Annotated in this window: 40 protein-coding genes, 1 tRNA gene and 1 pseudogene; 25 read left to right on the top strand and 17 right to left on the bottom strand. The window is 61.7% G+C overall.

Features of this window, described 5'->3' with window-relative positions:
- The first annotated feature begins 76 nt into the window (after positions 1-76).
- A complete protein-coding gene (locus M2S36_RS03810; RefSeq protein WP_207835658.1) occupies positions 77-1,030 on the top strand; it encodes an arsenic resistance protein in 954 nt (317 codons plus the stop codon).
- A 23-nt stretch (positions 1,031-1,053) separates the two neighbouring features.
- Here the strand turns inward: M2S36_RS03810 and M2S36_RS03805 are convergent, their stop codons facing one another.
- The 9 genes from M2S36_RS03805 to M2S36_RS03765 form a co-directional block, all read right to left on the bottom strand.
- Positions 1,054-1,377, bottom strand: coding sequence for a RidA family protein (locus M2S36_RS03805; protein ID WP_333956741.1), 324 nt, complete (start codon positions 1,375-1,377; stop codon positions 1,054-1,056).
- Between the two features lie 44 nt (positions 1,378-1,421).
- Positions 1,422-2,840: an aldehyde dehydrogenase family protein gene (locus tag M2S36_RS03800; RefSeq protein WP_207835656.1), complete on the bottom strand. Its 1,419-nt coding sequence runs from the start codon at positions 2,838-2,840 to the stop codon at positions 1,422-1,424.
- A gap of 12 nt (positions 2,841-2,852) precedes the next feature.
- Positions 2,853-3,896: a homoserine dehydrogenase gene (locus tag M2S36_RS03795; RefSeq protein ID WP_207835654.1), complete on the bottom strand. Its 1,044-nt coding sequence runs from the start codon at positions 3,894-3,896 to the stop codon at positions 2,853-2,855.
- Positions 3,897-4,103: 207 nt separating this feature from the next.
- Positions 4,104-4,541 (bottom strand): Lrp/AsnC family transcriptional regulator, encoded by a 438-nt coding sequence (locus M2S36_RS03790; RefSeq protein ID WP_015268886.1) that lies wholly within the window; start codon positions 4,539-4,541, stop codon positions 4,104-4,106.
- Positions 4,538-5,926 carry a threonine synthase gene (locus tag M2S36_RS03785; RefSeq protein ID WP_085601707.1) on the bottom strand — a complete coding sequence of 463 codons (1,389 nt, stop codon included), beginning with the start codon at positions 5,924-5,926 and terminating at the stop codon, positions 4,538-4,540. The genes M2S36_RS03790 and M2S36_RS03785 overlap by 4 nt, the downstream gene beginning before the upstream one ends.
- 23 nt (positions 5,927-5,949) lie before the next feature.
- Positions 5,950-6,834, bottom strand: coding sequence for a LysR substrate-binding domain-containing protein (locus M2S36_RS03780; RefSeq protein ID WP_063911173.1), 885 nt, complete (start codon positions 6,832-6,834; stop codon positions 5,950-5,952).
- Positions 6,835-6,871: 37 nt separating this feature from the next.
- Positions 6,872-8,320 carry an amino acid permease gene (locus M2S36_RS03775; RefSeq protein ID WP_063911172.1) on the bottom strand — a complete coding sequence of 483 codons (1,449 nt, stop codon included), beginning with the start codon at positions 8,318-8,320 and terminating at the stop codon, positions 6,872-6,874.
- Positions 8,321-8,463: 143 nt separating this feature from the next.
- Positions 8,464-9,735 (bottom strand): cystathionine gamma-synthase family protein, encoded by a 1,272-nt coding sequence (locus M2S36_RS03770; RefSeq protein WP_207835650.1) that lies wholly within the window; start codon positions 9,733-9,735, stop codon positions 8,464-8,466.
- 170 nt (positions 9,736-9,905) lie between these two features.
- On the bottom strand, positions 9,906-10,790 hold the full coding sequence (locus tag M2S36_RS03765; protein WP_172827477.1) for a homocysteine S-methyltransferase family protein: 885 nt from the start codon (positions 10,788-10,790) through the stop codon (positions 9,906-9,908).
- A gap of 118 nt (positions 10,791-10,908) precedes the next feature.
- Between M2S36_RS03765 and M2S36_RS03760 the strand changes: the two genes are divergently transcribed.
- Complete coding sequence (locus M2S36_RS03760) at positions 10,909-11,730, top strand: ABC transporter substrate-binding protein (protein ID WP_207835648.1); 822 nt, start codon at positions 10,909-10,911, stop codon at positions 11,728-11,730.
- A complete protein-coding gene (locus tag M2S36_RS03755) occupies positions 11,727-12,548 on the top strand; it encodes an amino acid ABC transporter permease (RefSeq protein WP_063911168.1) in 822 nt (273 codons plus the stop codon). Before M2S36_RS03760 ends, M2S36_RS03755 begins: the two co-directional genes overlap by 4 nt.
- 114 nt (positions 12,549-12,662) lie before the next feature.
- On the opposite strand, the gene M2S36_RS03750 is transcribed toward M2S36_RS03755, so the two are convergent.
- Positions 12,663-13,592 (bottom strand): malate dehydrogenase, encoded by a 930-nt coding sequence (locus tag M2S36_RS03750; RefSeq protein ID WP_207835632.1) that lies wholly within the window; start codon positions 13,590-13,592, stop codon positions 12,663-12,665.
- Between the two features lie 276 nt (positions 13,593-13,868).
- Between M2S36_RS03750 and M2S36_RS03745 the strand changes: the two genes are divergently transcribed.
- From M2S36_RS03745 to M2S36_RS03725, 5 genes are all read left to right on the top strand, one after another.
- Positions 13,869-15,272 (top strand): sensor histidine kinase, encoded by a 1,404-nt coding sequence (locus M2S36_RS03745; protein ID WP_333956740.1) that lies wholly within the window; start codon positions 13,869-13,871, stop codon positions 15,270-15,272.
- Positions 15,257-16,606: a sigma-54-dependent transcriptional regulator gene (locus M2S36_RS03740; protein WP_333956739.1), complete on the top strand. Its 1,350-nt coding sequence runs from the start codon at positions 15,257-15,259 to the stop codon at positions 16,604-16,606. The genes M2S36_RS03745 and M2S36_RS03740 overlap by 16 nt, the downstream gene beginning before the upstream one ends.
- Positions 16,607-16,944: 338 nt before the next feature.
- Positions 16,945-17,460 (top strand): hypothetical protein, encoded by a 516-nt coding sequence (locus M2S36_RS03735; protein WP_333956738.1) that lies wholly within the window; start codon positions 16,945-16,947, stop codon positions 17,458-17,460.
- A gap of 12 nt (positions 17,461-17,472) precedes the next feature.
- Entirely contained in the window at positions 17,473-18,747 is a 1,275-nt protein-coding gene (locus tag M2S36_RS03730) for an MFS transporter (RefSeq protein ID WP_333956737.1), read from the top strand.
- Positions 18,748-18,818: 71 nt separating this feature from the next.
- The gene (locus M2S36_RS03725) at positions 18,819-20,072 is read left to right on the top strand and encodes an arsenic transporter (RefSeq protein WP_233688100.1); all 1,254 of its coding nucleotides are present in this window, start codon (positions 18,819-18,821) and stop codon (positions 20,070-20,072) included.
- Positions 20,073-20,257: 185 nt separating this feature from the next.
- Here the strand turns inward: M2S36_RS03725 and M2S36_RS03720 are convergent, their stop codons facing one another.
- Positions 20,258-21,148, bottom strand: a complete 891-nt coding sequence (locus M2S36_RS03720; protein WP_015268872.1) for a LysR substrate-binding domain-containing protein — start codon at positions 21,146-21,148, stop codon at positions 20,258-20,260.
- 109 nt (positions 21,149-21,257) lie between these two features.
- On the opposite strand from M2S36_RS03720, the gene M2S36_RS03715 reads away from it, so the two are divergent.
- The 11 genes from M2S36_RS03715 to M2S36_RS03665 all read left to right on the top strand — a co-directional run bounded on the left by M2S36_RS03715 (position 21,258) and on the right by M2S36_RS03665 (position 31,387).
- Entirely contained in the window at positions 21,258-22,796 is a 1,539-nt protein-coding gene (locus M2S36_RS03715) for an MFS transporter (RefSeq protein ID WP_241106238.1), read from the top strand.
- 37 nt (positions 22,797-22,833) lie between these two features.
- Entirely contained in the window at positions 22,834-24,000 is a 1,167-nt protein-coding gene (locus M2S36_RS03710) for an MFS transporter (protein WP_207835620.1), read from the top strand.
- Between the two features lie 258 nt (positions 24,001-24,258).
- Positions 24,259-24,966 (top strand): thioesterase II family protein, encoded by a 708-nt coding sequence (locus M2S36_RS03705; protein ID WP_333956730.1) that lies wholly within the window; start codon positions 24,259-24,261, stop codon positions 24,964-24,966.
- Between the two features lie 40 nt (positions 24,967-25,006).
- Positions 25,007-25,792 carry an AfsA-related hotdog domain-containing protein gene (locus M2S36_RS03700; RefSeq protein WP_207835615.1) on the top strand — a complete coding sequence of 262 codons (786 nt, stop codon included), beginning with the start codon at positions 25,007-25,009 and terminating at the stop codon, positions 25,790-25,792.
- A gap of 15 nt (positions 25,793-25,807) precedes the next feature.
- Positions 25,808-26,110 carry a hypothetical protein gene (locus M2S36_RS03695; protein ID WP_085626691.1) on the top strand — a complete coding sequence of 101 codons (303 nt, stop codon included), beginning with the start codon at positions 25,808-25,810 and terminating at the stop codon, positions 26,108-26,110.
- Positions 26,103-26,801, top strand: coding sequence for an SDR family NAD(P)-dependent oxidoreductase (locus M2S36_RS03690; protein ID WP_085626692.1), 699 nt, complete (start codon positions 26,103-26,105; stop codon positions 26,799-26,801). Before M2S36_RS03695 ends, M2S36_RS03690 begins: the two co-directional genes overlap by 8 nt.
- Before the next feature lie 49 nt (positions 26,802-26,850).
- Complete coding sequence (locus M2S36_RS03685; RefSeq protein ID WP_085626693.1) at positions 26,851-27,090, top strand: acyl carrier protein; 240 nt, start codon at positions 26,851-26,853, stop codon at positions 27,088-27,090.
- 9 nt (positions 27,091-27,099) lie between these two features.
- Complete coding sequence (locus tag M2S36_RS03680; RefSeq protein ID WP_085626694.1) at positions 27,100-28,128, top strand: ketoacyl-ACP synthase III; 1,029 nt, start codon at positions 27,100-27,102, stop codon at positions 28,126-28,128.
- Positions 28,129-28,142: 14 nt separating this feature from the next.
- Positions 28,143-28,793 (top strand): HAD family hydrolase, encoded by a 651-nt coding sequence (locus M2S36_RS03675; RefSeq protein WP_207835612.1) that lies wholly within the window; start codon positions 28,143-28,145, stop codon positions 28,791-28,793.
- Positions 28,794-28,810: 17 nt separating this feature from the next.
- Entirely contained in the window at positions 28,811-30,007 is a 1,197-nt protein-coding gene (locus M2S36_RS03670; protein WP_233693816.1) for a cytochrome P450, read from the top strand.
- 27 nt (positions 30,008-30,034) lie between these two features.
- A complete protein-coding gene (locus M2S36_RS03665; protein WP_207835607.1) occupies positions 30,035-31,387 on the top strand; it encodes an ANL family adenylate-forming protein in 1,353 nt (450 codons plus the stop codon).
- A 29-nt stretch (positions 31,388-31,416) separates the two neighbouring features.
- On the opposite strand, the gene M2S36_RS03660 is transcribed toward M2S36_RS03665, so the two are convergent.
- Positions 31,417-32,304 carry a LysR family transcriptional regulator gene (locus M2S36_RS03660; protein WP_325175955.1) on the bottom strand — a complete coding sequence of 296 codons (888 nt, stop codon included), beginning with the start codon at positions 32,302-32,304 and terminating at the stop codon, positions 31,417-31,419.
- A gap of 199 nt (positions 32,305-32,503) precedes the next feature.
- Here M2S36_RS03660 and M2S36_RS25050 point away from each other — a divergent pair, with 199 nt between their 5' ends.
- Positions 32,504-32,635: a YHYH domain-containing protein gene (locus M2S36_RS25050; RefSeq protein ID WP_207835592.1), complete on the top strand. Its 132-nt coding sequence runs from the start codon at positions 32,504-32,506 to the stop codon at positions 32,633-32,635.
- A 227-nt stretch (positions 32,636-32,862) separates the two neighbouring features.
- Here M2S36_RS25050 and M2S36_RS03655 read toward each other — a convergent pair whose 3' ends face one another.
- Both M2S36_RS03655 and M2S36_RS03650 read right to left on the bottom strand, forming a co-directional pair.
- On the bottom strand, positions 32,863-33,090 hold the full coding sequence (locus tag M2S36_RS03655; protein ID WP_333956726.1) for a hypothetical protein: 228 nt from the start codon (positions 33,088-33,090) through the stop codon (positions 32,863-32,865).
- Positions 33,091-33,701: 611 nt separating this feature from the next.
- Positions 33,702-34,145: a GFA family protein gene (locus tag M2S36_RS03650; protein ID WP_333956725.1), complete on the bottom strand. Its 444-nt coding sequence runs from the start codon at positions 34,143-34,145 to the stop codon at positions 33,702-33,704.
- Positions 34,146-35,192: 1,047 nt separating this feature from the next.
- Here M2S36_RS03650 and M2S36_RS03645 point away from each other — a divergent pair.
- Entirely contained in the window at positions 35,193-36,902 is a 1,710-nt protein-coding gene (locus M2S36_RS03645) for an ATP-dependent nuclease (RefSeq protein WP_333956724.1), read from the top strand.
- Positions 36,903-37,383: 481 nt separating this feature from the next.
- Here M2S36_RS03645 and M2S36_RS03640 read toward each other — a convergent pair.
- From M2S36_RS03640 to M2S36_RS03630, 3 genes and pseudogenes are all read right to left on the bottom strand, one after another.
- Positions 37,384-37,761, bottom strand: a pseudogene (locus M2S36_RS03640) (Fic family protein); the annotation flags it as partial.
- 282 nt (positions 37,762-38,043) lie between these two features.
- Positions 38,044-38,119: transfer RNA gene (locus M2S36_RS03635), tRNA-Thr, on the bottom strand.
- Positions 38,120-38,190: 71 nt separating this feature from the next.
- The gene (locus M2S36_RS03630) at positions 38,191-38,601 is read right to left on the bottom strand and encodes a pilin (RefSeq protein ID WP_023660630.1); all 411 of its coding nucleotides are present in this window, start codon (positions 38,599-38,601) and stop codon (positions 38,191-38,193) included.
- A 216-nt stretch (positions 38,602-38,817) separates the two neighbouring features.
- Here M2S36_RS03630 and M2S36_RS03625 point away from each other — a divergent pair, with 216 nt between their 5' ends.
- The 4 genes from M2S36_RS03625 to yacG are packed head-to-tail and all read left to right on the top strand — an operon-like array spanning position 38,818 to position 41,715.
- A complete protein-coding gene (locus M2S36_RS03625) occupies positions 38,818-40,026 on the top strand; it encodes a type II secretion system F family protein (protein ID WP_333956722.1) in 1,209 nt (402 codons plus the stop codon).
- 2 nt (positions 40,027-40,028) lie between these two features.
- Positions 40,029-40,895, top strand: coding sequence for a prepilin peptidase (locus M2S36_RS03620; RefSeq protein ID WP_333956721.1), 867 nt, complete (start codon positions 40,029-40,031; stop codon positions 40,893-40,895).
- Complete coding sequence (gene coaE / locus M2S36_RS03615) at positions 40,895-41,518, top strand: dephospho-CoA kinase (protein ID WP_063911153.1); 624 nt, start codon at positions 40,895-40,897, stop codon at positions 41,516-41,518. Before M2S36_RS03620 ends, coaE begins: the two co-directional genes overlap by 1 nt.
- Positions 41,515-41,715 (top strand): DNA gyrase inhibitor YacG, encoded by a 201-nt coding sequence (gene yacG / locus M2S36_RS03610; protein WP_063911152.1) that lies wholly within the window; start codon positions 41,515-41,517, stop codon positions 41,713-41,715. The genes coaE and yacG overlap by 4 nt, the downstream gene beginning before the upstream one ends.
- Positions 41,716-41,781: the final 66 nt, after the last annotated feature.

Below are 41,781 nucleotides of genomic sequence, written 5' to 3'. Positions count from 1 at the left end.
TCTCCGGTTTGTACCGCGGGCACGCCCGCTCCCACAGGTTATGATTGCGTTCCTTCCTTCAAGCACAGGCCGGACCTTGACCAGAGAGCAACTCGAAACCCAGCAGATCCCGATCTACTTCGCCGTCGTGCTCGCCGCCGTGGCCTTCGGCCTGCTGGCCAGCGACACTGCACGCCACCTGGAAGCCCTGGTCACCCCCGCCATCACCGTGCTGATGTACGCGATGTTTCTGCAAATCCCCTTCCTCGACCTGCGCCAAGGCCTGGGCAACCGCCGCTTCATCGCCGCCCTGCTGCTGGCCAACTTCATCCTCGTACCACTGCTGGTCTGGGGCATCACCCGCGGGCTGCTCGAACACCCGGCGATCCTCATCGGCGCGCTGCTGGTGCTGCTAACGCCGTGCATCGACTATGTGGTGGTGTTCACCCACATCGGCAAAGGCGACGCCCGCCTGACCCTGGCCGCCACCCCCGTGCTGCTGTTGGTGCAACTGGCGCTGCTGCCGCTTTACCTGGCCCTGATGCTGGGTGACAGCAGCAACGTGGCCATCTCCGTCACCCCGTTCGTGGAAGCCTTCGTGCTGTTGATCGTGCTGCCGATGGTCCTCGCCGTGCTCACCAGCGCCGGCGCCCGTCGCTCGCGCACGGTCTCGGCCTGGAACGACGCCTGGGCGTGGATGCCGGTACCGGCCATGGCCTTGGTGCTGGTGGTAGTGATCGCCTCGCAGATTGCCGTGGTGCTGCGTGATTTCGACCGCTTGCTGCCGGTGATTCCGGTGTACATCGGCTTCATGCTGCTGGCGCCTGCGCTGGGCATATTATCGGCGAGGCTGCTGCGCTTGCCGGCCACCGAAGCACGCTCGGTAACCTTCAGCGCCGCCACGCGCAACTCACTGGTAGTGCTGCCGCTGGCGCTGGCGTTGCCGCAAGACATGCGCGGACTGGCGGCGGCAGCTGTGATTACACAGACATTGGTGGAGCTGGTAAGTGAACTGGTCTATATCAGGGCGGTACCCCGAGTCGTGCGCTGACCCGGGGCATCGGTCACTCACGGTCAGGAGCGCTCAGGGCACACGGCAAACACCTGTACCTCGACCAGGTAACCCTCTCCCAAGTCTGCGCCTACGCAAGCCCGTACTGGTTTCGGACAACCCTGCAACCAGGCGTCGTACACCTCATTGACCAGGTCGAAGTGGTTGTAGTCGGCAATCCATAACTGAACCCGGGTCAAATGTTCCTTGCCGACGTTAGCCTCAGCCATCAGCCCATCGATCGTACTCAACGCCTGGCGCAACTGCCCCTGCACATCCTGCCGCAGGTCGTCCGCGACCACGCCAGCCGTTTCGAACAGGCCCCTGTAGCTCACTGCCAGCGACATCCGTTCGCCTTGTCCATACCGTTCGATCATCAAGATTCCTCCTTTTAGCCCATCTGGTTGAGGCAGACGACTTTGGGCTGGGTCATGTCCTCGTAGGCGAACCGCACCCCCTCGCGCCCAAGGCTCCCATATTTGGAGCCACCGAATGGCATGGCATCGAAGCGGTAGTCGGACGAGTCGTTGATCATCACGCCGCCCGCCTCGATACGCCGCGCCAGGCTCAACGCCAAGGACAGATCGCGGGTAAACACACCGGCGTGCAAGCTGTACTCCGGGGCGTTGGCCAATGCAATCGCCTGCTCGATATCCTCGAAAGGCGCCAGCATCACCACCGGTGCGAATACCTCTTCACGCCACAGCCGGCTGCCATGGTCAACGCCTTCCAGCACCGTCGGCACATAGGTAGCCCCTTGCCGCTTGTGGCCGCAGAGCAGGCGAGCGCCGCCCTGAAGGGCCTGGCTCACGCGCTCTTCAATCTGCCGTGCCGAGCCTTCGGTGATCATCGGCCCCATGTCGGTTTCGCGCAGGCCAGGATCACCCACCACCATCGCCTGGGTCAAGGCAACGAAGCGCTGGCGGAACGCCTCATAGATCGAAGCGTCCACCAGGATGCGCTGGGTGCCGATGCAGTTCTGCCCGGCCGCCCAGAATGCGCCTGACACACAAGACTCGACAGTGGCCTCGAGGTCGCAGTCCTTCAGTACCAGCACCGGGGCGTTACCGCCCAGGTCCATGGCAAGTTTTTTCAGGCCCGCCCCGCGGGCAATCTGTTCACCCGTGGCGAAGCCGCCCGTGAAGGAAATCATCCGCACTTCACGCACGGCCACCAGGGCCTTGCCCAGTTCGGCACCGCCAGTGGCCACGGTGACGACAGCCTCCGGCAGCCCTGCATCAACCAGGTACTGCACCAGCTTCAAGGCAGAAAGCGGGGCCAGCTCCGAAGGCTTCAGAATGACCGCATTGCCACCAGCAATCGCTGGCCCCAGCTTGTGCGCCACCAGGTTGAGCGGGTCGTTGTACGGGGTAATGGCCAGGATCAGCCCCAACGGCTCGCGGGTGAACCAGCCCTGGCGCGACTCGGAGCCTTCATAGGCATCGAAAGGCACCACCTCGCCGGCGTTGCGCCGCGCTTCCTCGGCAGACAGCTTGAGCGTGTTGATGCAGCGTTTCACCTCCTTCTCGGCCTGACGCAGGGTCTTGCCCGCTTCGTCGACAATCAGGCCGGCAAAATCCGCGGCGTCACGTTCGATCAGCCGTGCGGCCTGCTCCAGAATGCTGGCGCGACGGTGCCGGGGCAGCGCGGCACTTTCGCGCACGCCCTGGCGGGCACGGACGAGCAGACCAGGCACGGCATCGGCAGCAAGGTTGGCGACGCTACCGACCAGGCTACCGTCGAAGGGGCTGTACACATCGATCAAGGTGGGTTGCTGGGCGGCTACCCGGGACACGGAAGTCAGGCTCATGAAGGTTGCTCCTCAGGCCGAGCGGCCAGCGTTGTGGATGGCGACGATATCCGACAGCAGGGCGAATGCCGTTTCCACACGTCCCGCACCTGGGCCGGACACGGTCACAGCGCCCAGCAATTCGGTGTTGAATGCAACCGCATTGGTGGCACCGGAAATACCCGCCAGGGGGTGGTTGCCGGGCAGCAGGCGCGCTTCGACGCTGGCACGCACCGAGCCATCGGTTTCACGGCTGGCACTGCCGATCAGCTTCCAACGCTGGCCCGCCGCCTGCGCTTGCTGGATAGCCGCGCTGTCGAGGCTGCTGATGCCGCTGCAGGTGACATCGTTCACCTGCAAGCAAGCACCGAGCAGCTCGTTGGCGAGAATCACCACTTTCAGGCGCACGTCATACCCCTCCACATCGGCGCTCGGGTCTGCCTCGGCGTAGCCAAGTGCTTGCGCCTGGGCCACCGCTTCGGCAAAACCAAGCCCCTCTTCCATACGTGTCAGCACATAGTTCGAAGTGCCGTTGAGGATGCCCTCGAACCCCACCAGGCCCGCGCCGGCCAAGGTCTGGCGCGCCATGCGCAGCACCGGTGTACCGCTCATCACAGCGCCTTCGTATTCGAACGACACGCCATTGGCCTTGGCCAAGGCCTTCAGCGCCTGGGCATGCAAGGCGATCGGCCCCTTGTTGGTAGTGACCACGTGCTTGCCCGCTTCCAGCGCCCAGCGGCAGAAGGTTGCCGCCGGTTCACCGTCCTTGGGGTTGGTGAAGGTAGCCTCGGCGATGATGTCGGCACCGGACTGCTTGATCACCGACTCGTTGAACGCCTCTGCCGAACCCTGAGGGATTTGCGCCAGCGCCCCCTTCTGAGCGGGCAGAGCAGCCAGCGTGGCCGCGTCCAGGCCGTTGCGGTCGATTGCCGAACCCAGGAACAGGTCGGTGACGCCAACGATCTTCAAGCCAAAGCCCAGCTCTTTCTGCCAGCGCGCATTGCGTTCGGCGATCAGTTGGGCCAGGGCACGGTTCACGCCGCCAAAGCCAACGAGTGCGATCTTGTATTCGGTCATGGTTTGCTGTCCTTCCAGGCGATTGGTCGATGAGGACAAGCCTAAGAGCCGGGCAATGCCAGTTGAATATGGCAATCCGCTGTATTTACTGGCCAATCTGACCAGTGCCCGATGCACGCCCGCGCGCCGCCAGAATGCACAACGCCGCCAGGGCGCAAGCCCGGGCGGCGTTGTTGGGGCGAGGGTTACCAAACGCGAGTGCGCGGCTCAGATCACCGTGGCCAGGACGAACGATGTCACAGTGTTCTCGACCCCCGGCATGGCGGCAATCTCCTTCCATACATGGTGCACCCGTTCCGGGCTGGAAGCCTCGACGCGCAGCAGCAGGTCGAACTCGCCGCTGAGCACTTCACACTGGATAACCTCGGGGATCTGGCGCAACGCATCGAGCACAGCTTCTCCGCGCATGCGGTCATAGCGGTAGACGAAGATGACCGCGTTGATCAACGAGGTCGGTCGTCGTCCCTCACCGATGCGCAAGGTGTAGCCCTGGATCGCCCCGTCACGCTCCAGGCGCTCGATGCGCTGGCGTACCGCATTACGCGAAAGGTTCACCTTCAGCCCCAGCTCGGCATGGGCAATGCGTGCATTGGCGGTGAGCTCGGCGAGGATACGCTCGTCCAGGGGGTCGAGGATGCGCTTCATCGTCCTGCCTGCAACCGGGCCAGTAATTCATGAACCCCCGCCAGGTCGTCGGGTGCCAGCAGCGGCCCGCCGCCTGCAGCATCCACGACACTGGCCGGTACTTCACCATGCCAGGCCCCCAGCTCCGCCAGCAACCCGGCGGACTTTTCCGGGGCAAACTGCCCCAGCGTGACGATGGGCGCGCCAATGTTGCGCCGGTGCAGGCGCCCGGCGAATGCCCCGGTGGCCGCGTGTGGGTCTACTGCGCTGCCGGTTTCGTGGAACAGCGTGACGATTTCTTCGCGGATCAGCGCGTCATCCACGGCATAGGAGTCGAACAGCATGCGCGCATGCAACCACTGGCGGTTGCCGATGCTCAATTCGCCACAATCCTCGAAGTGCTCCATCAGCGCCCGGGTCGCTTCGCCATCGCGGTCATACAGCTCCCAGACGAAGCGCTCCAGGTTGGAGAACAGCGAGAAGTCCATGACCGGCGACAAGGTCTGGCTGGTTGAGCCACGGCTGTAGCGATTGCAGTGGATGAACCGGTGCAAGGCATCGTTGCGGTTGGTGGAGACAATGATCTGGTTGATCGGCAGGCCCATTTTCTGGGCAATGAACCCTGCGTAGATCTCGGCAAAACTGGCCGTGGGGATGCTGAAACCCACCGGCCGATTGCCCCCACCCAGCTGAAGCGCCGCGTGGAAATAGAACACGATCTGCGCCAGCACGCCGACCCAGTTGGTCGAGTTGAAGCTCACGGGTATCAGCCCGGGGCATGGCCATGCACGCAGCAGCGCCGACACCAGCGACTGGCAGTCATCGAAGCTGCCGTCCACGGCCACGCAGCTGACGCTGTCGGAAGCGGCACTGCGCATCACCGCCGCCCGGTCGGCCGGCGTCCCTGCACTGGGGTACAGCGCCAGCAAGCGTGCCGTAGGGCAATGCCGCAAGGCTTCGATAGCGGCCACCGCCGTATCGCCGTTGCTGGCACCGACCAGCATGACCCGTTCGCAATCGGCCCCCAGGAAATGGCGGATGAGCCGAGCCTGCAACTGTGCGGCGAAATCCTTGGAGGACCGGGTGGGCCCGTGAAACAGCTGCAGGATCCATTCGTTGTGGCCAATCTGCTGCAACGGCGCGATGCCACGGTGCTTGAACCCGCGATAGCTGTCGCTGACCAGCGCCCTCAGGGTCGGCTCGTCGAGCGTGTCACCGACAAACGGTGCCATCACCCGCCAGGCCAGTTCGTCGAACGGCAACCACGACCAGCTGGCAATCTCTTGCTGGCTGAAGGTCGGCACCGCGGCAGGCACGTATAGCCCGCCATCGTCGGCCAGCCCGGAAAGCAGCGCCGTGCGAAAATCAACCCGTATCTCGTTGCCGCGCGTGGATGTGTACTGCATCGGTGCTCCAGGTAACTATTTGATTAACGGTGGGCCATCGCCACCAACCAGTGGCTGAAGGCCTGGGCATCCGTGGACAACGCCTCACCCAGGCCACGTACCAGGTAAAACGACTCGCTCGCCTCGATGCGCTGGGCAAAAGGCGCCACCAGCCGCCCCTCCTGCAGCAAGTCCTCCACCAGCGACGAGCGCGCCAGCGCCACCCCAAGCCCCAGTTCCGCCATGCGCAAGGTCGCCACCAGGGTGTCGAACTGCAGGCCGCTGGAGGAGTCGACCTGATCGGCGCCAACCCGCTCCAGCCAATAACCCCACCCCTCCTCGTAACCCAGCACATGCAGCAACGGGACGCGGGCCAGGTCGCGCGGCTCGCGTAGCGGGGAGCCGGCAATCAGCGCAGGCGAGCAGACCGGCACCAGCACGTCGCGGGTCAGGCGCTGCGCTTCCACTCCCGCCCACTGGCCGCTGCCCCAGCGGATTTCCAGGTCATCCTCGGCATCCAGTTCCTTGACCCACAGGTTGCTGATGTAGCGGATGTCCACCTGCGGGTGCGAACGGCGAAAATCGGCCAGTCGGGGCGCCAGCCAGAAGTGCAGGAACGACAGGCTGCCGCGCACTTTCAGGGGCCGACGCTGGCGTTGCCCGAAAATTTCATTGGTGCCTACCGCCAGCCGGCTTATCGCATCCTGCACCACCGGCAGGTAGGACTGGCCCTCTTCAGTCAACCCCAGCCCCCGGGGCAGGCGCTTGAACAGCGCCACCCCCAACTGGCTCTCCAGGTGGCGGATCTGCTGGCTCACGGCCCCCTGGGTGAGGTGCAGTTCCTCGGCTGCATGGGTGAAGTTCAGGTAACGCGCCGACACTTCGAAGGCTCTGAGCCAGTTCAAGGGGGGCAGGGTTTTCTGGGTCATCGGCGGTTTCTCGTGGCAACGTTCCGGTGGCCTAGTATCACCCTGCTCTGGCGGCCTCGGAACCTGGCGCGACGACTTCCAGCGGGCCTGCTTGGCGGCGGCGGAACTTGCACGTCAGCCAATAGGCCAGGTAGCACCAGGCAATGAAGGGCAAGCCGAAGTACAGGGCAACGCGCTGGGCGGGGTCGAAGGCAATGCCGACGCAGGCCAGTACGCAGCAGAAGATGGCAGCCAGCGGCACGAACGGGTAGCCGCGCACCCTGAACTTCAGGTCTTCGAGCTTGCCGCCATTGGCGATGTAATGGCGACGGAAAGCCATCTGGCTGGCCGCGATGCTGATCCACACCACCACCACCGCCAACCCGGAAATGGACACCAGCGCCAGGTAGATGGTGTCGGGGGCAAACACACTGCTGAGCAGCGAAGCCATGCCACCCGCCATGCTCAGGACGATGGCATTGAACGGCGTGCCACGACGCGACAGTGCCGCATACCGGCGGGGCATGTTGCCTTGGTCGCTGAGGGTCCACAGCATGCGCGCCGCAGCATAAAGCCCGGAGTTGGCCGCCGACAGCAGCGCAGTGATGATGACGAAGTTCATGATGTCCGCCGCATAGGGGATACCGATCATGGCAAAGACCATCACGAACGGGCTTTCAACCACACCGGCCTGTTCACGCGGCAACAAGGTAGCCAATACAAAGATGGTGCCGACGAAGAACAGCGCCAGGCGCAGGACCGTGGTGCGGATGGCCTTGGGTACGTTCTTTTCCGGGTCACGGGTTTCGCCGGCGGCGATGCCGATCAACTCGGTGCCCGAGAACGCGAAGGCCACCGCCAGCAGGGTCATGGCGATCGACCAGAAGCCCGTAGGGAACAGCCCTTCGCGGGTGAAGTTGCCCAGCCCGACACTGTGCGCCTGGGTAATTTCGAAAACGCCCAGGATCGCGCCACCGCCCACCACCAGGAAGGCAATCACCGCCAGCACCTTGATCAGTGACAGCCAGAATTCGGTTTCGGCAAACGACCGCACCGAAATGATATTGCTGATGAACACCGCAAACCCGAACAGCGCACTCCATATCCACACCGGCGTATCGGGGAACCAGCGCACCATCAGGATACCGGCGGCGGTGAATTCCGAGCCGATGGCCACGGTCCAGGTCAGCCAGTACATCCAGGCCACCATGTAGCCTGTACCCGGCCCGAGGTAGCGCGTGGCGTAACTGCTGAACGAGCCGACTTCCGGCATGTGTACCGCCAGTTCGCCCAGGCACATCATCACCAGGTAGACCATGATCGCGCCGAGGATATAGGCGATGACCGCCCCCAGCGGGCCCGCCTGGTTGACGGTGTAGCCCGACGTCAGGAACAGGCCGGTACCGATGACACCGCCCAGCGCCAGCATGACGATATGGCGGGTTTGCATATCCTGCTTGAAGCTGTGCGCCGAAGCATTTCTCGTTGTCGTTGTCTGCAGGGACATTGTGGTTTACTCATGAAAGTTGGCGGGCAAGGACGTTGCAACGACCTCGTCTTGGCAGAGCGAAGCGAATTGCCTTGCATATTGTTTTTGTTCGACTTCATGAAGTGGCACCCACCGCAAGGAGCGGGTGCTACGCGCCTGCCTCAGGCCTGTGCTTCGGCCAGGCAGGCGTCTTCGTCACCGTGCAGTTCCTTTGCTGCGGCCAACTCCTGACGCACCGATGCACAGGCCTGTGCCAGGTCTGCCAGCAGGTCCTCGGTGTCCTCGATGCCCACTGAAATGCGCACCAGCCCTTCGGAAATGCCCAGGGCCAGCCGTTCTTCGAGGGTGTTTTCCACATGGCTGGTGGTGCGCGCCGGGCCGTAGATGGTTTCTACCGCGCCCAGGTTGCCCGCCCGATGGGCGTACTTCAGGCGCGGCAGCAGCCGCGCTACGGTGGGCATGCCGCCCTTGAGCACGAAGCTGACGATGGCGCCGAAGCCACGCATCTGCGCCTTGGCGATCGCATGGCCCGCGTGCTGGGGCAACCCGGGGTAGTTGACCGCTTCAACCAGCGGTTCGGTGGTCAGGTAATGCGCCAGGGCCTGGGCACTGGCCTGTTGCTGACGCACGCGCAGGGCCAAGGTCTTGATACCGCGGATGATCAGGTAGGCGGAAAACGGGTCCAGCGCCGCACCGTTGATCTCGCGGTAGTGGCGTACCTGCGCCATCAACGACTCGGCACCGCACACCACCCCGCCCAGCACGTCACCGTGCCCGGAGAGGAACTTGGTCGCGCTGTGCACTACCACGTCCACGCCCAGGGCCAGCGGGTTCTGGTTCAGCGGGGTAGCGAAGGTGTTGTCGGCCACTACCACGGCGCCGGCCTGCCGGGCGGCAGCGCTCAGGCGCTGGATGTCCAGTACCTTCAGAGTGGGGTTGGTTGGGGTTTCCAGATACAGCAGGTCGCAACCTGCGGCGATCTCGCGCTCCAGCGCCTCGGTGTCGAGGGTGTCACACAGGCAGACCTGCACGCCCATGCGCGGCAGGAACTCTTCGAAAATCTTGTTGGTGCCGCCGTAACTGTCGCGGGTCGATACCACTCGCTTGCCGCTTGAGAGGAACGTGTGCAGCACGGCACTGATGGCAGCCATGCCGCTGCTGAATGCCACCGCCGACTCGGACTGCTCCAGCTCGCACAGCTTCGCTTCCAGCGTGGCGACTGTCGGGTTGCTCATGCGGCTGTAGATGTAGCCCGGCAACTTGCCCTGCGCCACGTCGTACCAGGCATCGATGTCGTTGTAGCCGTAGGCGGCACTGACCACGATCGGGGTCTGGGTAGCGTTGTACGGGTGCTGGACCTGCTCCCCGCTCCACACCACTCGTGTACCGATACCGACCGCTGCATTGCCCACGCTTTTTTCGTTGTTGTTCATATCCGGTTCCCGCACCGCTGAGTTTTGTACACCGATTCAGCATCGGCTTTCAGCGGACTATAGGGGCATGGCGGGGGGACTGAAAAACGATGGAATCCGGGTCTGAGTAACGTTTTTTTTAATGGCTGGATGCCGAGCGGGCGCGGAAGCCGCCCGGCACCCTGCCGGCTTCACGCCAGGTTGCGTTTCAGCTCGGCAATATGCTCCGGGCCGATGCCACAGCAGCCGCCGATCATGCTGGCACCCCGCGCGCGCCAGTCGTTGGCCCATGCCAGGTAACCCGGCGGGTCCAGGTCTTCGCGCAGCTCATCCAGGCCGTCGTTGGCGGTGGCTTCCTTCGGTTGCGGCGGGAAGGCGTTGGCATAGGCGCCGATGGCGATGTCGGCGTTGTGTCGCTCGATGACCGAGCGCGCTACCTCCAGTGCAGCGCCAATGACCTCGGGCTGGCTGCAGTTGAACAGCACGGCCGCCACCCCCAGGCCGACCACGGCTTCGATGGCATCGGCCACCGGCTCGCCGGAACGCAGGCGGGGCACCTCGTCGACTTCTTCGTCCTGCAAGGTGAACGACACCCAGAACGGCCTGCCGTCTGCAGGCAAGTGGCCGTGGATGGCCCGCACCTCGGCAACCGAGCTCTGGGTTTCGGCCAGCCACAGGTCGACATGCGGGGCCAGGCCCTGCAGCAAGGGGGTCAGCACCTCCTCGACGCGCTCGGGCTGGAACAGGTCCGGACGATACGAGCCGAACAGCGGCGGCAGCGAGCCTGCCACCCTGACCGGGTGCGCACCGGCATCGGCGGCATGTCGCGCCAGCTGGCCGGCGATATTGGCCAGTTGTCGCCCTTCCTTGGCAAAACGCTCTTCGCCGATGTGAAACGGCACCACCGCATAGCTGTTGCTGGTAATGACCTGGGCACCGGCAGCGATGAACGCTGCGTGCACGCCAACCACCGCTTCCGGTGCCTCGCTCAGCGCCAGCGCCGACCACTCGGGCTGACGGAACGGCGCCCCGCTGCGCTGCAGTTCACGGCCCATGCCACCGTCGAGAATTACCATTGCTCGCTGTTTCATATAACTACTCTAAAGGTACTTATGAATAAAATTCACTATGTGGGTGACACTTATAACTATTAAATACAGCCTCCTATAATTGGCCAACATTTCAGGTATGTCCATGCGATTTTCTACTGTGCTCGGTGCGGGCCTTGTGCTGCTCGCAACTGCTTCCCAGGCCTTTGCCGGTGCCACGCTGGAGCGGGTTGAATCGCGCAAGGAACTGGTCAACGTCCTGATGGAAAGCTACCCGCCGTTTTCCTTCCTCAATGACCAGAACCAGCTGGACGGTTTCGACGTGGATGTGGCCAAGGCCGTGGCGGACAAGCTGGGCGTCAAGCTGCGCCTGGAAACCCCTTCGTGGGACGTGATCGCCGCTGGCCGCTGGAGCGGCCGCTACGACATCTGCATCTGCTCGATGACCCCGAGCAAGGCCCGCGCCGAAGTGTTCGACTTCCCGGTGGAGTACTACGCATCGCCTGCGGTGATCGTGGTCAACGCCAAGGATGAGCGCATCCATGGCGCCAAGGACCTGGAAGGCCGCAAGGTGGGTTTGACCAGTGCATCGAGCTACGAGAGCTACCTGAACAAGAACCTGGTGATCGAAGGCAACGAAGACAAGAAGCTCGAATACCCCTTCGAGTTCGTGCAGATCGCGCCTTACGACACCGACAACGTTGCCTTCCAGGACCTGGGCCTGGGCGCCGGCGTACGCCTGGATGCCATCCTTACCAACCTGGTGACCGCACAGCCGCGCCTGGACCAGGACAAACGCTTCAAGCTGGCCGGCGCCCCGCTGTATGAAGAGCCGAACTCGGTGGCCATCGAGAAAGGCGACCCTGAGTGGGATGCCAAGGTGCGCCAGGTGTTTGCCGAGTTGAAGGCCGATGGCACCCTGGCCAAGCTGTCGCAGAAATGGATTGGCGCCGATATCAGCAAATGAGCACTTTTCCCCCATCCCCCAAGCCCGTGGTCAAGCCCACGGGCGCCGGCCTGTTCGGCTTTCGCACCCGGCTGCTGCTGACCTGGCTGGCGCTGTTCGGCCTGTTCGTCGCGTTTTTCCTCAGCTTCGACCTGAAGTTTTCGATCATCCTGGAGAAGTTTCCCAACCTCGCCGGTTTCAAGCTGGGGCCCAACGGCTTTCTGCAAGGCGCAGCGCTGACCCTGTTCCTGTGCCTGTGCTCGATGGTGGTATCGGTGCTGTTCGGCTTTGCCGCCGCGCTGGCGCGGTTGTCGAACAGCGCAGTGCTGGTGGGTGTCGCCAGCTTCTACACCTCGTTCTTCCGCGGCACACCGCTGCTGATCCAGATTCTGCTGATCTACCTGGGGCTACCGCAGCTGGGCCTGGTACCGGGCGCCATCAGCGCCGGCATCATTGCCCTGTCGCTGAACTACGGGGCCTACCTGAGCGAAATCTTCCGGGCCGGCATTCTTGGCGTCGCGCGCGGGCAACGTGAAGCAGCGCTGGCGCTGGGCATGCGCACGCCGCAGATTTTCTGGCATATCGTCCTGCCCCAGGCCATGCGGGTGATCATTCCGCCTACCGCCAACCAGTTCATCTCGATGCTGAAGGACTCATCGCTGATATCGGTGATGGGGGTGTGGGAGGTGATGTTCCTGGCGCAGTCGTACGGGCGGTCGAGCTATCGGTACCTGGAGATGCTGACCACGGCGGCAGTGATCTACTGGGTGCTGTCGATCTTGCTGGAGCTGGTGCAGGCGCGGCTGGAGCGGCATTTTGGCAAGGCTTATCAGCGCTAGGGGCCACGCTGGGTTAGCAGGGACACTGTGGGAGCGGCTTTAGCCGCGAACACCGGCGCAGCCGGTGCCAGGCACCGCGCTGGATTCTTCGCGGCTAAAGCCGCTCCCACAGCGTTACAGCGCCTTCATTTCAGCAATATCCCGCGCCACCTGATCAGCCGATTGATCGAACATCGCCTGCTCCTGCGCATCCAGCGGCAACTCGATTACCCGCGCCAGCCCCTCTTCTGCCAGTACGCAGGGCACCCCCATGGCGATATCCGTGCGCCCGTACTCGCCCTGCAGAATCGCCACCGCCGGCAAGATGCGGTTTCGCCCGTTGGCGATCGCATCGACCATCTGCGCAATCGCCACGCCCGGCGCATCGCAGGCGCTGCCCAGCTTCTTCAACCCCAGAATCTCGCCACCGCCCTTGCGCGTGCGCTCCACGATCTGCTCGATCTGTTCACTGGACAGGAAGTGTGACAGCGGCACCGAACCGATCTGGCAGTAGCGCATCAGCGGCACCATGCTGTCGCCATGCCCGCCCAGTACCAGCGCCGTGATATCCCGGGCGGAAAACCCGGTCTGCTCGGCGATGAAGCACTTCATGCGTGCGGTATCCAGCACACCCGCCTGGCCGAACACCTTGTTGCGCCCCTGCCCGCTCAGGCTCCAGGCGCGATAGGTGAGCACGTCGACCGGGTTGGACACCACCAGCACCGTCGCGGTTGGCGCATGGTGTTTGATGTCGGCCATGATGCCGTCGAGGATGGGCAGGTTGGTACTGAGTACATCCTGCCGCGACTGCCCAGGCTTGCGCGGCACCCCTGCGGTGATGACCACCAGCTCGGAGCCCTGCAGCATTTCAGCCTTGGCCCCGCCGTAAACCCGGGTATCGGACCCCGACTCGACTGCCGCCTGCCACACGTCCAGCGCCTTGCCTTGTGCCATCTCGCCCTGCACATCCATCAACACCAGCTCTCGGCACAACTCTTCCCGAGCGATGATCTGCGCCGCCGCCTCGCCGACCATGCCGGCACCCACGATTGTCAGTTTGTTCACGTGACACCTCCCAGCGGCGCGCGCCACCAGGAACACGCCTGCAATACACAGAAGTATCGCCTGCTGAGGCGAAAAGACCACACAAAGGCAAATGGAAGCGGTACGCGTACCCTGTGGGAGCGGCTTTAGCCGCGAAGAATCCAACGCGTTGCCTGGCACCGGCTGCGCCGGTGTTCGCGGCTAAAGCCGCTCCCACAGAGTCCCCGCTAATTCAACTGACCGTGTCCTTGCACGGCGATTTCCCATCTGGCAAGGTTGCCATCAGAACGCCCCCGATTGACCAGCGGTGCGCCACATCAAAGGAAACCTGACCTGTCGCTGCAACCCTCTGTTCGACGTGATCTGCTGATTCTGTGGCTTTCCATTGCCGCCGTTGCGCTGGTGCTGGGATGGCTGCTGCTGGTCATCAGCCGCCAAGGCGCCGGCCCGCAGATTGCGCAGGCGCGCCAACTTACCTCGACCAGTTGCCAGGCGCTGCAGGCGGGTGCAGCACGCGTTCGCCAGCAACTTCCGTCTGCGCAAGATCAACCCTCTCTCATGACCCCAGCTGCAGCGCAGGCGGTGCTTGATTTGGCACTGCGCGATCAGCCGGGCATGGAGGGCGGCTTCTGGCGAGCGGATGCGGGCGTGGTAGCCTACGCGTTCCCAACCTACGACGGCACGGGAATCAAGCGCGATCCGCCGAGTGCCGAGTTGGAGCGCATTGCCTCCACGGCCCAACGCGCGCAGGATTCCGCAAGCCTCGTGGCAGACGTGCGACCGGGTTTACGCGAAGCCGTGGCTTTCGCCGCATGCCCTGTGGAGACCGCTGACCGGCAGCTGATCGCCTGGACCCTGATGCGCGTGCCGCTTTTGGCCACAGAAACAGTCAACACCTTGATCCTCGCGGTGAGCCTGCTGCTGGCGCTGGTCGTGGTCTCCGGCGCATGGCTGGGCTGGATGATTTCGCGTTGGCAGCGCCAGTCCGCCCATCTGCGCAAGCAACTGGCCCAGTCCGAACGCCTGGCCACGTTGGGGCGTGTTTCCGCCGGGCTCGCGCACGAAATCCGCAACCCTTTGGGCACGATGCGCATGAAGGTGGAAAACGCGATGGCTGCCCCGGCCGACCGGCGCGAAGCACGTGTGGCTGGCGCCCTGGAGGCGGTACTGTCGCAAACGGCACGCCTGGAGACGCTGGTGTCGAGCCTGTTGGCGTTGACCCAACCGTTCCACGCCGAGCGCCAGGCGGTTGACCTGCAGGCATGGCTGGAGGAGCGGCGCGATGCCCACGCCGAAGCGGCGCAAAAGAAAGGGGTACGAATCACACTGGCAGTTGAACCGGGGCTGACCGCCAGCGCGAAGGAGGTTGCGCTGTTCGACCCAGCACAAATGGCGCGGGTCTTTGACAACCTGTTGCTCAATGCGCTGGCGCACACGGAAGAACGCGGTGAAATCGAACTTGGTGCGCATCGCACGCGCCGTGGCGCATTGCTGTTGTGGGTGGCGGACGATGGCGGCAGCATTCCGGCCGACTTGCGCGATACACTGTTCGAACCGTTCGCCACCAACCGCGCTGGAGGTACCGGCCTGGGACTGGCGCTGGTGCGCGAGATCGTGCAGGGGCACGGCGGGCGGGTCGGTCTCGCCAAGTCGACCAAGGGAACGCGTATAGAAATGGAGCTACCGTGGCCCGAATCCTGATCGTCGACGATGACGCCGCGTTCCGCGACAGCCTTGCAGAAATGCTGCAAGACCTGGGGCATGCGGTGCTGCAGGCTGAAACCACCGATGCAGGCCTGCACCGACTGCGCACCGAGGACGTGGATGTGGCCATCGTCGATCTGCGCCTGCCGGGCGAGGATGGCCTGGTGTTCCTGCGCCGCGCGGCGCGCATCTCGCAGGTGCCCTGCATCATGCTCACCGCCTATGCGAGCGGCGGCAACACCATCGAGGCGATGAGCCTGGGCGCGTTCGACCACCTGACCAAGCCCGTGACCAGGGCCGCCCTGCTCGAAACGCTCGAACGGGCCCTGCGGCGAGCAGCCCACACCCCGGACAGGCCCCAGGCGGCCGGGGCATCACCTGCCACAAGAGAGCCCGTGGATGGCACCGAACTGGTCAGCAGCAGCGAGGCCATGCGCCAGGTCTTCAAGCGCATCGGGCTGGCCGCGAACACCGATGCCACCGCCCTGATCCTCGGCGAAACGGGCACCGGCAAGGAACTGGTGGCGCGGGCCCTGCATCGCAACAGCGGCAGAGCCAGCGGCCCCTTCGTTGCAGTGAACTGCGCCGCGATCCCGGCCGACCTGATGGAAAGCGAGCTGTTCGGGCATGTCAAAGGTGCGTTCACCGGTGCCGTCAACGACCGTATCGGGCGCTTTCGTGAGGCCGATGGCGGCACCCTGTTCCTCGACGAAATAGGCGATATGCCGCTGGCCACGCAGGCGAAGATCCTGCGGGTGCTGCAGGAACGCGAGATAACCCCCGTGGGCGCCAACCGCGTCCAGCCGGTGAACGTGCGCATCATCGTGGCCACCCACCGGGACCTGCCCAGCGCGGTCAAAGAGGGGCGCTTCCGCGAAGACCTGTGGTACCGCCTGCAGGTAGTGCCCCTGTGGCTGCCGCCGCTGCGTGAGCGCCTGGGCGACGTGCTGCTGCTGGCCGAACACTTTCTACGCCTGCTGGGCGGCGACTCGCCCAAGCGCTTGAGCGCGGCGGCAGCCCGCTTACTGCTGGCCCATCCCTGGCCTGGCAACGTGCGCGAACTGCGCAACGCCATGGAGCGCGCGGCCATCCTCAGCCACGGCCCGGTCATCGATGTCGAACACATCGGGTTGCAGCCAGCGGCTGCGCTCACCCCGGGCCTGGACATCGACTGGGAAGGCCCCATGGCACAGGCCGTTGCCCGCCTGGAGCGCGAAATGATCGTCCGCGCCCTGGCTGCGACGGCAGGCAACCGCGCAGAGGCGGCGCGGCGCCTCGGCCTGTCTCGCCAGCAGCTCTATCGCAAGCTGGCCGAGTTCAATCTGGACTAACCCCTTCGCACGCAAACCGGTGTCCGATCTCGTGACACCCTGGCGTCACGAGATCGGACGGCAGATCGCCTGTAAACTTCATAACTATTTGATTTTATTGGAAATATTATTTGGCATGGCGCTTGCCCTGCAGGTTGGGTGCTTTCCCGACCCAAGGAGCTTCTCCAATGTCCAGGTATTTCATCGCCACGTCTGTTGCGTTGGCATTCGGCCTGTGTAGCCTCAGCGCACAGGCCGCGCCCGCCGATCCGCCCTCCTCTCTGCCTGCAATACCACATCAAGGGGTCGACGCACCCGGCCTGACGGGCCAGTACACGGTGGAAGGCCAGGTTCAGCGGATGCTCATCAATCCCTACGGTGAGGTCGACGGCCTGCGCCTGAGCGACGGAACCATTGCCAGGTTTCCACCGCACATGGCCGATGCGCTCACGGCCACGGTCAAGGTGGGGGACGCCGTTCGCATCATCGGGCGGGCGGAGACACGAGGCACGGTCAAGGCCGACGCCATCATCCACGCCGACAGCGGGCGCACCGTGTACGACCAACCGCCGCCGGTTGGCCAAGGCCGAGTGCTGCCGCCACACCTGCGCGCCCAGCGTCTGCAGCCCCAGCAGGTGGAAGGCCATGTGGACACCGTGCTCACTGGCCCCCGGGGCGAGGCCAACGGCGTCATCCTGAGCGATGGCAGCATCGTTCGTTTCCCGCCAGAGAGCCTGCGTCTTTCCGTGCAGACGGGGGCACCGTTCGCGGCATCCGGGCTGGGCACGCGCAATGCGTTTGGCACCGCTTTGGAAGCGGTCAGCATGGGCACCACGTTATCCACCCTGCAGCCGCTCTACGACCGCGCGCCATAAGGGAATGCCGCTATGCACCCGGCAACACCTTCCATACCCCCGGCGCATGCCAGCTCACGACGCTGGCTGTCCGGCCTCAACTTCTTCCTGGCCGACGTCCGTGATGGCCTGGGCCCCTTCCTCGGCGTGTTTCTGGCCAGCCAGGGCTGGCGCGCCGATGACATCGGCTACGTGATGGCCGCCGGCGGCATCGCAGGCATGCTGGCGACCACGCCGATGGGCGCCTGGATCGACGCTTCGCGCCACAAGCGACTTCTGCTGGCAAGCGGCACCCTAGCACTCATGCTCGCCACGGCAGCGCTATGGACGGCGCCATCGTTCGGCGTCGTCATCGCCTCACAGGTGGTGACAGGTGCTGTGGGCGCGTTGATGGGCGCCGGCATCATGGGCATCACCTTGGGCATCGTTGATCAGCGAGACTTGTCTCGGCAGCTCGGCATCAACGAGGCCTGGAACCATGCCGGCAACGTGGTCGCGGCTGCATTGGCCGGGCTGGCAGGCTACCGCTGGGGGCTGTCAGCCGTCTTCGTGCTGATGGCCCTGATGGCATGCGCAGCCCTTGCATGCTTGCGCAAGATCAACCCACGGGACATCAACCATGAGCGGGCCCGCGGTAGTGACCTCACCGGCAACCTGCCTGCGCAAGGTAGCAGCCCCTCGCCTTCCCTGGTGCGGGTTTTGACGGACTCGCGCGAGCTGTGCCTGCTCGCGGTCACCATGCTGCTGTTCCACCTGGGCAATGCCGCGATGCTGCCCTTGCTGGCGCAGTCGGTCGTCACGCGTGGGCTGGCCGACCCCAGCGCCTTCACGGCATCGACCGTCATCGTGGCGCAGCTGGTGATGATTCCTGTGGCACTTTGGGCCGGGAGGTATGCCTCTCGGCACGGGTATCGGGCACTGATCATTACCGCCCTGTTGGCCTTGCCCTTGCGAGGGCTGATCGCCGGTTTCTGGGAGTCGCCGTGGGCACTGATTCCGGTACAGGCCCTTGACGGCATCGGGGCGGGTCTACTGGGGGTCGCCTTGCCTGGGCTTGTCGCTTGCATCCTGCGCGGCACCGGGCACGTCAATGCAGGGCTTGGTGCAGTGATGACGATCCAGGGGATAGGCGCGGCCATGAGCCACGCACTCGCCGGTTGGATCGCGCAACATTTCGGCTATGGCGCAGCCTTCGTCGTTCTGGGTATCGTGGCTGCACTCGGACTACTCCCCTATCAGACAGGCCTTCGCAAGGGACATCCAAGTCGGCAACAGTCAGCTCAGCCCAATCACTTTGACAAGATATAGCGTGCTGCACGCCCCCCAAAGGCCGGCACGGCCATGCCGCGCCAAGTCATTCATTCACCTGAGTAAACTGCATGCCCGTATTTGATCCATCCTCGCTCATCTGGACCGTCGCCGCCGTGGCGACCGGCGGGGTAATCCTGCGCCCCTGGCGGGTGCCGGAGTATATCTGGGCGGTCGGCGCCGCTTTGTTGCTGACCGTGTTTGGCCTGGTGCCACTGCACACAGCCCTCGCCGCTGTTGCCGAGGGTGGCGATGTGTACTTGTTTCTGATCGGTATGATGGTGCTGGCCGAACTGGCACGCCAGGAAGGGCTGTTCGACTGGCTGGCCATGTACGCGGTGCAGCATGCCCGGGGCTCCGGCCAGCGCCTGTTCGACCTGGTGTTCCTGGTGGGGGTACTGGTAACGGTGTTCCTCTCCAACGATGCCACGGCTGTGGTGCTGACCCCAGCGGTGTACGCCGCCTGCAGGGCGGCCAAGGCCGAGCCGCTGCCCTATCTGTTCATCTGTGCCTTCATCGCCAATGCCGCCAGTTTTGTGCTGCCCATTTCCAACCCGGCCAACCTGGTAGTGTTCGGCAGCCAGATGCCGCCGTTGCTGGAGTGGCTGCGGCAATTCACCTTGCCATCGCTGGCCGCCATCGGCCTGACCTACCTGGTGCTGCGGCTGGCCCAGCGCAAGCAGATCCGCCAGCCCCTGGCGACGGCCATCGACGTGCAACCGCTGTCCAGCGGTGCACGCTTGTGCGCGCTGGGTATCGTGCTGACAGGTGTACTGTTGCTGCTGACCTCCGCCCTGGACCGGCAGCTCGGCTTACCCACCTTCTGCGCCGGCATCGCCACGGCCGGGCTGATTCACCTGCGCCAACGGCGCAACCCGATGCCGGTGCTCAAAGGCGTGGCATGGGGCGTACTGCCGTTGGTCGCGGGCCTGTTCGTGCTGGTGGAAGCGGTGGCACAGACGGGTGTGATCGAGCACCTGGCCCATGGCTTGGCCGCGCTGGCGCGCAGCTCCGAGCACCAGGCGAGCTGGGGCGCCGGCGTGGTCGCGGCTATCGCCGGCAACCTGATGAACAATCTGCCGACCGGCCTGATCGCAGGCTCCGTTGGCCATATTGTCGACTTACCCGCGAGAACCACTGCGGCGCTGCTGATCGGCGTCGACCTCGGGCCGAACCTGTCGATTACCGGCTCCCTGGCCACTTTGCTCTGGCTGGTTGCCGTTCGCCGTGAAGGCGAACACGTCGGTGCCTTGGACTTCCTGCGCCTGGGGGCGCTGGTAATGCCGCCTGCCTTGATCGGGGCGTTGGGGTTGCTTCATTTGTGAAGCGCTCGCAAGCGGTCCGCGTACCGTGTGGGAGCGGGCGTGCCCGCGAAGAATCCAACGCGGTGCCTGGCACCGGCTGCGCCGGTGTTCGCGGCGGTTCGACGCCTCGACACGCCCGCTCCCACTAGGTCACTGCCAACTCAATGAGTTATGTGTTGTGGAGATCGTTGGAGGCGCCGGGCAATTTACGCCTTGAACAAACGCTCGGCGATGAAGTCGACGAACACACGGATCTTCGGCGACAGGTGGCGGCTCGATTGCCACAGCGCCCAGAACTGGCCCTGGTCGGAGGTATGCGCATCAAGCAGGCTTTCCAGGGCGCCAGTCCTGACCGATTCACGTACCAGAAAGTCCGGCATGTAGGCGATGCCATGGCCGTCCACCGCAGCCATCAGCATTGCCTCCATGTTGTTCAGCGTCAGCACCGTGGGTAAGCGCAACTGGGTAATCTCGGGATCGGCGCCGAGGCTCCAGTCCATGATCTTGCCGGTCGTGACGAAGCGATAGCGCAGGCAGTCGTGTCGCTCCAGGTCGGCTAGCGTCTGGGGCCGCCCCTTGCGTGCCAGGTAGGTAGGCGCTGCGCACAGGACAAAGCGGAACGGCCCGAGCTTGCGCGACATCAATTTTGAATCGGCTAGCCCACCACTGCGGATCACCACATCGAAGCCATCGTCGATCAGGTCGACCAGGTGATCGTTGAAGTCCATTTCCAGTTCGATTTCAGGGTATGCCTTGCGAAAAGCCGGCATCAACGGCAGCAGAAAACGGTAGCCGATGGTCGGGAGGCTGACCCGCAAGCGACCACGCGGGGCCTGTATCGCATGGGACAGCATGGCCTCCGCATCCTGGAGGTCGTCGAGGATGCGCCGGCAGCGCTCATAGAACAGTTGGCCTTCCGCCGTCAGGCTGACCTTGCGCGTACTGCGCTGGAACAGCCGCACCTTCAACGAACTCTCCAGGCGGGCAACGTTCTTGCCGACCGCCGATGCGGAAATACCCATCGCCCGCGCCGCGCTGACGAAGCTCAACGACTCGGCGGTTTTCACGAAGGCGAGGATGCCGTTCAGGCTTTCCATGGCATTACTTCCCTTTTGTCCATTATGAGTGGAGTTCCAGCCTGTTTATCCAGCATTGCGGCCACTATAGATTTAACGCACACGGTGCTACAACAGGAGGGATAGCGCAATGGATCAGGCTACTGATCACACCCCGCACGCGGGCCGTTACTATGTTCTGGCAGCCATCTGCCTGGCCGCCCTGGTGCTGCCGCTGAGTTTCACCGGTGGCGCCGTGGCCACGCCGGCCATCGGCAAGGCCTTCGATGCCGAGCCGTCCTCGCTTACCTGGATCACCAATGCCTTCATGCTCAGTTTCGGCAGCCTGCTGATGGCAGCCGGAACCCTGTCGGACATTTACGGGCGAAAGCGCCTGTTCACGCTGGGCCTGGCCCTGTTCGTCATCGTCAGCATCCTGCTGGCGAGCGTCTACAGCATCGTCTGGCTTGATGCCCTGCGAGCGGTGCAAGGCGTTGCCGCCGCCGCTGCCCTGGCCAGCGGTTCCGCCGCCTTGGCCCAAGAGTTCGAGGACCAGGCCCGCACGCGCGCGTTCAGCCTGCTTGGCACCACGTTCGGGCTGGGCCTGGCGTTCGGGCCGATGGTCAGCGGCCTGCTGATCGAACAGTTCGGCTGGCGCTCGATCTTCGTCAGCACCGCGGTCCTTGCTGCGATCTCGCTGCTGGCGGCGTTGTCACGGATGCGCGAAAGTTTCAACCCCGAAGCGCCCAAGCTGGACCTGCCCGGTGTGCTTGCCTTCTCGAGCATGCTCGCACTGTTTACCACTGCGATCATCCTGGGGCCGCAGGCCGGCTGGCGCTCCCCGCTGATCCTGGGCCTGTTCGGCGGCGCGGCACTGAGTTTGCTGGCGTTCGTGACCATCGAGCTGCGCGCCAGGCAGCCGATGCTCGAGCTGAGCCTGCTGAAATACCCGCGCTTTGTCGGGGTGCAGATTCTGCCGATCGGCACCTGTTATTGCTACATCGTGCTGATCGTGCTGCTTCCGTTTCGCTTGATCGGCGTAGAAGGCATCGCCCCGATGCACAGCGGCCTGATCATGCTGGCACTGTCGGCGCCGATGCTGGTGGTCCCGCTGCTGGCCGCCTGGTTGACCCGCTGGGTAAGTGCTGGCGTGCTGTCGGCTGCAGGCTTCCTGGTGGCGGCCGCGGGGTTGTACCTGTTGGCCCATGCCGCTATTGGCGATTACCAGCAACTGGTGCTGGCAATGCTGGTGATTGGTATCGGCACCGGTTTCCCTTGGGGCCTGATGGACGGGCTGGCGGTTAGCGTGATCCCCAAAGAGCAAGCAGGCATGGCCGCCGGCATCTTCAACACCACCCGGGTAGCAGGCGAAGGTGTCGCCCTGGCGATCACCATCGCCCTGCTCACCGCGTTGGTAGGTAACAGTCTCGGGCGCGTACTGCCTGCCGGCGATTACAGCGAACTGGCGCAGCGCCTGGTGATGGGCGACCTGGGCCAGGTTCAGGGCGTTGACCCCATGCTGCTGCAGGCCGCGTATCTGGACGGCTTCGGCACCTTGGTGCTGGTGCTGATCGGCTTCACCGTGTTGTCGGCTGGTGCGGCGTTCTTCTTGCTTGGGCAAGACGAGCAGGCAAGGCATGCCAAAGCGCCTCACAGCAGCCTGCCAGCCTCCGATTCGGTGCGGGGCTGACGACGGCATGGCGATTACACGCAACAACGGGATCCCTGTGCTCGCCCTCGTCGGCCTGGCGGTGGTCTGTGGCCTGTCGGTGGCAAACGTGTACTTCAATCAGGCCCTTCTGCCGTTACTCGCCACAGCGTTGCAAGTGGGCACGGGTGAAGTCAGCTGGATAGCCACAGCTTCACAGCTTGGTTATGCGCTAGGAATGCTGCTGATTGTGCCCTTGGGTGATCGCCTCGATCCACGTCGACTGTGCCAAGCCCTGCTGGTCTGGACCGCAGTGATGCTCGGTCTGGCCAGCATTACCAGTAGCCTGGCAGGCCTGGCGACGCTGAGTGCGCTAGTGTGCATGGGCACCTGCATTCCACAGGTGATGTTGCCCTATGTCGCTGGGCTGTCCTGCGCCCAGCATCGTAGCCGCAACCTTGCCCTGCTGCAGACCGGCCTGGTGGCCGGGATCCTGCTGTCGCGCTCGTTGGCCGGGCTGCTTAGCGAGCTTGCCGGGTGGCAGGCGGTGTACCGCTGCGCCGCCCTCGGTATGCTGGCTTGCGCGCTAGCCCTGCCCGGGTTGATCGACGCCCGCCCGCGCACTACCGGTGCACCCGGCTATGCGCAACTCATGTACTCAATGGCCGGCCTGCTGCGCGTCGAGCCCCTGTTGCGTTTGTCGTGCGTGCTGGGCGCCAGCCTGTTCGCTGCGTTCAGTGCATTCTGGTCGGTGATCGCCTTCAAATTGCAGGCATCGCCTCTGGGCCTGAGCAACGCTGACATTGGCATCTTCAGCTTCTGGGGCGCGCTGGCTGGCCTGCTCACGCCCATGGCGGGCAAGCTGTGTGACCGCTACGGCACGGTAGCCATGAGCATCCTGTCGATTGTGCTGGCGTGCCTCGCCTTCACGCTGCTGATCAGCTGGCCGCAACTGGGCGTGCTGCTACTCGGCGCCAACTTGCTGTGCTTCGCGCTGCAGCTGGGGCAAGTGTGCAACCAGAGCAGGATCTTCAGCCTCAGTGCGGAGTACCGCAGTCGCCTGAACACTGTGTACATGGTGTGCAACTTCTGTGGCGGCGCCCTGGGCAGCGCCATGGGCGGCTGGCTCTGGCAGCACTGGCACTGGAAAGGCCCGCTACTATTCGGCCTGGCCTGCTCCCTCGGGGCCGGCGCTACATTGTTTACGATGTTACGGCCACACACCGGCACGTTACCCAGCCAGTGATTTCAAAAAAAACGCCACCTGCCCGGTGGCGTTTTTTTTTGCCCAGCCAGCACTGCCCCCTAATAAACCACAATCCACTGTTCTCCAATGGGTACTGCCGCGCCGGCATATTCAACTTATAGTCCGGAGTCTTCAGCCTAAAATGCTCAAATACCACGAAATATCCTGAAATATAATTTCGCACATTAAAGGCCCATCAGGGCAGCCACCGCCTTGCTTGGCATACCGCCCATAGAATGATTATCGACGGGTTTGAACATGCGTGCATGCAACACTCAAAAAAGTATTGTCTTCATTCCCTTTGCCGGGGGTAGCAGCCGTGCATTCAAAGCGCTTCAAAGCACTCTTTCGCCGGGCGTCGACTGTATCGACATTCATTATTCAGGCCGTTATCAAGGCGCACTCGCACCGTCACCCACTACTGTAGGACACATGGCCAATGAGGTGATCGAGCACCTTCACAAGTCACGCCCAGCCCAGGTCGTGCTGTTTGGCTACAGCCTTGGCGCATTGGTGGCATATGAAGTCGCACAGCGCCAAGCGGCCATGCCGTGGGCCATCACCGAACTGGTGGTAGCGGCCTGTCGCCCGCCGCATCTGTTCAGCTGCCATGGCGTCAGGGTACACGATGAAGATGACGATTTTCTCGACTCTATTGCCACGTTCGGCACCGTTCCCCCCTACTTGTATAGCAACCCGGCCGCACGTAAATACCTGCTGCCCAACCTCAGGAACGACTTCCGTGCAGCGAGCACCTACTGCCATCGGCCTCGCCCGCAGTTGAATACACCGCTGACAGCCATAGCCGGTGCCCAGGACAGTTTCGCTCCATTCGCAGAGGTCCGGGCGTGGCGCCAATATAGCAGCGGGCGTTTTTCCGAACATTGCCTGCCTGGCCGTCACTTCTTCTACCAAACCCAAACAGACCGATTGTCAGAGATATTGCTGGACGCACTTGCTGCCTGAAACACCGCCATCATCATTTAACTAACTGCAGAGGTAAAACATGGAAGCGCTCGCTCAGGCTTTGCCCGCCTCACTGTGCCCGTTTGCCGCAGGCGCTGTTGAGACCGATAACAAAACCGCCAACAACAAACATTACATCGTGGTTGGCAACCGTATAAAAAATCACTGCAACAATGACCTGTTCATTTCCGCAGATGCTGCCCACGCCCTTGCAAGTTCCGGACAGGCCGCACTGACATTGCATATTGGCCAGGGCGTCAGCGATGATCAACTTTCAAACTTGTACGCACTAAATAAACCGCAAGTCAGCCTGGTACCGGAACAGCTGAGCGTTCGTGCCTGCAGAAGCACAACGCATAAACATGAACGGCACAATATTGCCATCTCGAAAGTGGTCGATAACGGCAATGGCACCTTCAGCGCGGCGCTGATGATCGATGAAGCCAACGCCGAGCTCAGCGATCATCTCACCGGCCAGCACATCTCCGGAATGATGATCGTGGAAGCCGCCCGACAGCTGTCGATCGCCACCGCCGAACAGTTCTACATCGCACCCGCGGCCCGGGGCAAAGCCAACTTCATCACCAACAGCATTCGGGTCGATTACAACGACTTCCTGTTGCCGGTACCGACAGAAATCCTGTGCATTCCGGTCACCCTCAAGCGCAGCGGGCCGATCAACTTCCGCTTCACCGTCGCCATGCAGTTCCGCCAGCAAGGACGGGCCCTCGCGACGGTCGAGTTCGATACCTCGGTGATCGACTCGCGCTACTTCTACCTGAAGGAAAACCAGCTGCTGCACCGTTACATCACGATGATGGACTGACACAAGGAGCGTCCCATGAAGTCCCGTATCCTGGAAATTATCTACACCGCCATCCGTCTGGAAAACCAGAGCCTGGCTCACCCCATCGACCTGGCCGCCGGCGAAAAAACCGCGCTGTACGGGCATGGCGGTGCGCTGGACTCAATGAGCCTGGTGTCCATCGTTGTCGAAGTCGAGGCACTGCTCGAACAGCAACTTGATGTGCGCCTGACCCTGGTCAACGACAGCGCCATGTCGGCGGTACGCAGCCCGTTCGCCACCGTCGGTTCGTTCGCCAACTACATCAGCAAGCGTTGCGCCGAGGTGGAACATGGCTGAGCCGATCACGCTCATCACCGGCACCCGTAAAGGTATCGGTCGGCACTTGGCCGAGCACTACCTGACGCGTGGTCATCGGGTCATTGGTTGCAGCCGCCAGGCTAGCGATCTTGACCATCCCGGGTACGAACACTTCGCCCTGGACGTGGCCGACGAGGCCGCTGTGCTAGCCATGGTCAGCGAGATCCGCCGCCGGCACCAACGCCTGGATCACCTGATCAACAACGCCGGCATCGCCAGTATGAACCACTCGCTGCTCACCCCCTACAGTACCGCTGAACAGATCGTGCGCACCAACCTGCTCGGTACCTTTCTACTTAGCCGCGAGGCGGCAAAGCTGATGAAGCGTGAGGGTGCCGGGCGCATCATCAACTTCTCCACGGTGGCCAGGCCACTCAAGCTCGAGGGTGAAGCGCTGTACGCGGCCTCCAAAGCCGCTGTTGAAACCCTCACCGCAGTGATGGCCAAGGAGCTGGCCAGCTACGGGATCACGGTCAATGCCCTTGGGCCGACACCGATCGACACCGACCTGACCCGCGCCATTCCTGCGTCGAAGATGAACGCATTGCTACAGCAACAGGCGATCAAGCGCTTGGGCAGCTTCGATGACGTCAGCCATGTCACCGACTTTTTCCTGTCGGCGCAGAGCGACTTCATCACCGGCCAGGTGATCTACCTCGGCGGGCTCTGACCGCATCTGCCCCCACCCTATCGGCTTTACCCAACTGGAGACATACAGCATGGACATACTCGCCCTGAAAAAAGAGCTGGCCGGGCTTCTGGAACTGCCCGAATCGAAACTTGCCGATGACCTCCTGCTTGAGCCTTTGGCCACTTGGGACTCGCTGACCAAGGTGACCTTGCTTGGCGTGCTCAATGACCAGTTCGGCCTTGCCCTGCACCCGGAGATCCTGGACGAACTGAACACCCTCGGTGAACTGTTCGAAGCGGTCGCCAGCAGCCTCGCAGAACCTGCCTGAGGTACTCCGATGAACAGCACCCTTCATGGCCTTTCGATCCGCGCGGTTTCATCGGCGCTGCCGGATCGTCAACTCACCCTCGATGACTTCGCCGCGCTGTTCGGTGAGCGCGAAGCCGCGCGGATTGCCAAAAGCACCGGCATCGGCAGTGTGCGAATCGCCGGTGAGCTGTCCACTACCGATCTCGCCTGTGGTGCGGCTCGCAGCCTGTTTGACACCGCCGATGTCGACCCGTACAGCATCGATGCGCTCGTGCTGGTGACCCAGACACCTGATGCACTGATGCCGGCGAGCAGCGCAATACTCGCAGCCCGACTCGGCCTGCGCCGGGACATCCCGGCGTTCGACCTCAATTTCGGTTGCTCTGGCTACGTGTATGGCCTGTTCCAGGCCTCGCTGCTGGTTGCCAGCGGTAGCTGCCGACGCGTGTTGCTGTGCACCAGCGACGTCATCAGCAAGCTGTTACAGCCACAGGACCATCATGTGCGCATGGTGTTCGGCGACGGTGCCAGCGCCACCCTGGTAGAGGCTGGCCCACACAGTTTCTCGTTCGCTTTTTCCACCGACGGCAACGGCGCCAGGCATCTGGGGACACCGTTACGGTATCAGGCCGCAGAGCGCGAGCCAGGCACCACCAGCGCAGCAATTGGCAGCTTGTTCATGGACGGTGCGCAGGTGATGAACTTCGCCTTGGAGCAGGTTCCGGCCGCACTGCATGCCTTCTTGCATGAGCTGCAGCTACCGGCTGATAGCATCCCGTACTTCCTGCTGCACCAAGCCAACGCCTTCATGCTGCATTACCTCGGCCGAAAGCTTGGCATCGACGCGGCTCGCATCCCGGTGCATGTGGACGGTATCGGCAACACCGGGCCGTCATCGATCCCTGTACTACTGTCGGCCAGCCCGGATGCCGAACGCCTGCGCCAGGACAACCTGGTGGCTTGTGGCTTTGGCGTCGGCCTTTCGGTTGGCCTGGCGCATTTGTCGCTGCGCGACACCCTGCTGATTCCCCCCGTCACCCTGACGACTTCACTCTGACAAGGACAACACCCATGACTACTCAGGCAATCTGGTTCGACTTCGGCGGCGTACTCTCCCCCTCTATCGCTGAGTTGTACCGAGTCTATGAAGGCAAGACCGGCATCAACCGCCAGCAGATGGAAGCGGCCATGCACGAAGTCGCACGTCCACTGGGCGTGCAGTTCCAGGCCCCCATTGAGCTTGCCCTGATGACCCAGGTGGAATGGGGGCAGGCAATGAGCGCCGCGCTGCGCAAGTTGTATCCCGGCATCGACCTCAGCCGCTGCGATTTCGACAACCACGGCGAGCAGTGGTTTGCCGACCATGAGGTCAACCCGCACATGTTCGAACTGTTCCACGAGGTCAAGGCGGCCGGGGTAAAGGCGGCCATCCTCACCAACAACACCGTTGAGTGGGAAACGTCGTGGCGGCGCATGGTCGGCCTGGACGACGTCACGGACGGCATCATCGATTCGTGCAAGGTCGGCCTGCGCAAGCCCGACCCACGCATCTTCGCGCTGGCTGCCCGCGAGCTGGGTGTAGACGACCACGGCTGTGTACTGATCGACGACGTCGAGGAGAACTGTGAGGCGGCCCGCGCCGCCGGCTGGCAGGCGATTCACTTCCAGGACAGCCTCGAAGTGTGCGACGCCGTGCGCGCGCTGCTTTATCCATCCCGTTGACACGTGGCAGGCCCGACATGACGACCCACAGCTTCCCCTTTGTGATGGACATCCCCAACCTGGATGCCGCGCCTTATTACCACGTGCTCGACAGCGACCAGCCACTGCAGCAGATCCGCTTGCCAAGCGGCCACGTCGCCACACACCTGACCCGCTACGACGATTGCCGTAGCTTCCTGGCCGACCCGAGTATCAGCCGCACCCTGTGCAACGTCGAAGGTGGCCCGACCTTCCTTCCAGGCCCGACCCAGCCGGAGCTGCTGCTGAACCTCGACAACCCGGCACACATGCGCTCGCGTGCCACTGTGGCCCGAGCCTTCAGCAAGCGCGGGGTGGAAAGCCTGCGCGAGCATGTACGAACCACCACCCGGCGCAACGTCCAGCGCATGCGTGACGGCGAGCTGGCACCGGACTTGTTCGCCTCGGTGTTACAGGACCTGACCTCCTCCACCGTGTGCCACATCCTCGGGATCCCGCTGCAGGACCGCGAACTGTTCCGCCCCTGGAGCCAGATCATCCAGTCGGCGCCGCCGGACGATATCCCGGGTATCGAAGTAGCGGTCAAGGCTAGCTTCGATTACCTGATGGACTTCGTGCGTGGCACCCGCCACGCCGAACCGGACGGGTTCATCCGGCAGTACGTCGACCAGCGTGCGAGCATGGACGACCCACTCACCGACGAGGAATTCGTCGGCGTGCTGCTGGGCATTCTGCTAGGTGGCGATCACAACGCCCTGAGCGTGATGACCAAATCGGTCTACACGCTTCTGTGCGCCCCCGCGCTGTGGACGCACGCCCAGCGTAACCGGGAGCAGTTGCCGGCACTGATCGAGGAGCTGATCCGGGTTATCCCGATCGGCAAGCTGTCGGCTTTCCCGCGCATCACCACTCAGGCAGTGAGTACCAGCCGTGGTGAGATTCCGGCAGGCACCTGCGTGTATGCCAATGTGTTCCTGGCCAACCGCGACCCGGCCGTGTTCAGCGAGCCGCTGCGGATCAACCCACTGCGTGAGGACAAGGCCGCACACATCCAGTTCGGCCATGGCATCCACAGTTGCATGGGCCCGGCCCTGGCCCGGCTGGAAATCGGCATCGTACTCGAGACGCTGATCGAACAGTTGCCCGACATGCAGCTGGACCGCGCGCCGCAATCGCTGGCCTGGATCAACGGCACCGTGCTGCGCCGTCCCAACGAACTTCCGGTGCGTTTCTGAGCGAAGCCTTACAAAAGGGAATTTCTGATGACTCTCAAGCCTCTGATCGACCAGCTCGACGGCTTTGCCGATACACCATTTCTCAACACCGAGCAGCAAAGCCATAGCTATGCCGAACTCAAGGCCGAGGTACTGCGCCAGCTCGAACACCTGCGGGCCCAAGGTGTCGCGGCGCAGACCACGGTATTCGTCCAGGGCGATTTCTCGTTCCGTGGCATCGCACTGTTCCTGGCGCTGTACCAGAACGGCAACGTAATCGCGCTGAACACCGCCAGCAACGAGCAGGAAGTGCAGAACAAGCTTGCCGCCGCTCAAGCCGAGTACCAGATCGATGCCGACAGCGGCGAGGTCACCCGGCACACTCCGCAGGGCGAGGACAATGCTCTGGTGGCCAAGCTCAAGGGGCTCGGGCATGCGGGCCTGATCCTGTTCAGCAGCGGTACTACAGGGCAGCCCAAGGCCATGTTGCACGACCTCGATCGGCTGGTGGCCAGCTACCAGAACAAGCGCTCTCGGCGCCTGAGCATTTTCCTGTTCCTGCTGTTCGACCATATTGGCGGCATCAACACCTTGCTCAACATCCTGACCATCGGCGGCACGGCAACCATTGCCGCCACCAAGAGCCCGGACATCGTCGCCCGGTTGATCGCCGATCACCGGATCACGGTGCTGCCGACCTCGCCGACCTTCCTCAATCTGATGCTCATCAACAATGTCTTCGGGCGCTACGACCTGGGGGCCCTGCGCATGATTACCTACGGCACCGAGCCGATGCCCGAAAGCCTGCTGGGGGCCTTGCGCGAGAAACTGCCCAAGGTGAAATTCCTGCAAACCTTTGGCACCAGCGAAACCGGTATCATGAACACCAGCTCGCAGTCCTCCGACAGCCTGTTCATGCGCTTCCAGGAAGGCGATACCGAGTACCGTGTGGTCGACGGCGAACTGTGGCTGCGCAGCGCTACCCAGGTGATGGGCTACCTCAACCACAGCATGGACAGCTTCACCGATGACGGCTGGTTCAAGACCGGCGACCTGGTCGAAGTCAATGCTGATGGCTACCTGAAGATCCTTGGCCGCAGCAAGGAGATCATCAATGTCGGTGGCGAGAAGGTGTACCCCGCCGAGGTCGAATCGGTGCTGATGCAGCACCCGCGCATCAAGGACTGCAAGGCCTATGGCGAGCGCAACGGCCTGACCGGGCAGTTCGTCGCCGCCGAGGTGGTACTCGATGGCGACTATGGCGATGCTACCGCCGAGGTCCTGCGGGCTATACGCCAGTACAGCCGCGAACGCATGGACAGCTACAAAGTGCCGGTCCGGCTCAAGGTGGTCGAGGCTATCCGTTACTCGGCGCGCTTCAAGAAGCTGTTGATTGCCTGACCTGCGTGATGCAACGCCAGCTGGTTTGCTCAGCTGGCGTTGGTCATCAGGTCAGTCTCGCCCAAGAAGTCGATGAAGGCGCGTGTTTTGGGTGACAGCAGCCTGGTCGGCGACCAGACGATCCAGAAGTCACCCGGCAGACTCAGTTCACGCATGACCAGAGTCAACTCGTTACTGGCGATGTACTCCTGGATCACAAAGTCGGGAAGGTAGGCCACGCCCATGGCATTTCGGCAGGCCGCCAGCACCGCCTCGACACTGTTCATGACCATCGCCGTTTCTACCTGCACTTGAACCCGCTCGCCCTGCGCCTGCAACGTCCATGGCTGCAGCTTGCCGCTCGACGGCAGCTTGTAGCCGATACCCCGATAGCTGCTCAGGTCCTGAAGGGTGCGGGCGACGCCATAGCGCTGCAGGTATTCGGGTGCCGCGCATAGCACGAAGCGGAAGGTGCAGATCTTGCGGGCGGCCAGGCTCGAGTCCGGCAGCGCACCGCTACGGATTACCGCGTCAAAACCTTCTTCCACCACATCGACCATCCGGTCGCTGAAGTCCAGGTCCAGTTCTATTTCGGGATAGCGCCGGTAGAATTCGCGCATGCTTCCGGAAATCAGACGGTAGCCTACTGCCGGCAGGCTAACCCGTAGCACGCCCTTGGGCCTTTGCTTGGAGTTGGCCAAGGCCGCCTCGGCGTCCTGCAATTGCTGCAGCAGGGTGCGGCAACGGGCGAAGAAGTCCAGCCCCTCGCTGGTCAGGCTGATCTGTCGGGTGCTGCGATGGAACAAACGCACGCCAAGGCGCTCCTCCAGGCGGCTAACGCTCTTGCCCACGGCAGAGGAGGAAATACCCAAACCACGCCCCGCCAAGGTGAAGCTCTGCGACTCAGCCGCACGTACAAACGCGATCAAACCGCTCAAGCTGTCCTTCGACACCATCTAGATCAGATCCTTCTCAATCTAAAGCACTAAGTAAAACACCTAACCGGGCCAAAAGGATATCGCTCAGTTTTGACAGTTATACGCTGTGCCAGCGTTGCTCTGGTTGTTAACCGGGAGCATTTTGCCATACGCTGGAAATGGCAATAAGCCACCACCTGGCCAAGCAAGGAGTAGCCTGATGAAAATCGTTTCGCTGTTGATCGCTGCAGTCCTTTCGTTCTCATCGGTAGTCGCTTTTGCGCACAGTGGCGGTACTGACGCCCGGGGCTGCCACACCAATCACAAGACCGGTGACCATCACTGCCATTGATGCGGTCCGCAGCTCTGAGCCTTGGCGTCCCTGCCCCTGGGACGCCAACGCTTAAGCGGCCTGCTCGACGCCATCTTCGCGCTCATCGTACCGTTCCCGATGGTCGCGCTGGCCGCTGCACTCATTGGCTATGCGGGCGGACGATAGCTGCCGATCGTGTCCAGGAAGTGGTGTAACTGAACCAGCCGAAGGGTGATATCTCGTCCGCCATTCATCGATGATCTCGCCTAACGCTCAGGGGCCTGGCCGTTTCGCTCCATGACCTTCCCACACTGCTCACTGGCCAGACGGCTGATGATCCGGATCGCCTGATGGATACCGGCAGTGTTGCGAAAGCTCAGGCGCGGGTTGTGTTCGCACTCCAGCATTTCGTCGTGCTGGACCAGGGCTTCGCCTAACAGTTCGAGGGTCCAGGCGTAGCTTTGGATGGTGGATAGGCATTCTTGGTCAGTCATGGCGTGCCTCCCTTGTTGCAGAGACAGAGCGAGATTGACTGGAGGTGAGATCGTTGAAGGCCGCCGAGGTACGACGGTGGAGAACGGATACAAGGATCTTTAGCGGATTTACGGTGGTCATGCATGAGTTCCTTTCGTGATGGAACTGCCACCGCTCGCGGCCAAGCAAGTTAAGGTGGCAGCAGTACGCGGGTTGGCCGACCGGGACGAAAGGAGCCCGGCACACCCGAAGGTGTCCCGCGCACCACCGCCATGACGCGACATCGCGGGCACAAAAAAAGCGCCTGCGATGAAGACTGGGCGCTGATGCGCCTTTCGATTCCGACCGGCCAAGGTCGCATCACCGATGCTTCGGTGACGGGGGGACTTTATTCCCGAGTGGCTGTTTTCGCAAGTTTCCAAGAGTCGGAAAGGGCAATGCGTTTCGTAGGAAGATGGCCATCAGGGGCCTTTAGCAGGGGGCCAGCCGCAATGATGATGTCTGGCCCGCCGTTCATGCATTTGCGAGTTAGGTTAGCGTCGATTCCATGGCCAACGGCGACACTGGAAACAGGGCTTGGGATGTAGGGTATCCACCCAGCTCTCCGCGCGATGTCCACGTAGAATCGGAATCAATCATGGTTGCTTTCATATCGCAGCCATCCAGCAGTCACTGAGCCTCCAGCTACGCGGTCCTTTGGATGAATCCGCCCTTCACTGACTGGGACTTCCGGGAAGTCAAATGGGCTCATGCCTTCGATACAGGCAACGTTGACCCCGTATTGATCCGGTGAGGAACGGCGCTGGTGGAAGGTGTAGATGCCGCATTTCGAGCAGAAGTAGTGCTTTGCAACACGTGTATTGAACTGATAAAGAGTGAGCGCCTCATGCCCTTGGGTGACAGTGATGTCGCCCAGGTTGGCTGATACCGCCACTGCACCCCGCATACGGCAGAGCGAGCAGTTGCACCGGCGCGCTGTACGCACACCATCGGTCAAGCGAAGTGAAAAACGCACCGTTCCACAATGGCAGGCTGCCTGGTAAACAGGGCGATCATCGTGTTTTTCATCAGTCATAGCGTTTCTCTTGTCGTGTCAGAGGAGACAAAGCAGTAGGTCTGCGGGTTGTGTGATGAGCGGACGGGATCAGCCGCTGGAGGTACTGATGGAAAGCTCGGCCATCTGAAAATATCTATAACCGATTAAAGCACTATCTTAAAAATCTCGCCAAACACCCCGAAAACACGGGGCGAAAGCTAAATGTCGGTCACCCATTATCTTGAAACCCGTACAACCGGAAGTGAAAAACCGTTGACTATTCACTCGGCTGTGAAGCTGGGCTTAAGTTGGCCTGATCGGCCGAAAGCAGAAAACGGAAGAAAAAAAAATGCACGCACAAGGCAAGCATTCTTGGAGGGGCTAAACGCAGGAAAAACTGTATCAAACCATCAAACTCTGGTGCGGAGACAGGAGCGAACAAGGCACCCATAGACCCCGTTTTTATTGACCTCCGGCCTCTATATCAAACCGTAATCTAACCATATACCTAAAACCCAACTCACCCTCGCCACCTGCCTCGGCGGCATCGCACCAGGGGCTATTCAATACTTTAACTGCCGACCGGCATCCGCCAGCATCTAATACGAAAGTATCGAGGGAGGTATGTGGCTAAAGTGATGGCCAAGGGCTACGCTCAAGCTAGGCTTTACCTTCGCTTAGGCTCCTTAAGACCAGGCGATGAGCTGATCCAAGAAAGGCAATTATTAAGGGAGAAGATATGACCGATCGTCGACCAATAAATCCAAATGTTAATGTCCCAAAACCTGGTGGCGGCGAACAACCTCGCTCCAGAAACAAGGATGGAAAAATTCGCGAAAAACGTGATGACGCGGGCAAGCCTCGGAAGAGGTAAAAGGTAACAACATCGTACAAGGCCATTAATCCAACTGATTGATGGCCCGCCGAAAAAAGGCTCTACACTCTAGACATCAGTGCAATATTAAAAACCCTAACCAGTGATTTATCAAACTAACAAATATACCACAACCCTAGAAAGGTTAACTCAGCACAAATCTAAAGCTATAAATTTCCCAGCCTTGCTCAACAAACCACAAGGATGAAGAGATGGCAGATACGAACAGATCAAAACCTGTGCGGATTTCTGTACGAAACATTGGATGCATTGGGAATGACGGGACCGACATAGAACTCGACAATATCGTCTGCCTAGTAGGGAAAAATAACGCAGGCAAATCAACTATCTTGCGCGCCTATGAACTAGCCAAAGGCTCAGCCTCCTTTGATACAATTAGAGATAGGTGCCAGTATGCACCACCCGAACAACCTTCGGAAGTAATTCTTGAGGTTCACATTCCAGCAGGTATTGGTAATGTTGATGAGAAGTGGAAAACTGAGAAAGATGGATTACTTATAGTCAAAAGCAGATGGCAGTGGGCACCACCAACTTACGTGAAGATCCGAACAACTTGGGATCCTACAGGCGGAGAGGATGGTCAAGGAGGTTGGGCAGAAGATGGTAAAGCTGGCGGTGCAGATCCAGTCTTTAGCTCGCGTCTACCACGACCATTACGAATCGGTTCACTTGATGATGCGGCTAAAACAGAAGACATGCTCCTTGCGCTTGCGCTATCACCACTTTTAGCTGGGATTGAGAAGGAGAGAATGAACCCAGAATCTGAGTTGGCCAAGGCGATATCAAGTGTTTCACATCATATGGATGTGATCAGCACCGCGCACGAGGAACACTTTAATCAGATCGCAGGGCGAGTATCTGCTGGCTTTAAAGGAGTTTTCCCTGGATTAGACGTAAAGCTTCAAATCGGGTCAACTCCATTAGCACCTAAAGTTGCCGAATTAGTCAAAGGTGGCTCTAGCCTCAGAGTTAAAGATGGCACAACAGAAACAGATCTAACCCAGCAAGGAACTGGCGCCAGAAGAGCACTCTTCTGGGCCATGCTTCAAGTGCACAATGAGCTTTCGCGAGATAAGGAAATACGAGCCGAATTTCGTAAGCGGCTTGAAAAGTCTATTTCCGAGTCTGAAAAAAAACTACCAAGAGCTAAAGGTGCAGATAAAGAAGCACTTACCGAGGAAATCAAACAAGCCAAAGCGCAACTTGAAGCTCACGACGAAGGAGCTCCAATACCGGACAGCCCGGACGACCCTGCATTCCCAGGGTACTTGCTGCTGATAGATGAACCGGAAAATGCGCTGCACCCAATGGCATCTCGTGCAGCCCAGCGCCATTTGTATCGGCTTGCCGAAAGCCCAGACTGGCAAGTCGTTATGACTACTCATTCACCCTACTTTATCAATCCGTTTGAAGATCACACCACCATTGTGAGACTCGAACGAACTAGCGAAGCTGAAAACAGCCCTATACAGCCAAAGACTTATAGATCTGATCTGATCGAATTCGAAGGTGACGACAAAGCACGCCTGCAAGCGCTACAGCATATAGACCCAAGTTTCTCAGAAGTTTTTTTCGGGTCTTATCCAATTTTGGTCGAGGGAGACACAGAGCATGCTGCCTTCATGTCGTCGATCCTGGAGCGGCAGCATGAATTGGTGGATAAAGTAACCGTAATTCGTGCTCGAGGCAAAGCCATTCTCACGCCTCTGATCAAGGTAATGGCTCATTTCAAGATAAATTTCGGCATCGTGCATGACTGTGATCCACCCTTCAAGAAAAACGGTGACAAAAATGGTATGTGGACCGAAAACGAGAAAATCCGCAATGCCATTGTAAAAGCACGCGAAACCGGAATTGTCGTCGACATCGTATCAGTATTCCGGATTTCGAGCGTTTCCTAGGAGGAGAAGAAGAATCTAAAGATAAACCGCTGAACACATACCTAAATATATCGCAAGATGACGCACTGGCTGGCCGAGTCCAAGGCATTCTAGCAGACTTGATGTCATCAGAACGACACGAACCATTTGACTCCACTGCAATTACAGACAGTGGATACATGCCACTATTGATGTCAAGCGTTCAAGATTGGGCCAAGGCCAACAATCTTCACGAACACGCTCGTTTCAAAAGAAAATAAGCTTAGCATACAAGCAGCAATTAAAAGCGACCACAGCTCTACCGTGGCCGCTTTTAAAGTTGCGATCCACTAGACTATACAGTGAAGCTAAAACTCGGTCGATTAGCAATTTTTAATCTATAGACTTCTTCATTCAGGCACCTTCGCTGCCTATTTTCGTCGCCACTCTTAAATTTGCCAGAAGATTTACCTAACTAACTTTTCCACTCCGAGCACTTGTTAGAATTACCCTCTTTCCCGGAGGCGCCTGGCGTTTTATCGCCTTCACGTTGCAACCCAAGTACGGGCATGGCGTGCAGTTCTCGAATCATATGCTCTGTCAGGTCTGCACCGGGCTCGATCACCGCTTCGATGTAATCCATCGCCTTCTCGATGTTGGCAATTTCCATCAACTGGTCGGTGCTCTGGGCTTTCCCTTCGACCTTGCTGTCGATGTAGTCGGCCAGCGTGGTGTGGTTGCCCTCGATTCGAGCAGACCCCAAGCTTTCCAGGGTGTGGGGCAGCGCCTTCAGCTGAAAGAACACCTGAGGTGGAGTGTCCCCTTCCAGCCTCAGCCTGCACAGAAACTCGAGCTCGGCCAGAACGTCAACCAGCGGCGAGTCGAAGGACGGGGTCAGCAGCTACAGGTCGTGGTGAGAAAACTGGGGAATCTCAAAATTATCTCTAAACGGGAAAATCATTATCTAGAAAAATTTCTGTTCTCACCCCGTAAACACTGGCCAAAACCTGAACTACAGCTAACCATTATCTAAAAATGGCGTGCAACCCTAAGTGGAAAACTGCGAACCATAAAGTCAAAAACACGCAGATCCATGGGGAAAAAAGCGGGAACAAAAAAGCCCGCGCAAGGCGGGCTTCTATTGGTGCCAGGTAGCGAGAAATCGCCATAGGCCAACTGATTCTGGTGCCGGAGACAGGAATCGAACCTGCGACCTTCGCGTTACGAGTGCGCTGCTCTACCGACTGAGCTACACCGGCGTGTAGCGCAACGTACCACTGCTCGCACCCGTTACGCAAACCCCTGTTTCCCCTGACTTATTGCCCTACCCTCAAGGCGCCTTGCACCCCTTCGGCGCCAGGTCTTCTTCAATGTCGGTCGTACACGCCCACCCGCTAGCCGAACGCGTCAGGGTCAGTGCCTTGCCCAGCACAGTCGCCGGTGCATCCACCAGCGTGCAAACGATGCTCCCGCTGCCATCCGCCGCCTTGCCGCTAGCCGTGATCGCACAGTGTGCCGTCGCCGGCTGGCCACCCAGCGCGGCCACATCCGCCACATCCTTGCCGTCATTCAACCGCAGGTCCATCGCCGTCTTCAGCGCGCTGATCTCCAGCAACCCGGCCGCGGCCTTGGAGCGTGACTGGTGGTTGGTGTACATCGGTAAGGCGATGGTCGCCAGAATGCCGATGATCGCGACGACGATCATCAGTTCGATCAGGGTGATACCGCGTTGCCCTTTCATGAACGTTTTCCTTTTTGATACGCGTACTCGTTGAGGTCAGGCTCGACCCCGGCTGGCAGCGGCGCAGTAGGCCTGAACAGACACCTTTTGTCACCCCTGCCCGCTTGGGCGTCGTCTTCGCTGAACTACTCTAGTGAGCATCACGGACGCGCGCCCTTGCATGGACGCGGCAAGCTGTTTCCAGGCTTGTCGCACGGGCAGGAAAAGGACCTTTGCATGACCCCATCCACACGCCTCTACACCTGGCACGGCACCGACGCCAACGGCACGCCGGTCAGCGGGCAAACACCCGGGCGCAGCCCGGCCTATGTGCGCGCCGGGCTGATCCGCCAGGGCATCAGGGTAGCCGGCTTGCGGCCTGCCGGCGGGCTGGCGTTCAGTTTGCCGAAACGGCGGGAGAAGGCCGCCCCGGCGGGGTTCAGCCGGCAGCTGGCGACCTTGCTCAAGGCCGGGGTGCCGCTGCTGCAGGCGTTCGAGGTGATGGGGCGCAGTGGCTGCGATGCGGCGCAGGCGGCATTGCTGGAGAGATTGAAACAGGATGTGGCCTCGGGCCTGGGGCTGGCGGATGCGTTGCAGCGCCATCCGGGTTGGTTCGATGCGTTGTACTGCAACCTGGTGCGGGTGGGTGAGCAGTCCGGCACGCTCGACCGGCAGCTGGAACAGCTGGCGGGCATGCTGGAGCAGCGTCGGGTGCTGCACAAGAAGGTACGCAAGGCGATGATCTACCCGCTGCTGCTGTTGCTGACCGGGCTGGGGGTGTCGGCGATCTTGTTGCTGGAGGTGATTCCGAAGTTCCAGAGTATGTTCGCCGGCTTGGGCGCGGCGTTGCCGGCATTTACCCAATGGGTGATCGACTTGTCCACAGGGCTGAGCCGGTTTGCGCCGCTGTTGCTGGTGATGGGCGTGGTACTGGGTTTTGCCATGCGCCAGCTCTACCGGCAGCACGCGCCAGCGCGCCTGTGGATATCTCGCCAAGTGCTGGGTTTACCGGTGTTCGGCACGCTGCTGGGGCAGGCGGCGCTGGCGCGGTTTGCGCGTAGCCTGGCAACGTCCTACGCCGCCGGGGTGCCGTTGCTGGATGCGCTGGGCACGGTGGCCAGGGTCAGTGGCGGCGACCTGCATGAGCAGGCGGTGTTGCGGCTGCGCCAGGGCATGGCCAATGGGCAGGGGCTGCACCAGGCGATGGCCGCTGAGCCGCTGTTTCCACCACTGTTGGTGCAACTGACGGCCATCGGGGAATCCAGTGGCACGCTGGACCAGATGCTGGAAAAAGCCGCCAGCCATTACGAGGAACAGGTCAGCCAGGCGCTGGACCAGTTGACCAGCCTGCTGGAGCCGGCCATCGTGCTGGTCCTGGGCCTGCTGGTGGGCGGCCTGGTGGTGGCGATGTATCTGCCGATCTTCCAGTTGGGTAGCTTGATCTGAACATGACTCTATGGACTTTACTGGCTGAGCAGCCGGCGTACTTCCTCACCCTGGCCGGCGTGCTCGGCCTGCTGGTGGGCAGCTTTCTCAATGTGCTGGTGTACCGCCTGCCAATCATGCTGGAGCGGCAATGGCAGCGTGAGGCCCAAGAGGTATTGGGGTTGCCGACCACGCCACACGAGCGTTTCGACCTGTGGCTACCCGCCTCGCGCTGCCCGCATTGCGCGCATCGGATTCGCGCGTGGGAGAACATTCCGGTCATCAGCTACCTGGCCTTGCGCGGGCGTTGCTCAGCCTGCAAAACCCGCATCAGCCCGCGCTACCCGTTGGTGGAGGTGGCCAGCGCGCTGCTGTCGCTGGTGGTGGCCTGGCGCTTTGGGGCTTCGCCCGAGGCCTTGCTGGCACTGCCGCTGACCTGGTGCCTGCTGGCCCTGAGCCTGATCGATGCCGAGCACCAGTTGCTGCCGGATGTGCTGGTGCTGCCAATGCTGTGGCTGGGGCTGATCGTCAACGCTTTCGGCCTCTACGTCCCGCTGACCAGTGCGCTGTGGGGCGCGGTGGCCGGGTACCTCAGCCTGTGGACGGTGTACTGGCTGTTCAAGCTGGTCACTGGCAAGGAGGGCATGGGCTATGGCGACTTCAAGCTGATGGCGCTGATCGGGGCCTGGGGTGGCTGGCAGGTGTTGCCGGTGACCCTGCTGCTGTCGTCGGGGGTGGGGGCGCTGGCGGGGCTGTGCCTGCTGCGTCTGCGCCGGCATGCCATGGGCACGGCGATCCCGTTCGGCCCTTATCTGGCGATTGCGGGGTGGATTGCCGTGCTCTGGGGTGATGAAATATACGCTTCATACACACAACTGCTTGGATTCTGATGACCACTGCGGCCTTTACCCCCTGGATTCTCGGCCTTACCGGCGGCATTGGTAGCGGCAAGAGCGCCGCTGCCGAGCGTTTCGTCGAGCTTGGCGTGCACCTGGTCGATGCCGACCAGGCGGCGCGCTGGGTGGTCGAGCCTGGCCGCCCGGCCCTGGCCAGCATCGTCGAGCGCTTCGGTGCCGGCGTGCTGCAGGCGGACGGCCAACTCGATCGTGCCGCCCTGCGCCAGCTGATCTTCGCCGACCCGGCGCAGCGCAAATGGCTGGAGCAATTGCTGCACCCGCTGATCGGGCAGGAAATTTTCAGCTACCTGGCCAAGGCGCAGTCGCCCTATGCGGTGTATGTGTCGCCGCTGCTGATCGAGTCGGGGCAGCACCAGAAAACCCAGCGGGTGCTGGTGATCGATGCGCCGCAGGAGCTGCAGGTGGCGCGTACCCTGGCACGTGACAACACCAGCGCCGAGCAGGTGCAGGCCATTCTCAAGGCCCAGCTGGCCCGTGAGGAGCGCCTGCGCCATGCCGATGATGTGGTGGTCAATGACGGCGACCTGGCCGCGCTGCATGAGCAGATTGACCGCCTGCACCACTTTTACCTGACTTTACGAGGAGGCCAGCCATGAGCCAGCCATTGACCGTCGATTGCCCGACCTGTGGCGCACCTGTGGAATGGCACGAGAAAAGCCCGTTCCGGCCGTTCTGTTCGGACCGCTGCAAGCTGATCGACCTGGGGGCCTGGGCGGCGGAGGAGCACAAGATTCCGGGGGCGGAAGATTCCGAGGATGAACTGTATTCGGGGGACCTGGAGCCGCGGCATTGAGCCGATAACAAGGTGCCCTTCAGGGCCCTTTCGCGGGTGAACCCGCTCCCACAGAGACCTCACGGC

Origin of the sequence: Pseudomonas sp. SF2 (assembly GCF_036858055.1) — a bacterium.
In the GTDB taxonomy this organism is placed as follows: domain Bacteria; phylum Pseudomonadota; class Gammaproteobacteria; order Pseudomonadales; family Pseudomonadaceae; genus Aquipseudomonas.
Note: the sequence above shows the minus strand (reverse complement) of the source record. Positions and strands in the feature narration are given on the sequence as shown.

What these genes read in the sequence shown, in the direction of transcription:
- M2S36_RS03645 (WP_333956724.1), top strand. Translation starts at nt 35,193, where the DNA reads ATGGCAGATACGAACAGATCAAAACCTGTGCGGATTTCTGTACGAAAC.
- M2S36_RS03685 (WP_085626693.1), top strand. Translation starts at nt 26,851, where the DNA reads ATGGACATACTCGCCCTGAAAAAAGAGCTGGCCGGGCTTCTGGAACTG.
- M2S36_RS03705 (WP_333956730.1), top strand. Translation starts at nt 24,259, where the DNA reads ATGCGTGCATGCAACACTCAAAAAAGTATTGTCTTCATTCCCTTTGCC.
- M2S36_RS03695 (WP_085626691.1), top strand. Translation starts at nt 25,808, where the DNA reads ATGAAGTCCCGTATCCTGGAAATTATCTACACCGCCATCCGTCTGGAA.
- M2S36_RS03725 (WP_233688100.1), top strand. Translation starts at nt 18,819, where the DNA reads ATGCCCGTATTTGATCCATCCTCGCTCATCTGGACCGTCGCCGCCGTG.
- coaE (WP_063911153.1), top strand. Translation starts at nt 40,895, where the DNA reads ATGACCACTGCGGCCTTTACCCCCTGGATTCTCGGCCTTACCGGCGGC.
- M2S36_RS03775 (WP_063911172.1), bottom strand. Translation starts at nt 8,320, where the DNA reads ATGTCCCTGCAGACAACGACAACGAGAAATGCTTCGGCGCACAGCTTC.
- M2S36_RS03800 (WP_207835656.1), bottom strand. Translation starts at nt 2,840, where the DNA reads ATGAGCCTGACTTCCGTGTCCCGGGTAGCCGCCCAGCAACCCACCTTG.
- M2S36_RS03765 (WP_172827477.1), bottom strand. Translation starts at nt 10,790, where the DNA reads ATGGTAATTCTCGACGGTGGCATGGGCCGTGAACTGCAGCGCAGCGGG.
- M2S36_RS03760 (WP_207835648.1), top strand. Translation starts at nt 10,909, where the DNA reads ATGCGATTTTCTACTGTGCTCGGTGCGGGCCTTGTGCTGCTCGCAACT.
- M2S36_RS03735 (WP_333956738.1), top strand. Translation starts at nt 16,945, where the DNA reads ATGCTCATCAATCCCTACGGTGAGGTCGACGGCCTGCGCCTGAGCGAC.
- M2S36_RS03770 (WP_207835650.1), bottom strand. Translation starts at nt 9,735, where the DNA reads ATGAACAACAACGAAAAAAGCGTGGGCAATGCAGCGGTCGGTATCGGT.
- M2S36_RS03720 (WP_015268872.1), bottom strand. Translation starts at nt 21,148, where the DNA reads ATGGAAAGCCTGAACGGCATCCTCGCCTTCGTGAAAACCGCCGAGTCG.
- M2S36_RS03620 (WP_333956721.1), top strand. Translation starts at nt 40,029, where the DNA reads ATGACTCTATGGACTTTACTGGCTGAGCAGCCGGCGTACTTCCTCACC.
- M2S36_RS03675 (WP_207835612.1), top strand. Translation starts at nt 28,143, where the DNA reads ATGACTACTCAGGCAATCTGGTTCGACTTCGGCGGCGTACTCTCCCCC.
- M2S36_RS03650 (WP_333956725.1), bottom strand. Translation starts at nt 34,145, where the DNA reads ATGACTGATGAAAAACACGATGATCGCCCTGTTTACCAGGCAGCCTGC.
- M2S36_RS03785 (WP_085601707.1), bottom strand. Translation starts at nt 5,926, where the DNA reads ATGCAGTACACATCCACGCGCGGCAACGAGATACGGGTTGATTTTCGC.
- M2S36_RS03790 (WP_015268886.1), bottom strand. Translation starts at nt 4,541, where the DNA reads ATGAAGCGCATCCTCGACCCCCTGGACGAGCGTATCCTCGCCGAGCTC.
- M2S36_RS03730 (WP_333956737.1), top strand. Translation starts at nt 17,473, where the DNA reads ATGCACCCGGCAACACCTTCCATACCCCCGGCGCATGCCAGCTCACGA.
- M2S36_RS25050 (WP_207835592.1), top strand. Translation starts at nt 32,504, where the DNA reads ATGAAAATCGTTTCGCTGTTGATCGCTGCAGTCCTTTCGTTCTCATCG.
- M2S36_RS03670 (WP_233693816.1), top strand. Translation starts at nt 28,811, where the DNA reads ATGACGACCCACAGCTTCCCCTTTGTGATGGACATCCCCAACCTGGAT.
- M2S36_RS03655 (WP_333956726.1), bottom strand. Translation starts at nt 33,090, where the DNA reads ATGACTGACCAAGAATGCCTATCCACCATCCAAAGCTACGCCTGGACC.
- M2S36_RS03625 (WP_333956722.1), top strand. Translation starts at nt 38,818, where the DNA reads ATGACCCCATCCACACGCCTCTACACCTGGCACGGCACCGACGCCAAC.
- yacG (WP_063911152.1), top strand. Translation starts at nt 41,515, where the DNA reads ATGAGCCAGCCATTGACCGTCGATTGCCCGACCTGTGGCGCACCTGTG.
- M2S36_RS03700 (WP_207835615.1), top strand. Translation starts at nt 25,007, where the DNA reads ATGGAAGCGCTCGCTCAGGCTTTGCCCGCCTCACTGTGCCCGTTTGCC.
- M2S36_RS03630 (WP_023660630.1), bottom strand. Translation starts at nt 38,601, where the DNA reads ATGAAAGGGCAACGCGGTATCACCCTGATCGAACTGATGATCGTCGTC.
- M2S36_RS03665 (WP_207835607.1), top strand. Translation starts at nt 30,035, where the DNA reads ATGACTCTCAAGCCTCTGATCGACCAGCTCGACGGCTTTGCCGATACA.
- M2S36_RS03715 (WP_241106238.1), top strand. Translation starts at nt 21,258, where the DNA reads ATGGATCAGGCTACTGATCACACCCCGCACGCGGGCCGTTACTATGTT.
- M2S36_RS03680 (WP_085626694.1), top strand. Translation starts at nt 27,100, where the DNA reads ATGAACAGCACCCTTCATGGCCTTTCGATCCGCGCGGTTTCATCGGCG.
- M2S36_RS03795 (WP_207835654.1), bottom strand. Translation starts at nt 3,896, where the DNA reads ATGACCGAATACAAGATCGCACTCGTTGGCTTTGGCGGCGTGAACCGT.
- M2S36_RS03780 (WP_063911173.1), bottom strand. Translation starts at nt 6,834, where the DNA reads ATGACCCAGAAAACCCTGCCCCCCTTGAACTGGCTCAGAGCCTTCGAA.
- M2S36_RS03690 (WP_085626692.1), top strand. Translation starts at nt 26,103, where the DNA reads ATGGCTGAGCCGATCACGCTCATCACCGGCACCCGTAAAGGTATCGGT.
- M2S36_RS03755 (WP_063911168.1), top strand. Translation starts at nt 11,727, where the DNA reads ATGAGCACTTTTCCCCCATCCCCCAAGCCCGTGGTCAAGCCCACGGGC.
- M2S36_RS03805 (WP_333956741.1), bottom strand. Translation starts at nt 1,377, where the DNA reads ATGTCGCTGGCAGTGAGCTACAGGGGCCTGTTCGAAACGGCTGGCGTG.